The following is a 55,669-nucleotide window of genomic DNA, read 5'->3' as shown; positions in this document are numbered from 1 at the left end:
ACCGACAGGGCCAGGCCGAAGACGATCCCCGCCCCGATGCTCCAGCCCAGAACGACCGCCAGGCCAAGGCCCATCGCCGTCGCCGCGCCGATCTGCACGACCGCGCCGGGGATGGCGATGTTCTTCACCGCCATCAGGTCCTTCAGCGAGAAGTGCAGGCCGACGCCGAACATCAGCAGGATCACGCCGATCTCGGCCAACTGCGGAGCCAGCTCCTGGTCGGCGACATAGCCGGGCGTGAACGGGCCGACCAGCACGCCGGCCAGCAGGTAGCCGACCAGCACCGGCAGTTTCAGCCGGTTGGCGATGGCGCCGAAGATGAAAGCGAGACCGAGACCCGCGACGATGGTGGCGATCAGCGAGGTGTGGTGCAAAGGCTCTCCTTGACGATCAGCTTTTTCGGGCGTACTCAACCAATATGGGTGATAAAACCCAGGTACGCCAGATGCCGCACGCAAAAATTCTCCTTCCGGCGCAATGCCGGGCCGCTCGCGGGCTGATTAATTGGTCCCAGGGCGAGCTTGCCGACAAGGCGGGCGTGTCACGGAGCACGGTCAAGGACTTCGAGACCGAGCGCCATGCGTTGCACCATAGCACCGAGCGCCTCCTGATCGACGCGATCGAGGCCGGCGGGGTGTCGCTGATCGCGGCGGATGAAGCTGGGGCGGGCGTGCGTCTGAAGAGAGCTGACTAGGATCAACGAGGAGGGCGCGTGCAGCACGAGGTTTCACCAGAGAGCTACAAGGACCTGGTCCTGTTCCTGGCGACCGCCGGTATCGTCGCGCCGCTCTTCAAGCGCCTGAAAATCAATCCGATCCTGGGCTATCTGCTGGCCGGAGTCATTCTGGGGCCGTTCGGCCTGGGGCGGTTCATCCCTTACGCCCCGTGGCTGGACTACGTCACAGTCGACAATCCCGACGAAATCGCCCAGCTGGCCGAGTTCGGGGTCGTGTTCCTGCTGTTCATGATCGGGTTGGAGCTCTCGTGGGAGCGCCTGAGGCTGATGCGCAAGTGGGTGTTCGGCCTCGGCGCGGTGCAGGTGATCGGCTGCTCCCTGGCCTTGGGCGGCGGGGCCATGCTGCTCGGACAGGAGCCGGTGGCGGCCCTGACCATCGGCGCGGCCCTGACCCTGTCCTCGACCGCCATCGCCGTGCCCGTCCTGGCTGAGCGCCGCCGCCTGCATTCCGAAGCCGGCCGCGCCACCTTCTCGGTGCTGCTGTTCCAGGACCTGGCCGTGGCCCCGATCCTGATCACCCTGGCCATTCTCGGCCGCGGCCATGGATCGTTCCAGGTCAAGGACCTGCTGGCCCTGGCCCCCGCGGCCCTGGGCCTGGGCGCGATCGTGCTGGTCGGGCGTCTGGCGCTGCGGCCGATGCTGAAGTCCGTCGCCAAGGCCAAGAGCGAAGAGATGTTCATGGCCGCCTGCCTGCTGGTGATCATCGGCGCGGGTCTGGTCAGCGCGCTCTCGGGCCTCTCGATGGCGCTGGGCGCCTTCGTCGCCGGCATCCTGCTGGCCGAGACCGAGTATCGCCACGAGGTCGAGGTCAAGATCGAGCCGTTCAAGGGCCTGTTGCTGAGCCTGTTCTTCGTCTCGCTGGGCATCCGCCTGGATCTGTCCCTGCTGGCCGCCCAGCCCGTGGCGATCCTGGCCACGGCGGTCGGCCTGATGCTGCTGAAGACGGCCGTGGTGTTCGTCGGCGGCCTGGCCATGGGCCTGAACCGGCGCGCCGCGATCGAGGCCGGCCTGATCCTGGCGGCCGGGGGCGAGTTCGCCTTCGTGCTGCTGGACAAGGCCATCGACGCCGAGGTGGTGTCGCGGCCGCTGGGCCAGGCGGTGCTGGTGTCGGCCACCCTCACCATGTTCCTGATTCCGGCCCTGGCGGCGCTGGGCGGGTATCTGGGCCGTAAGAGCGCGCCGCTGCCGATCAGCGAGGCCCCGCCGTCCACGCCGCGCGAGCCGGACCGCGTGGGTCCCGAGCCGGCCGGCCAGGTGCTGGTCATCGGCTATGGCCGGGTCGGCAAGCTGGTCGGCGACATGCTGGGCCGCCACGCCCTGACGTGGATCGCCGTCGAGCGCGACGCGCGTCTGGTCGAGCAGGGACGGCGCAACGGCGACCGCATCTACTATGGCGACGCCTCGCGGATCGAGCTTCTGGAGCGCTGCGGCCTGGCCACGGCCAAGGCGGTGGTGGTGACCATGGACGCTTTCGAGGTGGCCGAGGCCGTGGTCGCCGCCGCGCGCGGGGCCCGGCCGGACGTGCCGATCGTGGTCCGCGCCCGCGACGCCCACCATGCCGCGCGGCTCTATGAGCTGGGCGCCACCGACGCGGTGCCCGAGACCATCGAGGCCAGCCTGCAGCTGTCCGAAGCCGTGCTGGTCGATATCGGCGTGCCGATGGGCCTGGTCATCGCCTCGATCCACGAGCGCCGCGACGAGTACCGCAAGAAGCTGAACCGCCCCGACGCCCTGGGCGGACGCCGCCGCCGACTGCGCGACGCCGCGCTGTGACGGGGCGCTAGACCGCTTCGGCCCGATACCGTCGGCGGTGATGGCCCGCCGCCTTTACGAGGCGCAGGAAGCGCGGGCAGTCCATCAGTCGCGGGACCTCGCAGTCGGCGGCGTGGGCCAGACCCTCGCGCAGGCGGGTCAGTTGTTCGATGCGGCGGTCCAGGTCGGCGACCTTGGCGCGCAGGGCTCCGCGGTCGATGTCCCGGCCGGTTCGCTTCGAGTCGTCCAGCATCGCGCCGATCTCGTCCAGCGAGAAACCGCAGGCGCGACCCAGGGCGATCAGCGACAGCCGCTCGATCTCGGACGGGGCGAACAGCCGCTTGAGGCCGCGCCGGCCGGTCGAGGCGATCAGGCCCTTTTCCTCGTAGAATCGCAGGGCCGAGGCGCGCACGCCGGTCCGTTTGGCCAATTCAGAAATATCAATGTCGAACACGGCTTGACCTCAAGTGCGCTTCAACTCGCAGGATGCGCGGGGACGATGACCATCGCAACGAAGGAGACGCGCGTGAGCGACCAGGACATGGCGGCCTATTGGGACCGGGCGGGGAGGGTCTGGGTCGAGCAGCAGGGGCTGCTGGACCGGATGTACCAGCCGATCGCCCGGGCGGTGGTCGATGCCGCCGACCCGCGCGCCGGCGAGGCGGTGCTGGACGTCGGTTGCGGCGCGGGCGCGACCACCTTCGAGGCGGCTTGGCGGGTTGGGCCGGAAGGTCGGGCGGTCGGCGTCGACATCTCGCCGGCGCTGCTGGAACTGGCGCGTCGCCGGGTGGGCGAGGCGGGTCTGGAAGGCGTCGAGTTTCTGCAGGCCGACGCCCAGACTCACGTCTTCAGGGCTGAATTCGACGCCATCGTCTCGCGGTTCGGGGTGATGTTCTTCCCCGATCCCGTCGCGGCCTTCGCCAACCTGCGCACGGCCGAGAAGCCTGGCGGCCGCCTGGCCTTCGCCTGCTGGCGCGGGCCCGAGGACAACGCCATCGCGACGGTTCCGCTGGCCGCCGCCGCCCCGTTCCTGCCCAGCCTGCCGAAGTTCGAGAAGGACGCGCCGGGCCGCTTCGGCTTCGCCGACCCCGACCGCGTGCGCGCCATTCTGGCGGCGAGCGGCTGGCGCGACGTGGTCATTGATCCCCTGGACGATCCGACGCCGGTCAGCGCCGAGGAGCTGTTGACCATGAGCCTGCGCGTCGGCCCGCTGAACCCCATCCTCACGGGCCAGGACGAAACCGTGCGCGAGAAGGTTCGCGAAGCGGTGACGAAGGCGCTGGAGCCTTACGTGACGAATGGCGTCGCCGAGATGAACTCGGCCTGCTGGCGGGTGACCGCGAAGGCTTGAGTTTCGGCCTGTTCGCCTTTAATGACTTCCGGGTCATTAAAGGCGAACAGTCATGCAGGCCGGACATCCCAAATGGCGTCGACGCGCCGAGGCGCGGCCGGGCGAGATCGTCCAGGCGGCGTTCGAGGTGTTCGCCGAGAAGGGCTTCGCCGCCGCCAAGCTGGACGAGATCGCCGCCCGGGCGGGCGTCTCGAAGGGCGCGCTCTATCTCTATTTCGAGACCAAGCAGGACCTCTTCGGCGCGGTGGTCCGCGAGGCGGTGGCGCCAAACCTGGACATGGTCGAGGCGGCGCTGGCCCAGGCCACGCTTCCGTTCCCCGACCTGCTGCGCCTGCTGTTCGCTCGGATTGGCCAGGTGATCACGACCTCCCGTCTGGGATCGGTGGCCAAGCTGGTCATCGGCGAGTCGCGAAACTTTCCGGAGCTGGCTCGCGTCTGGCATGATGAGGTGGTCAGCCGCGCCCTGACGGCGGTCAGCGCCGCGATCCGGCGGGGCCAGGAGCGCGGGGAGGTCAGGCCGGGCGACCCGCGCCTGCACGCCTTCAGCATTGTCGGTCCTCTCCTGACGGGCGTGATCTGGCGCGAGACCTTCACCCCCGTCGGCGCGCCGGCCGTCGATCTCGAGGCGCTGATCGCGCAGCACGCCGACACGGTGCTGCTGGGCCTCGCGCCGTGGCCGGAGGACAGGTCTTGAAGCCCGCCGTCCGCATCGCCGCCGTCGTGGCCGGGGTCGGCCTGGCCGGCTTCCTGGGTTGGCGGCTGCTGGGGCCTGACGCCCATCGGCCGCACCGGCTGTCGGGCTATGTCGAGGGCGAGACGCTCTATGTCGGGGCCGCGAACGCGGGGCTGGTCAGCACGGTGGCCGTCCAGCGCGGCGATCGGGTCGAGGCCGGCCAGCCGTTGTTCGCCCTGGACGCGGCCCAGCTGACCGCCGCCCGCGACCAGGCCGCCGCCCAGACGGCCATCGCGGAGGCCCAGCTGCGCGACGCCGAAAAGGGCCAGCGCCCGCAGGAGCTGGCCGTCTATGACGCCGAACGCGCGGCCGCCGAGGCCCAGGTCCGGCAGGCCCGGTCGGACTATGACCGCGTCGCGCCGCTGGTGGCCAAGGGGATCTACGCCCCGGCCAAGCTGGACCAGGTGAAGGCCGCCCTGGACTCCGCCCGCGCCAACGCCGCCGCCGTGGCCCGGCGCAAGGACGTCGGAACCCTGGGCGCGCGCCCCGACGCGGTGAGCGCGGCGCGGTCCGCCGTCGCCTCGGCCCGCGAGGCCCTGGCCGCCGCCCAGTCGCGGCTGGATCAGATCAGCCCCAAGGCCCCGGCGGCGGCGCGGGTGCAGGACGTCTTCTACCAGCCCGGCGAGTGGGCGGCCGCCAACCAGCCGGTCGTGGCCCTGCTGTCCGACGACCGCGTGCGGCTGCGCTTCTTCGTCCCCGAGGCCGAGGTGGCGCGCTATCGGCCGGGAACGACCATCCGCTTCTCGTGCGACGGCTGCGGGGCCGAGCGCTCGGCGCGGATCAACTATGTCAGCCCCCGGTCGGAGTTCACCCCGCCGGTGATCTACAGCCGCGAGGCCCGGCAGCGGCTGGTGTTCCTGGTCGAGGCCAGGCCCGACCCCGGTCCGGCCCTGGCGCCGGGTCAGCCGGTCGACATCGTTCCCCTGGACGCGAAGCCGTGAGCGGCCTGGCCGTCGATGTCCGGGGACTGAACAAGAGCTTCGGCCCGCGCCACGTGGTGCGGGACCTGGCGATCCAGGTCGGAACGGGCAAGATCACCGGCTTCCTCGGCCCCAACGGCTCGGGAAAGACCACGACCCTGCGGATGCTGTGCGGCCTGCTGACTCCCGACAGCGGCGAGGGGGAGGTGCTGGGTCTCGACTTCCGCAAGGACGCCGAGGCGGTCAAGCGCCAGACCGGCTACATGACCCAGAAGTTCTCGCTCTACGAAGACCTGTCGATCGAGGAGAATCTCGACTTCGTGGCGCGCGTCCACGAGCTGGACCGCCGCCGCGAGCGGGTGAAGGACAGCCTCGAACGCCTGGGCCTGGCGGCGCGCAGGAAGCAGCTGGCCGGCAGTCTTTCCGGCGGCTGGAAGCAGCGCCTGGCCCTGGCGGCCAGCGTCATGCACGAGCCCAAGCTGCTGCTGCTCGACGAGCCGACCGCCGGCGTCGATCCCAAGGCGCGGCGGGAGTTCTGGGACGAGATCCACGCCCTGTCGGCCGGTGGGCTGACCGTCATGGTCTCGACCCACTACATGGACGAGGCCGAGCGCTGCCACGACATCGCCTATATCGCCTATGGCAAGTTGATGGCGCGCGGCGCGGCCGATGAGGTGATCGCCGAGAGCGGTCTGGTGACCTTCCTGGCCGAGGGTCAAACCGCCGAAGGCATGGAGGCCGACCGCCTGGCGCCCGTCCTGGCCGGCCAGCCGGGCGTCCTGATGGCCGCCCCGTTCGGCGCGGCCCTGCATGTCAGCGGCACGGATCGCGCGGCGCTGGAGGCCGCCATCGCGCCCTACCGCGCGCCGCCGCTGGTGTGGACCGAGGTGAAGCCTACCCTGGAGGATGTCTTCATCCGACTGATGGACCAGTCGTCGGACAATTTTCAATGAGCGCGACAGGCCTGTCCGGCGCCCGCATCCTGGCGGTGCTGATCAAGGAGTTCATCCAGCTCACGCGGGACCGGCTCACCTACGCCATGATCCTGGTCATGCCGATCGTGCAGTTGCTGCTGTTCGGCTACGCCATCAACAACGACCCGCGGAACCTGCCGACCGCGGTGCTGGCGCAGGACCAGGGGCCGATGGCGCGCTCGACCCTCTCGGCCCTGGTCAACAGCGGCTATTTCGAGATCGTCCGCACGGCGACGTCTCCCCAGGAGCTGGACGAAGCCGTGGCGCGCGGCGAGGTGCAGTTCGCCCTGACCATCCCGGCCGACTTCACCCGTCGCGTGGTGCGCGGCGACGGCGCCCAGATCCTGGTCGAGGCCGACGCCTCGGATCCGGCCGCCACCGGCGGGGCGATCGCGGCCCTGTCCAGCCTGCCCCGGACGGCCCTGACGCGCGATCTCGTGGGGGCGACCGCGAAACCCGGCGGCGACCCGTTCGAGGTGGTGATCCACCGCCGCTACAATCCGGAAGCCATCACCGCCTACAACATCGTGCCGGGCCTGCTGGGCGTGATCCTGTCGATGACGCTGGTGATGATGACGGCGCTGGGCGTCACGCGGGAATATGAGCGCGGCACCATGGAGAGCCTGCTGGCCACGCCGGCCCGGCCGATCGAGGTGATGATCGGCAAGCTGACGCCCTATGTCGCCGTCGGCGTGATCCAGACGGTGGTGATCCTGGTTCTGGCCAGGGCCTTGTTCGCCGTGCCGATGGCGGGGGGCTGGCTGGCGCTGAGCCTCGGCGTCCTGCTGTTCATCATCGGATCGCTGGCCCTGGGGTTCCTGATCTCGACCGTGGCCCGGACCCAGCTGCAGGCGATGCAGATGTCGTTCTTCTACATCATGCCCTCGATCCTGCTGTCGGGCTTCATGTTCCCCTTTCGGGGAATGCCGCAATGGGCCCAGGCCCTGGGCGGCGTGATCCCGGTGACGCACTTTCTCAGAGTCGTGCGCGGCGCCTTGCTCAAGGGGCTGGACGCCGCCGAGCTGTGGCCAAGTCTCTTCGCACTCGGATTGTTTGTCGTCGCGATCTCCGGTCTGGCCATGGCGCGTTACCGGACCACTCTGGACTAGGCGCAGGTTCGTCGAGGACCTGACTGAAGCGGTTAGAATGTGCGGTTTTTAGGCGACGATCCGCGAATGCTTGACTGTTTCCTGCCTTCAAGCTCTTGCGCGCGGACGGTTCACGTGCGAACCCAACGAAGCTGACGCTTATCTGCAGTGGATGTCGGCGGGCACGCTCGGAAGTTGATTTCTGAGGGGCGGTCTTGTTTGGCTTTCCTGAGCAAAGGGCAGGGGGGCGAAACCTGACGAGTGTGTCTTTGCTGACACTTTCCCGTGGCGTTCGCCTTGGTATAACAGTGCTCGGTCGGTCTCCGGCCTGGGCAGGGCAATAGAGGGCTCTTCAACGATGAAACTCAACCTCCTGGCAGGAGCTGCTCTGGTCGCGGTGTTCGCCGCGTCGGGCGTTTCGGCCCAAGAGACCGGCTGGTACGGCGCGGTCGACCTCGGCTATCACTGGCCGCAAGCCATCAAGACGCAATCGAACCAGACCCTGCCGGACGGCGAATTCGCTCACTGGTCGTGGAAGTCCGAGAAGGACTGGACCGGCTTCGTGCGCCTTGGCTACCAATTCAACCCGCACGTCCGCGCTGAAGTCGAAGGCGGCTATCGCCCCGGCGACCTGCTGAGCGCCCGCGGCCCGGCCGTGCGTCACCCGATCGGTCTCTGCACCCCCGGCGTGACCCGCACCCCGGCCGCCCCGACCTGCGGCAGCCCGAGCGGCTCGATCGACTCGTGGACCCTGATGGCGAACGTCATTTATGACTTCGCTCCGGACGCCTGGCTGAACCCCTTCGTCGGTCTCGGCGTCGGCATCAACCGTCTGGACGTCAAGGCCCTGGGCCAATTCTCGGACGTTCCGGTCGTTCCGGGTCTGACGCCCATCAACGGCGTGACCAACCCGTCGATCCAGAACCTGACGGTCGATGACGACGATGTCGCCTTCGCCTATCAAGCTCTGGCTGGCGCCTCGATCAAGGCGACCGACAAGCTGAAGATCGACTTCACCTACCGCTACATCACCGGCGCGGATCACACCTGGTCGTCGACCGGCTCGAACTTCATCCAGCCGGGCGCCTTCAAGGGTCAGTACAAGGACCAGTCGGTGACCGTGGGTCTCCGCTACTCGTTCGCGTCGCCGCCCCCGCCGCCGCCGCCCCCGCCGCCGCCCCCGCCCCCTCCGCCCCCGCCTCCGCCGCCTCCCCCGCCGCCGCCGCCTCCGCCGCCGCCGCAGTATGAGGCCCGCGAGTTCATCGTGTACTTCCCGTTCGACCAATCGGTCCTGACGCCGGAAGCGCAATCGGTGGTCACGGAAGCCGCGAAGTACTCGAACGACGGTCACGCGACGAAGATCGTCGTCGTCGGCCACACCGACACGTCGGGTTCGCCGAAGTACAACGTGAAGCTCTCGGAACGCCGCGCCAAGGCCGTCGCTGACGCCCTGGTCTCGCAAGGCGTCCCGGCCGCCGTGCTCGGCGTCGACTGGAAGGGCGAAAGCGCTCCGGCCGTCGCCACCGGCGACGGTGTGAAGGAACCGCTGAACCGCCGTTCCACGATCTCGATCAACTTCTAAGATCGAATCGAACTGACTATCGGGAGGGCCCGGCGGAAACGCCGGGCCCTTTCTCTTTGTCCAGAGCCCTTCCGACGCGCCTGGAAGCCCGGAACCCCCGGTTTCCGGGCCTTTCGCCTGGCCCCCTCCGCCCCCTCGTCCGAGGGCGCCGTCCACCGCCGACCACCATCCCTTGTGGCCCTCCTGTTAACGAACGACGTTGTCCGGGGGCGGATGTCCTGGGGCGCCTTGCGGCGTCCTGTCGCGGGTGAAAAAAGTTCGGCCAGGCAACCCCTTGTCCCGCCTACGCAAGTTCGCGCCGTTCACAGGTTGTTAACGAAAAACTGGGGCCCGAGCCGTTGACGAGTCATTCACCACTGTGGCCCCATATGTGGGTTGAGGGGGCTCCTCAGCCACAAGATATAGCGGCTGACCGGGGCATGTCCCTTCTCCGGAACACGCTGATTGAGCAATGGATTTGGTCATGAACGGCAGTGAAGCGGCGAAGACGAACATCCGGAACGAGGCCCGTCTGGCCGCGATCAAGCCCGCCAAGCGCCCGCAACTGGCGCTGGTGCAGAAGGTGCAGGTCGATCGCTCGCGCGACGCCCTGCTGACCGACTTCGGCAAGACCACGCTGGAAGACCGCTACCTGCTGCCGGGCGAGTCCTACCAGGACATGTTCGCGCGCGTGTCGACGGCCTTCGCCGACGACGCCGACCACGCCCAGCGCGTCTACGACTATATGAGCCGCCTGTGGTTCATGCCGGCCACCCCGGTGCTGTCGAACGGCGGCGCCGATCGCGGCCTGCCGATCAGCTGCTTCCTCAACGCCGTCAACGACAGCCTGGACGGCATCCTGGGCGTCTGGAACGAGAACGTCTGGCTGGCGGCCAACGGCGGGGGCATCGGCACCTACTGGGGCGGCGTCCGCTCGATCGGCGAGAAGGTCAAGGGCCAGGGCCAGACCTCGGGCATCATCCCCTTCATCCGCGTCATGGACTCGCTGACCCTCGCGATCAGCCAAGGCTCGCTGCGTCGCGGCTCGGCCGCCGTCTATCTCGACATCCACCACCCGGAGATCGAGGAGTTCCTTGAGATCCGTAAGCCCTCGGGCGACTTCAACCGCAAGTCGCTGAACCTGCACCACGGCCTGTCGATCACCGACGAGTTCATGCACGCCGTGCGCGACGGGACCAAGTTCGGCCTGCGCTCGCCCAAGACCAACGAAGTCCTGCGTGAGGTCGACGCCCGCGCCCTGTGGCAGAAGGTTCTGGAGCTGCGCCTGCAGACCGGCGAGCCCTACCTGATCTTCTCCGACACGGTGAACCGCGCCATGCCCTCGTTCCAGCGCGAGCTGGGCCTGAAGGTGCGCCAGTCGAACCTGTGCAGCGAGATCATGCTGCACACCGGCACCGACCACCTGGGCCAGGAACGCACCGCCGTCTGCTGCCTGTCGTCGGTCAACGCCGAGACCTATCTGGAGTGGCGCGATCACCCGACGTTCATCGAGGACGTCATGCGCTTCCTCGACAACGTCCTGCAGGACTTCATCGACCGCGCCCCGGACGCGGCCTCGACCGCCGCCTACGCCGCCATGCGCGAGCGTTCGGTGGGCCTGGGCCTGATGGGCTTCCACAGCTTCCTGCAGAGCCAGAACGTGCCGTTCGAAAGCGCCCTGGCCAAGAGCTGGAACATGCGGATGTTCAAGCACCTGCGCCGCGAGGCCGACAAGGCCTCGATCGCGCTGGGCGAAGAGAAGGGCCCGTGCCCCGACGCCGCCGACCGCGGCTCCAAGGAGCGCTTCTCGCACAAGCTGGCCATCGCCCCGACCGCCTCGATCTCGATCATCTGCGGCGGCACCTCGGCGGGCATCGAGCCGATCCCGGCCAATATCTACACCCACAAGACCCTGTCGGGTTCGTTCGCGGTGAAGAACCCCTATCTGGAGAAGCTGCTCGAGGAAAAGGGCCAGAACACCGACGCGGTGTGGGGTTCGATCCTGGAAGAGGAAGGCTCGGTCCAGCACCTGGACTTCCTGAGCCAGGACGAGAAGGACGTCTACAAGACCGCCTTCGAGCTGGACCAGCGCTGGGTGATCGAACTGGCCGCCGACCGGACGCCGGAAATCTGCCAGAGCCAGTCGGTCAACGTCTTCCTGCCGGGCGACGTCGACAAGTGGGACCTGCACATGCTGCACTGGATGGCCTGGGAGCGCGGCGTGAAGTCGCTGTACTACCTGCGCTCCAAGTCGGTGCAGCGCGCGGCCTATGCCGGCGCCGAGGACAAGGTCGCGGCGGCTCCAGGCTTCGACGTGCCGGACAAGACCGACTACGACGAGTGCCTGGCCTGCCAGTAAGGCTTGCCGCGCCTCTGACGGCGACGATCCGAAAAAGTGACGGCGGCGCGGGAAATCGCGCCGCCGTTTCACGTTCCCGGAACCCTAATCTGTCACAACGGGTTCAGACCCTGTGCGTTTTCGCCGCGATGGACACGCTGTGAAACGAGCGTAGGCTGGGTGTCCGACTGGATTGGGGAATCCGTGATGCGGGTCGCTGGGGAGCGTACCGTTTTCTGCCTGATGGCGATGATCGCCGCCGTGGCGACTGGCCATGCCGGCGTCGCCTGCGCGGCCGCGAAGGCCGGAAAGGCCCCTCAGGCTGGCGAGGCCAAGCCCGAGCCCACGACGCCGATTTCCTTCCAGGTAAAGCCCGAGAGCCTGCGTCCGCTCGATCCCGAAAGCGCCACGGGCTTTGCGGCCCGTGACCTCGACGCCCCCCAGGGCAAGGTCGAGGGCGGGTTCGCCCTGTCGCCCGCCGCCGCCCTGGCCGGCGACGCTCGCATTCTCGACGTCGACCGTTTCTACGGCGGCGCGGGTCCCGTGACCTGGCGCTCCAACGCCTTCAGCCACCAGGCCCAGGCCGGCGGTCCGATCGACTCGGTCCGCGTCTCGATGGCCGGCATGGCCCCGACCGCCGCCTATGCGCCGCTGACCTTGGCCCGTCCCGAAAACGCGGACAGCTACGCCCTGCGCGAGGTCGACGTGACCGTGACGCGCGGCTGGCCCTCGGCCCTGGCGCTGAACGGCCGCAGGTTCGCCCTCGACGTCACCCCGCACGCCGGGCTGGGCTATGGCGCGGCCGGCGGTTCGGCCGAGGCCGGGGCCACCCTGCGCATGGGCAAGAAGAAGAACATGGGCTCGCGGGTGAACGACGCTCTGGGCGTCCAGGACGGCAACGCGACCTTCGGGACACGCGGGCGCTGGTACATCTTCGCCGCCGCCAGCGGCCGGGCCGTGGGCCTGAACATGCTGCGCGGCCAGAACGGCGACTGGAGCCGCGCGGGCCTGACCCAGGACGCCACCAGCAAGCTGATCGGCGACAGCCAGGCCGGCGTCGCCTGGCGCCGCGGCCCGATGCAGGCCTCGCTGGGCTATATCCACCGCGAGATCAGGGCCAAGGAAGGCATCATGGGCCTGGCCACCCAGAAGGACGACGTGGTGGCCCTGTCGTTCAGCCTCAAGCCCCAGTGGTAGGCCGGCGCCAGGCGCTGGCGGGCAGGCCAAAGGCCTATTAAGCTTGTGTTCCGGGCCGCTTTCATGCAGCTAGCGCCGTTCCGTCCACCAGCCGTCCAGCGAGATCATGAGCGATAGCGAGCCCCCGCGCCGCAAGACCCTGAGCCTCAAGAGCCCGGTCGCCGCCCCCGGAGGGCCGCCGCCGCTCGAGCGCATGGTCAAGCCGTCGGCCCGCGCCACCGTGTTCACGCCCCACGCCGCCCCGCCGCCGCCGCCGGCCCCCGCGCCGACGGGGGACTGGAAGTGCAAGCCGTGCGGCACGCGCTTCGACCCGCCGACCGACATTCCCGACGAAGACTCGGTCCGCTGCCCGTCGTGCAACGCCCGTCTGGGCCTTGCCGCGGACTTCCGCGCCGACCCGCCGAACGTGGCCAAGCTGCGCGCACGCTGGCTCAAGAAGGCCTAGGACCCGCTCGCCGGAAAATCCTTGACGCCGTTTGGCGGCGTGATGGTGTCTCGACAAGGAACGGTTGAGTCGGGAATGAGCGAACCTTCCATCTTCTTCTTCGAGGTCAACGAACGCCAGGGGATGTTCCACCGGCGCGCGTTCCTGCTGGGCGGCCTGACGGGCATGGGTTTGCTGGCGCTGGGCGGCCGGCTGGCCCAGCTGCAGCTGGTCGAGGCCAAGCGCTATCAGAAGCTCTCCGCGGGCAACCAGTTCAACTACCGCTTGGCGCCGCCGCCGCGCGGCCTGATCCTCGACCGCAACGGCGTGTCGCTGGCGTCCAACCGGCCGAACTTCCGGCTGATCGTCAACAAGGACAAGGACCTGGACGCCGAGGCGGTGATGACCGACCTCCAGAAGCTGGTGCCGATCGACGAGGCCCGCCGCGCGCGGGTTCTGAAGGAGCTGGCCCGCGCCCCGCGCAAGGCGCCCGTCGTGGTGATGGAAGACCTCTCGTGGGAGGAGTTCTCGCGGATCAATATCCGCGAGCCGGAGCTGCCCAACGTCACCGCCGACATGGGCGAGGTGCGGGTCTATCCCTTCGGCGGCGCCTTCGCCCACGTGATCGGCTACGTCGCCAAGGCGTCGGACCGGGATCTCAAGGCCGCCGAAGGCGACAGCACCCAGGATCAGGTGCTGCTGCACAATCCCGGCTTCCGGATCGGCAAGCAGGGTGTGGAGAAGGCCTTCGACAAGGACCTGCGCGGCCGCGCCGGCGCCACCAAGACCGAGGTGGACGCCCAAGGTCGCGTCGTGCGCCTGGATCCGACCGGCGACATCGCCGCGACGGCCGGCAAGGAGATCCGCCTCACCCTGGACGCCGACATCCAGAACCGCGCCCTGGAGGTGATGGGCGAGGAAAGCGGCGCGATCGTGATGGTCGATTGCCGCAACGGCGACCTGCTGTGCATGGCCTCCACGCCCAGTTTCGACGCCAACCAGCTGGTCAAGGGTCTGTCAGGCTCCGAGTATCGGGCCCTGGCCGAATACGAGCGCAAGCCGCTGCTCGACAAGACCATGACCGGCGTCTACCCGCCGGGCTCGACCTTCAAGCCGACCGTGGCGCTGGCGGCGTTGAGCGCGGGGATCGATCCGACCGAGCGGGTCGTGTGCACCGGCGGCTGGTACTTCGGCGGCCGCACCTGGCACTGCCACAAGAAGGGCGGGCATGGTTCGCAGAACATGCATGACGCCATCAAGAACTCCTGCGACGTCTATTTCTATCAGATGGCGCTGCGCATCGGGCCGGATCCGATCCACACGACGGCGACCGCCATGGGCTTCGGCCAGACCTTCGACCTCGGCATACCCGGTCAGCGCAAGGGCCTGGTCGGCTCGCGCGAGTGGAAGAAGAAAGCCTTCAAGAAGGACCCGGTCTGGCACCCCGGCGACTCCGTGCCGTACGGGATCGGCCAGGGCTATATCAACGTCAACGCCCTGCAACTGGCGGTGATGTGCGCGCGTCTCGCCAACGGCAAGCGGGCGCTGAACCCGCGCCTCGTCAAGTCGATCGGCGGGGTCGACCAGCCGCATGGCGACGCCGTGGCGGACCTGCCTATTCCGCCCGAGCACCTGGCCATCGTCCGCGACGGCATGGCGGCGGTCGCCAACGATCCGACCGGCGGCGCCTACAAGCAGAGCCAGCTGGGTCTTGGCGACGTGCTGATGGCGGGCAAGACCGGCACGGCCCAGGTGCGCCAGTATTCCCAGACGGGATCGCGCAGCAACCAGGGCGTCCCCTGGCGGCTGAAGGACCACAATCTGTTCATCGCCTTCGCCCCCTACGACAATCCGCGCTACGCGATGTCGGTGCTGGTCGAGCATGGCGGCCTGTTCGGCTCCAGCGCCGCCGCGCCCCGGGCCCGCGAGGTGATGCGCGTGGCCCTGCTGAAGGATCCCGAGATCCGGGCCCGCATCGAGAATCCGACACCGTTGCCCAGCCTGGGGCCGGAGGACGAGACGGCGGGGGAGGCCCCGATCCCCACCGAGGGCGAGCCGTCGACGGGCTGAGCGCGCGAGGGCCTAGGCCCGGCTTGAAGCTTTTCGCCCGGCGTTCCGGAAGGGCGAGGGAGCCTCAAGGCTCCAGCGGCACCTCGATGCCGACCGGCCCGGGTTCGTCGCGGATGATGACGCCCGTGCCGGCCGCGTGGGACGGAACCTGCTTCTTGAAGAGACCGCGCCAGAGGCTCTGTTCCTCGACCGCGCTGGTCCAGACCGTGCCCTGCATCGCCTGCTCGACGCCGGCGTCATAGATGCGGCGCATCAGGTCGGTCTCGAACTTCAGCAGGTTGAAGCCCTCGAAGCTGCTCGGGATCGAGGCGACGCTGAGCGGCAGGTTATGGCGCGAGCAGAAGCCGGCGGCCAGGCTCAGCGCCTGCCGGTAGGAGAACCGCAGCATGGTGTCGAAGCTGCGGGCCATGATCGAGGCTACGCCCGGCGGGGTCGACTGGGTCGACGGATCCAGCACGGTGTTGACGATCACATGCACCCGGCCGCGTCGGAAGCGGGGCCCCAGGTTGCGCCAGTGCAGCAGGGCGTCGGGCATCAGGAACAGCGGCGCGGCCACCCCGCCGTCGACGTGCATTTCCTGATAATGCTGGCCGTCGACCTCGACGTCGATCAGCTTGGGCGGAAAGATCCCCGGCACCGAGGACGAGGCGACCAGCAGGGTGCGGAACAGCTTCAGCGCCGCGTCGCCGCCATGGTTGGCGATCTCGCCCATGTCCCAGACGACGGCCCTCTGGCTGTCGAGATTGGTGGTGGCGATCAGCAGGCGACGGCCCTTCAGGTGCTCGACGGCGACCGCGTCGACCATCTCCTGGTCGACGAAGGTCTCGACCAGGGCGTCCAGGCTCTCGCCCTTGAAGATGCTGGGGCCCAGCGCCGTTCCCAGGCGGCGGAAGCTGAGCAGCTCGGCCGCGTGGCCGCCGACATAGGCGTCGGTCAGGCGCTCGTCCCAGGCCGGGCCGAGGAAGGCAAGGGGCGCGATCAGGGCCCCGGTGCTGACCCCGGTGACGATGGCGAAGTCCGGACGGCGGCCGGCCTTGGTCAGGCCCGTCAGCACGCCCGCGCCATAGGCGCCGCCGGACGCGCCGCCGGACAGGGCCAGGATGTTGAACTCGTCGCGGCCGATCAGCGAGCGCGCCGGCGCCAGGCGGTCGGCCGCGCTTCTCAGGGCGTCGTCGGCCTGGTCGACCGAGAGGCGCACGCCCGGGAAGCCCAGGGCTTCCACATGCCGCTCCGAGGTGGGCGCGGACAGGCGCTTGCCGCGAAGCGGATCGGTGGCCTTCCTGTCCTTGAAGAAGCCCTGGAGGCTGATCTTGCCGGCGGGATCCTTATCCAAGGAAGTTCTCCAGGGGTGTCTAGCGCGCGCTGGCCAGCACCACGCCCACCAGGACGGCCGCGTAGTGCAGGCCGGCGCCGCCGATCACGTGGCCGTGCCAGATGGCGCGGCGGAACTTCAGGCGACGCATCAGGTAGAAGATGGTTCCGGTGGAATAGACCAGGCCGCCGATGGCGAGCAGCAGCAGGGCCACCCAGGACAGGCCGTCGATCATCGGCTTGATGGCGACCAGCACCAGCCAGCCAAGGGCGAGGTAGAGGCCGACCCAGAAGCGCTTGTCCAGGCCCGGCAGGAACAGCTTGGCCAGCACGCCCGCGCCGGCGACGGTCCACACCGCCGTGGTCATGCCGATGGCCCACCAGCCGTGCAGGTTCTGGGTGGTGAAGGGCGTGTACGAGGCGGCGATCATCACGAAGATGCCGGCGTGGTCGAAGCGGCGCAGCAGCGGGCGCCAGCGGGCCTTGGCGAAGTTGTAGGCGGTCGACAGCGACAGCATCAGGATCAGTCCGACGGTGTAGACGCTGACGGCGGCCACCTGCCGCAGGTCGCCGATCCCGAAGGCCAGGCCCAGCAGGATGCCGCCGCCCAGCAGGGCGCAGGCCAGGCCCGCCAGGTGCACCACAAGGTCGGCGCACTTGGCGCCAGCCGTGGGATAGTGCGTCGCGACCTCGGAAGCGACGATGTCGGTCGTGGTGGTCGTCATGGCCCCGCTCGATGCGAAATGCAGTACGTCCGAACGCTAGGTTCGTTCCGTGACATATAAGCGTCGATCATCGTGGCGGCGAAAGGGCGTGGGCGACACGCTGGAAAGAAAAGGCGGCTTCTGGGCCGCCCGTCCCCCTAAAAGAACAGGCCTCTGGCGCCGTCGAACACCAGCTTGCCGCCGACCGCGACGAGCAGCACGTAGATGACCTTGTAGAAGCCCTCGGCCGGCACGCGGCGCACCACCCAGACCCCGCCCCAGGTCGAGGCGATGGCCAGGGGCAGCAGCACCCCGGCGGTGGCCAGCACCTTGGGCGTGAACTGGCCCAGGGCGATGTAGGCCGGCACCTTCATCCAGTTCACGACCGCGAAGAAGATGGCGCTGGTGCCGATGAAGGCGTCACGGGGCAGGCGGCGGGGCAGGACGTAGATCTGGAATGGCGGGCCGCCGGCGTGGGCGATCTGGCTGGTGAAGCCGGCCGCCGCGCCGCAGATCGCGCCCAGCCACGGCCGGCCTGGGGTCGCCTCGACCTGGGCGGCGGCCTTGACGGCGCGCTCGGCCCACAGGCGCTGCAGGGCGAAGGCCACCGAGATCAGGCCCACGGCCAGCTCGACGGCGGCCTCCTTGACGAAGGCGGCCAGGGCCCAGCCCAGGAAGATCCCCACGGCCGCGGCGGGCAGCATCAGGATCAGCAGGCCCTTGTCCCAGCTCTTCCGGAAGGCCCAGACGCTGACCACGTCCTGGACCAGCAGGATGGGCAGGGTGATCGAGGCGGCCATGACCGGCGACACCGCCAGCGCCATCAGCGGCACCGCCACCACGCCGATCCCGGCGAACCCGCCCTTGGCCAGGCCCAGCAGGATCACGGCGGGAATCGCCACCGCGTAGAAGAACGGATCGGTCAGCATGGGCCGGTGCTTAGCAGCAAGCCCGGCCCGTGCCTATTCAGGCTGCGGCCAGTCCCGTCCGGTGCTCCAGGCGGAGGCTGAAGGCGGCCAGGGCCAGGGCCGACAGCGGCACCACAGCGGCGACCAGGGGGACGGCCGAGAGGCCCGGGCCGTGGTCGATCACCGCTCCGCCCAGCCAGGCCCCGAAGGCGTTGCCCAGGTTGAAGGCGGCGATGTTCAGGCTGGAGGCCAGGCCCTGGCCCGCGCCGCCGGCCTGGCTCAGCACCCGCATCTGCAACGGCGCGACGGTGGCGAAGGCGGCCGCGCCCAGCAGGAAGGCGGCGATCACCGCGCCGACCTGGCTGTGGAAGGCGAAGGCCGAGGCGCCCATCACGAGCGTCAGCAGGATCAGCGTGCCGGCCAGGGCCGCGTTCAGGCTCTTGTCGGCCCAGCGGCCGCCGGCGAGGTTGCCGGCCACCAGGCCCGCGCCGAACACCAGCAGGATCGGCGAGACGGCGGCCTGCGAGAAGCCGGCCAGCTGGGTCAGGATCGGCTGGATGTAGGTGAAGACCGCGAACACCCCGCCAAAGCCCAGCACGGTCATGGCCAGGCCCAGCTGCACCTGCGGTCGGGCCAGCACGGCGAACTCCTCGCGCAGCGGCGCGGGCTCGGCCGTCTCCTGGGCGCTCGGCACCAGGGCGGCGAGGACCACGAACGCCAGGGCGCCGACGCCGGCCACGGCCCAGAAGGCCATCCGCCAGCCAAAGGCCAGGCCCAGCCACGCGCCGAACGGCACGCCCAGCAGGGTGGCGAGGGTCAGACCGGTGAACATGATCGAGATCGCTGAGGCCTTGCGCTCGGGCGCCACCAGGGAGACGGCGACCAGGGCGCCGACGCCGAAGAACGTGCCATGGGCCAGGGCCGTGACCAGCCGCGCGCCCATCAGGATCCCGTAGGTCGGGGCGATGGCGGCCAGGATATTGCCCAGGGTGAAGATCGCCATCAGCACCAGCAGCGTCGTCTTCTTCGGCAGGCGGCGCGTGGCGATGGTCAGGATCGGCGCGCCGACGAAGACGCCCAGGGCGTAGCCGGTCATCAAGAGGCCGGCGGTGGGGATCGACACGCCGAGATCGGCGGAGACCTGCATCAGCAGGCCCATGATGATGAATTCGGTGACGCCGATGCCGAAGGCGCCGACGGTCAGGGCATAGAGGGCGAGGGGCATGACGGCTCTCGTATTGGGTTCGGACCCCCAGATAGCGCCGGCATGTTCGATGAATTAGATTGGATGAAGGAACTTTACTTGTGAAATGAGGGCACAATGGCGCGCTCGGAGATCAATCGTTCGGGGGAGATGGAGGTCTTCGCCCGCGTCGTCGAGGAGGGCGGCTTCACGGCCGCCGCCAAGGCGATGTCGATGACCCCGTCGGCGGTCAGCAAGCTGGTGGCGCGGCTGGAGGCGCGGCTCGGCTCGCGGCTGATCAACCGCTCGACCCGCAAGCTGCAGCTGACCGCCGAGGGCCTGACCTTCCACGAGCGCACCCTGCGGGTGCTGGCCGACCTGGACGAGGCCGAGCGTTCGGTCGCCGCCTGCGCCGTCCCCAAGGGCCGGCTGCGGATCAACGCCAACGTGCCGTTCGGCCTGCACCACCTGCTGCCCCTGGTTCCGAAGTTCATGGCCCTGAACCCCGAGGTGCAGGTCGATGTGACCCTGACCGACCAGATCATCGACCTGCTGGACGAGCGGACCGAGCTGGCGATCCGGGTGGGGCCGATGCGGCCCTCGCAGCTGGTGGCCAGGAAGCTGGGCGACAGCCGCACCGTCCTGGTCGCCTCGCCCGACTATCTGGCGCGACGCGGGACGCCGCGGCATCCCGACGACCTGGCCGATCACGACCTGATCACCTTCAACTTCTCGCGCCAGTGCGACGAGTGGCCGTTTCGGATCGCGGGCGAGCGGGTGTGCTATCCGGCGCACGGCCGGGCCATGGTCGGAGACGGTGAGAGCGCCACCCACCTGGCCCTGGCCGGGCAGGGGATCACCAAGCTGGGCATCTTCCATATCGTCGACCAGATCCGGGCCGGCCGGCTGGTCCCGGTGCTGGACGACTTCAATTCCGGCGAGCTGGAGACGGTCAGCGCCGTCTATGTCGGCCACGCAGGGCCGCTGCCGGCCCGCGTGCGGGCGTTCATCGACTTCCTGGCGGCGGAGGTCGATGTCGACTGGCCGATGGGGCGAGCGATTTAGCGCCCGCCCCTCGGCGCGTTCTACGCCCCCAGCATCACCTCGGCGATCTGCACCGCGTTCAGGGCCGCGCCCTTGCGGAGGTTGTCGCCGACCACGAACAGCACCAGGCCATGCTCGACGGTCGGGTCCGGCCGGATGCGGCCGACGAACACCGGATCCTGGCCGGTCGCCGCCAGCGGGTTCGGCACGTCGTCCAGCACCACGCCCGGCGCGGCGGCCAGCAGGGCCGTGGCCTCGGCCACCGACAGTGGACGCTCGAACTCGGCGTTGATCGACAGCGAGTGGCCGGTGAACACCGGCACGCGCACGCAGGTGCCCGACACCGGCAGGCCGGGGATCTCGAGGATCTTGCGGCTCTCGTCGCGCAGCTTCAGCTCTTCCTCGGTGTAGCCGTCCTCGCTCAGCACGTAGTTCAGCGGCACGACGTTATAGGCCAGCGGAACCGCCCACTTGCGCGGGGCGGGCAGGGGGGCGGCGTCCGGCGACTGGGCCAGGCCGTCCAGGTCCCCGGCCGCGCCGGCGCGCAGCTGCTCGGACAGCACCTCGATGCCCTCCATGCCGCCGCCCGAGGCGGCCTGGTAGGTGCTGACGGTCAGGCGCTTGAGGCCCGCCTTGTCATGCAGGGGCTTCAGCACCGGCATGGCGGCCATGGTGGTGCAGTTGGGGTTGGCGACGATGCCCTTGGGGATATTGGCCAGCGCGTGCGGATTGACTTCGGCCACCACCAGCGGGACGTCCGGGTCAGAGCGCCAGGCCGAGCTGTTGTCGATCACCACGGCGCCCGCCGCGGCGGCCTTCGGCGCCAGGTCGCGCGAGGTCGAGCCGCCGGCCGAGAAGAACACGATGTCCAGGCCGGCGAAGTCGGCGGTCGCGGCGTCCTCGACCACGATCTCCTGGCCCTTGAAGTCGACCTTGGTCCCGGCCGAGCGGGCCGAGGCGAACAGGCGTAAGGACGCCAGCGGGAAGTCGCGCTCGGCCAGCAGCTCGCGCATCATGCCGCCGACCAGGCCGGTGGCGCCCACGACGCCGACGCGGGGCGGGTTGGCTCGGGAAAACTTGAAGCTCACGGGTCTACGTCTCCTGAAAGTGCGGAGGCGCGGGGAGCTCTAGGGTCTCGTTGGATGAGAGCCGCCCCGCGCATCGGCGGGGCTGGTGGGATGCTCGCTAGTTCGCGCGCACGCCCGACCACGCCCCGCCGCAGCGGGTCGTTTTCGGGGTGGTAATTTTGGTCGCGCGGACTTGCATCGGCGGCGCTTCTAGCGAGGAAGCGCCGTCGCGTAAAGCGGCTTTAGAGGAACAATGATGCCGCGTTACCGACATTGTGCATCAGGACCGGCAATAAAATGCTTCCTGTGCGCAGCCTCACCCAGACGCCGATCAGCGACGGCCCGGCGGTCAGGGCGAAGACCATCGGCTCGAACGAGGCCTTGCCGTGCGAGACGCCCAGCGCGTGGGCCAGGCCGAACAGGGCGCAGGACAGCAGCGCGCCCCAGCCCCAGTCGACGCCCAGAAAGCGGACACGGCCGGTGAAAGCCTCGCCCAGGACCAGCAGCAGGACGCCGCGATAGAAGGCCTCTTCCTCCAGGCCCGGCATGGTCAGCTGGAAGGCCAGGGTCTCGACGGTGCTGGGCTCGTTGGGGAAGGCCAGGGCCAGGCCGACGAACAGCAGGCCGTACAGGCTGGCGACGATCAGCGGGGCCTTGAGGTCGGCTTGGCGAAGAGTCAGGCCGCTGCGGGTCCAGCCGAGGGCGGGCAGGGCGGCGACGGCCAGGGTGGCCAGCAGGGCCAGGACCTTGCCTTCCCAGTTCCAATGGCCGGGGATCAGATCGGGCAGGCGGCCATAGAGCCGCGTCAGCAGCGCGTCGTTCAGCAGGACAAGGCCCGCCGCCGCCAGCAGCCAGCGCGGCGAGAACGCCTCGCGGCCGCTCAAGAGCCCGATCACGCCGCCGGCGCCCAGCAGCAGCGCCAGCACCAGGCCGATCCCCAACAGTCCGTCCATGAAACCCCTCCGAAGATGATGAGGGGGCTCTAGCGGCGGCGGCTCAGGCCGGCTCCTCGGAAGGCGGCGGATCGTTTCTCAGAAGACGGAAAGCACTGGGCGGCCGGCCCTCGACGGCCTGGAAGGCGCGGTTGAACGAGGCCAGGGATGCAAAGCCGCTGTCGAGCGCGATGGTGATCAGCTTGTCGCCGGCGTGGGCGGGATCGGCCAGGCGCCGGCGGGCCTCGGCGACGCGGCAGGCGTTGAGGAAGGCGCGGAAGTGGTCGTGGCCCAGGCGGTGGTTGATGAAGGCCCGCACCGTCTTCTCCGGCGCGCCCATGCGGCGGGCGAAGGCGGCGAAGGTCAGGTCGGGTTCCAGATGGACCCGCTCGACCTCGACCATAACCCGCAGCCGCTCAGCCAGCCGCGCCTCTTCCCCGGCAGCGGGCGGGGCGGCGGGGACGAGGACGGGGTTGGGCGCGGCGAGGGGCGGCGAGACCGGCAGCAGGCGCAGGCCCAGCCAGGCGCTGAAGGCCAGCAAGGCCGTGTTCTGGGCGATGGTGAAGGCCGGCGGTCCCCAGTCCAGACCCATGACCAGATCCACCAGAAAGTCGGCCAGCAGCTGTCCGGCCAGCAGCGCGACGACCAGCACCCGGGCGCGGCGGCTCTCCTCGACCAGATCGCCCTCGCGGTCACGGACCAGCCGCCAGGCCAGATAGGCGATCATCGACAGGCCCAGCGCGATCAGCAGCCAGGACAGGCCCTTGCCCTCGACCGCCGGACCCAGCAGGCCGCGATCGGCGCTGGCGATCGCGATCCAGGCCAGGCCCGCCGCCAGCACCGCGCCGCGCGGCCGGAAGGTCTCGTCGAAACTGGCCAGGCAGAACCACCACATGCAGACGGCGGCATAGCCGGCGACCAGCGCCCCGGCGTGGCTTAGAGGCCCGGAGAGGCGCAACGCCGGGTCGGGCGTATTGCCGGCCAGGAAGCCCGCCAGGCACAGGGCCATCGGCGCGAAATAGACGGCCAGCCGCCGCGTGCGCGGCTCCCGCGCCAGCAGCGCGCCCAGCGCCAGCAGCAGGGTGGCCCCCGCCACTCGCGTGATCACGTCCAGCTGGCTGAGGTCCATGGGGCTCCGAAGCGTGAAGTCCCTCTCTCCGTGAGAGAGGGAGGGGCCCGCCGCGAAGCGGCGGGAGGGTGAGAGGTTTTTAGAGCTTTCCGGTGGCGCTCCGCCAGGGACGCGCCGCAGATACTCCGGCCTTTTGGGGAGTTCGCGCGTGAGCGTCCTTCTCCCCCGGAGAAGGAGCCCTCCTTACATCTCACGGCGAGACGATCGCAGGGCAGGGCGGGTTGCTCAAGGACGGCGCGCAGCGCCGCCGCGCGGCGGCCGGCCGGAGGCCGGTCCTTGACCAACCCGCCCTGCCCTGCACGCTGCAGCCTCCAAGAGATTTAAGGATCGCACCCGACCGGTGGTCGGGTGGTGAAAGGTGAAATTCTATCTGTTGCCGTACCGCTGAACTATTTATTGGAGTTGATCGAGGTTGCTGACTTTCTGACGGCTCCACGTTTTCTGTCTTCGATAAACTGTATTTTATCGTGCGGCAGGTCGCCGTATACTTCGTCGGCTAACATATCGAGGCCGATAGTTTGATCGACAATCACGTTGACAAGATGGAATAACTTTGTCGCACTTGCCAGATCATCGTTAGAGTTAATGGTGCCTAGGTGCACGCTATCGTTCGTGATTATGCGTACCGCGTCGCACATCTTTTGGACGCGTTCTGGCATTCCTCGATCGACAAGCTTTTGAATGCCATCGTTCGGCTTCACCGCTTCGCCGACCAGATGATTGATCAACTTCTCTAGGGCGACTCTGACGAGAGCTGCTGCGCCGCGCGGCGAGAGTTGCAAAATAGAGCATGCCTCAACAAAGTCGGCCTTTATCGCCGCAGGCATATGAACGTGCGGCTTAATATCAGGCGTAAATCTCGGCCAAATTAAGCGCGTTCCGATCCAAACTGCGGCTTCGCTGCAGCTATAGCATCTCGATATGCTTATGTTGTGAACGGGTATATTTCCCTGGCTATGAATGTTTTGGCTAGGGGGGCCGAGTGTGACGCTGGGCGTTACTGCGAAGGCGGCGTCGCTTGCGGGTGAAGGCTGCTGTTTATGAATATCTGATCGCGATGAGGTCCGGTTCGCAGCGTAGCAGTTGAACCAGCTCTGGTGCGCCTCGACGCCACAGTTCGGACAGCTAAAGCCAGATTTCCAGAGCGTGGGGGGCGAAGTCATGGTTCAACTATGCCTAAACGCTCGGAGATTTCTACTACGCTTGCCAGCCCTCACCCCTGCTGCCCCAGCCGCTCCCACCCGTCGAAGAACGGGAACCGCCGCTCCCAGAACGCCGCCAGCCTCGGATCCGCGTCCACCCGCCTGACCACCTCGCTCATCCGCGGCGCGGCCTCGTAGAAGCGCACGCGCCTCGGCCCCCAGCGGCTGACCACCGTGACGTAGAGGTCGAGCACGCTCAGCGCGTCGCCCAGCAGGTAGCGCCCCCCAATCTTCTCGCTGAAGGGCGTGATCTGGCTCTCCATCATCCGCCAGCAGTCCAGGATCCGCTCGGCCGTCGCGGCCTTGATCCGCGCCTGGATTTCCGGGTCCGGTCCGCCCAGGCGTGACGGATCATCCCGCACCCAGAACAGCGAATAGATCGACGCCGGAATGAACGTCATCCAGCGCAGGAACTGGGCGCGCGCGGGATCGTCGACCTTGGGCGCGAGCCGCGCCTCCGGATAGCGATCGGCCAGCCAGATCAGGATGGCGGCGCTCTCGGTGATCGTTTCACCCGCCGGGGTGACGAGGGCCGGAATCTGCTTAAGGGGATTGATCGCGGCGACCTTGGCGGCTTGCGCCTCGCCCTCCCAGGTCGGGGCCTCGATCACCTCAAAAGGCAAGCCGATCAAGGTCATGGCCGCCTCGACGGGCACGCCGCCCGAGCCGAGGGCGCTGAAAATCGTGAACGGTTTCTCCACAAATCATCCCCTATGTTGTGGGCGTGACCCATTGTCACACTAGATGTAGTGGGTCACTATCAGGGTGCGTCGGGCGTCGGCCTGCCGTAGCCTGAGCCTACCCCGTCCGCTCGATTCTCGCTTCCGAGGCCCGCCATGTCCGTTCCGTCATCGCTTATCCTGCCCGGCCTGATGACCCCTTCGGGCGGCTACAAGCCGTTCCGCTATCCGTGGGCCTACGATTTCTGGAAGAAGCAACAGCAGGTCCACTGGATGCCCGAAGAGGTGCCGCTGGGCGAGGACCTCAAGGATTGGGCCGTCAAGCTGAACGACAAGGAACGGAATCTGCTGACCCAGATCTTCCGCTTCTTCACCCAGTCCGACGTCGAGGTGCAGGACAACTACATGGAGCGCTACGGTCGGGTCTTTAAGCCGACCGAAGTGAAGATGATGCTGGCCTCGTTCGCGAACATGGAGACGATCCATATCGCGGCCTACGCCCTGCTGCTCGAGACCATCGGCATGCCTGAGACCGAGTTCTCGGCGTTCATGGAATACGAGGCCATGAAGGCCAAGCACGACTACATGCAGACCTTCGGCGTCGACTCCAACGCCGACATCTGCCGCACGCTGGCCATGTTCGGCGGCTTCACCGAAGGCCTGCAGCTGTTCGCCTCGTTCGCGATGCTGATGAACTTCCCGCGCTTCAACAAGATGAAGGGCATGGGCCAGATCGTCTCGTGGTCGATCCGCGACGAGAGCCTGCACTGCGACGGCATCATCAAGCTGTACCATGCGTTCAACAAGGAAACGAACGCGGTGACCAAGGCCGTGGCCGACGACATCGTCGACTGCTGCAAGCACGTGGTCGGCTTGGAAGACAAGTTCATCGACCTGGCCTTCGAGGCTGGCGACGTCCAGGGCATGACCCCCGACGACATCAAGTCGTACATCCGCTTCATCGCCGACTGGCGCCTGCGCCAGCTGCAGCTGCCGGAAGTTTACGGCGTGAAGGAAAACCCGCTGCCCTGGCTGCAGTCGCTGCTGTCGGGCGTCGAGCACGCCAACTTCTTCGAGGCCCGCGCCACGGAATATTCCAAGGCCGCGACCAAGGGCCAGTGGCATGGCGCCGAGGGGGTCTGGACAAGCTTCGACGAGATGATGAAGAAGCGCACGGACCTGTCGCCGACGCAGTGATCGCTTCACGAGGGGCGTGGGCAGAGGGCGGGGCCGCGAGGCTCCGCCCTTTGTCGTTTGTCCCCAGGGATCTTTTTGTCACCCCGGGTCACCGCCGGCGAAAGGCGCGCCCGGCGGCCTTACGGCTGGTACTTCTTCGGGATCGCCTTGATCTCTTCCGGGGTCAGCTTGGTGATGGTCTTGGCCCGGATCGGGATGGCCATGCCCAGGCCGTCGCCGACGCGCAGGTCCAGATCCAGCGGGCCGCAGACGCTGTCGGGGCCGCGTACGACCGAGACGAGGTGCGTGCCCGGCCAGGTCAGCTGGTTGGAGCCCCACGCCAGGTCGACGCGATAGACGTCGCGACCGCGGACCTTCATGTACAGGGTGTTCTTGTCCGGGGCGGTCCAGCCGCGCCAGTCCGAGAGATAGAAGCACTGGCGGGCGGGCTTGGCCGCCTTGACCGGAGCGTCGCCCTGCGCCGCCGAAGCGGCCGAGGCGCCCATGCCGGCCAGAGCGAGCCCGATCAGCGCCGAGCGCGCGATGTGGCTGATGCTGCTCATGACGTCGTCCTCAAAAGCCCCTCGTCTCAAGAGATTGGACCTCGTCCGGGGCTTGTCAAGTTTTTACTGTACATTTGAAACTGTACACGAAAACGCCCCCCTCCCCAGCGCGCCGGGGAGGGGGCTTGGCCCAAAAAGAAAGAGCCAGTCAGGCTGGAAACCTGACTGGCTCGGGGCTCTGATCGAAGCCTTGCTGGCCGAGGGGTTAAGCCTTGGCGGGTTCGGTGTCGGGCTGGATCTCGTCCAGCTCGCCTTCCCACTTGGCGACCACGGCGGCGGCGACGCTGTTGCCGACGACATTGGTGGCCGAGCGGCCCATGTCCAGCAGGTGGTCGACGCCCAGCACGAGAGCGATCCAGGCCTCGGGCAGGCCGAAATAGGTCAGGGTGGCCATGATCACCACCAGCGAGGCGCGCGGCACGCCGGCGATGCCCTTCGACGTCACCATCAGCAGCAGCAGCATGAAGATCTGCTGCTGGACCGACAGGTGCACGCCGTGCGCCTGCATGATGAACATGGTGGCGAAGGTGCAGTACAGCATCGAGCCGTCGAGGTTGAACGAGTAGCCCAGCGGCAGCACGAACGAGACGATGCGGCGGCGCACGCCGATCTTGGGCAGGCTGTCGAGGATGCGCGGATAGGCGGCTTCCGACGAGGCGGTCGAGAAGGCCAGCAGGGCCGGCTCGCGGATCACGCCGAACAGCGGGATCACCCGCTTGCCCAGCACCAGGAAGCCAGCGACGAACAGCAGCAGCCACAGCGTGCCCATGGTGGCGTAGAAGCCCAGCACGAACTTGCCATAGACGGCCAGCATCGACAGGCCCTGGGTGGCGATGGTCGAGGCCAGGGCGCAGAAGATCGCCAGCGGGGCCAGCTTCATGACGAAGCCGGTGACCTTCAGCATCACCTGGGCGCCTTGCTCGGCCATTTCCAGGATGTGCGGGGCCTTGTTGTCCAGCGAGGCGACGGCGGTGCCGACGAACAGGCTGAAGACCACGATCTGCAGGATCTCGTTCTTGGCCATGGCGTCGAAGATCGAGGCCGGCACCAGATGGGTCAGGAAGCCCTGCAGGGTGAAGGTCTCGGTCGAGGCCGCCGGGGCGTTGGCCGCGCTGGCGACCTCGGTCAGGTTCAGGCCCGAGCCCGGGTGCAGCAGGTGCACCATCAGCAGGCCCAGCAGCAGCGATACGGCCGAGGCGCTGACGAACCAGGCCATGGTCTTGGCGCCGATCCGGCCGACGGCGGCGGCGTCCTCCATGTGGGCGATGCCCGCGACGAGCGTCGTCAGCACCAGAGGGGCGATGATCATCTTGATCAGCCGCAGGAAGAGGTCGGTTCCCATCTTGAACCACTTGACCGCTTCCTCGGTCTGCGCCGGATCGAGGAACTGATTACAGGCCCAGCCGACCATGACCCCCAGGATCATGGACGCGATGATCAGATAGGCGAAGCGTTTGTTCATGAATCCCCCTGGCGTCCGTATCGACGTCGACGGCCTTGTTCTGGTGTTCGGAAGAAACGACGCGCGAGAAGGCCCGCGCCGCCATTCGCCCCTTCCTTGAGCATTTCAGCCCTTGTGGCCGACCGGCGCCGGTTCGTCCATGCCCTTGCGACGGCGGGGCCCGGCTTCCGGCGAGCCAAGCTGAAGAAACAGGCTCATCCTAAAGACGGACGTCCGCCCGACTTCCTCATCCCGGATAAGTAATAAATCATTCCCATTTGGTCGGGGCGGCGTCTCGCCAACGTCGCAAAACGTCGCTATAAGGACCCATGTCAAACCAAGAAAAAGCAATCGCCGTCGTCGAACGGCTGAATGACGAATACGAACGCGCCGTCGACGCCCTGCGGACCGCCCTGCGCGCCTATCTCGAAAACGGAACCCGTCCGGACCCGCAGACGCGGTTCGACGGCACTTTCGCCTATCCCGAGCTGCGCCTGACCTACGACCCTGAGGCCCTGCCGCCCAAGCTGGCCCGCTCGTACGCCCGCGTCAGCCGCCCCGGCGTCTATTCGACGACCATCACCAAGCCGGCCCAGTTCAAGGACTATCTGGTCGAGCAGCTCAGCCTGCTGATGGACGACTTCGACGTCGAGATCGAGGTCGACCGCTCCAGCCAGGAAATCCCCTATCCCTATGTGCTGGACGCCACCATCGACCTGAACCAGGCCGACGTGCGCAGCGAGGACATCGCCCGTTTCTTCCCGACCACGGATCTGGCCTTCATCGGCGACGAGATCGCCGACGGCGTGTGGAACCCGGCGCTGGAGGAGACCCATCCGCTGTCGCTGTTCGACGGCCTGCGCACGGACTTCTCGCTGGCCCGCCTGAAGCACTACACCGGCGCCCCGGCCGAGGACGTGCAGCAGTTCATCCTGTTCACGAACTATCATCGCTATGTCGACGAGTTCGTCCGCTGGGGCATCGACCAGCTGCAGCAGCCTGACAGCCCCTATACGGGTCTGTCGTGCTCGGGCGGCCTGACCATCACCGCCAACACGGTGAATCCGGAGCTGGCGGTGGCGGAGTCGACCTGGCGCAAGCACCAGATGCCGGCCTACCACCTGATGGCCCCGGGCGGTTCGGGCGTGACCCTGGTCAATATCGGCGTCGGTCCGTCCAACGCCAAGACGATCTGCGACCACCTGGCGGTGCTGCGCCCGCAGGCCTGGCTGATGATCGGCCACTGCGGCGGCCTGCGCGACACCCAGACCATCGGCGACTACGTCCTGGCCCACGCCTATCTGCGCGACGACCACGTGCTGGACGCGGTGCTGCCCCCCGAGATCCCGGTGCCGTCGATCGCCGAGGTGCAGCGCGCCCTCTACGACGCGGCCAAGGCGATCAGCGGCGACAGCGGCGACCAGCTGAAGAAGCGCCTGCGCACCGGCACCGTCGTCACCACCGACGACCGCAACTGGGAGCTGCGCCACAGCCTCTCGGCCCTGCGCTTCAACCAGAGCCGCGCCGTGGCCATCGACATGGAAAGCGCCACCATCTCGGCCCAGGGCTATCGCTTCCGGGTGCCGTACGGGACGCTGCTGTGCGTGTCGGACAAGCCGCTGCACGGCGAGATCAAGCTGCCCGGCCAGGCCAACGCCTTCTACGAGCGGGCGATCAGCCAGCACCTGCAGATCGGGATCCTGGCCTGCAAGCTGCTGCACGCCGAAGGCCCCAACCTGCATTCGCGCAAGCTGCGGGCCTTCGACGAGCCGCCGTTCCGATAGGGGCGATCTTGGACGATGCTCCCCCGTCGTCCGGGGGAGCATCTGGAGCGTCACGCCTCGCTCCACGCCTTGATCAGTTGATGGGCGATCGCCAGCGATGGCGGGCAGAACACGCCCTCGATCTCGCCCTTGATCAGCCGAACGGCCTCGTCCTTGCTGAACCAGCGGACTTCCTCCAGCTCGGTCTGGTCGGGCGCGGCTTCGGCGCTGTCGACCTCGGCGATCAGGCCGATCATCAGCGAGCCCGGCCACGGCCAGGGCTGGCTGGAATGGTAGCGGACGGCGGTGGCGGTCAGGCCGGCCTCTTCCTTCAGCTCGCGGGCGCAGGCCTCCTCGATGGTCTCGCCCGGCTCCAGGAAGCCGGCCAGAGCCGAGAACATGCCCTTGGGCCAGGCCGCCTGGCGGCCCAAAAGGCACTTGCCGTCATGGACCGCCAGCATGATCGCCACCGGGTCGGTGCGGGGGAAGTGCTCGGCGTCGCAGGCGGGGCAGACGCGCTTCCAGCCGCCATCGGCGACCTCGCTCTTCTGGCCGCAGTTGCTGCACCAGCGGTGGCGGCGACGCCATTCGAACATCGACTTGGCGGTGGCCAGGATGCCGGCGTCGGCCGGCGGCAGGGTCGCGGCCGCGCCGCGCAGCTCCTCGAACCGGCCCAGGCCCTGCAGCGGGCCCTCGGCGGGGTCGGCGGTGGTGTCGATATCGACCGCGAAGACGGCGATGTCCTTCCACAGGCCCAGATACAGCAGTCTCTCGTTTCCGCCGGCCAGGTCCTGGGCCATGTCGGCGCGCAGATAGGCGATCTGAACCCCGGTCGGCTTGCCGTCCTCGCCGAGCACGTCCTCGACCAGCGGCTTGCCGTTCCACAGGGCCACGGCGAGCGACTCGGGGTCGGCCAGCCTTTCGGCCAGCCACGCTTCGTCTCCCCGCCGCTCGCTGTCGCGGTTCAGGGGGTTGCCGGCGAAGGTGTTGGTGATGATCGACAGGGCCATGCGTCGTCTCTAGCGCGAGTATGAACGCTCGTCACGACGTCGCGAATGCGTCATGTGGCTTGCATCCGTCGCGATGAGTCGCGATATAGGCCTCGGAGATCGGCGCGGACGGAAGCCTCGCCAACCTGGTCAGGGCCGAGAGGCAGCAGCCACAACGAGATCACCTCTGGGTCGCTGTCCGGTCTCCACCTTCCCCCAAATCGGCGAAATCTGTCAGCAGATGTCTGGTCCGCCCGGGCCGGGCCTTTTGCCGCGCCCTTCGCCCCACTACACTCAGCCCATGGCCGACCTCGACGATCTCTCGCCTGATTCCGCGCCGTGGGACGAAGCGCCCGCCGAGCGCGACGAGAACACCGCCGACATCTTCGGCGAAGCGCCGACGCCCGCGCCCCTCGCGGAGGCGCGCCCCGTCGTCGAGTCCCCGCCGGAAAACGAGAAGGGCGACGCCTATACCGTGCTGGCGCGGAAGTACCGCCCGCGCACCTTCGAGGACCTGATCGGCCAGGAGGCCATGGTCCGCACCCTGGCCAACGCCTTCTCCACGGGCCGCATCGCCCACGCCTTCATGCTCACCGGCGTGCGGGGCGTCGGCAAGACCACGACCGCGCGCCTGCTGGCCCGCGCGCTCAACTACGAGACCGAAACCGTCAAGGGACCCTCGGTCGACCTGACCACCGAAGGCTATCACTGCCGCGCCATCATCGAGGGCCGGCACATGGACGTGCTGGAGCTGGACGCCGCCAGCCGCACCAAGGTCGACGAGATGCGCGAGCTGCTGGACGGGGTGCGCTACGCCCCGGTCGAGGCGCGCTACAAGGTCTACATCATCGACGAAGTGCACATGCTGTCGACGGCGGCGTTCAACGCCCTGCTGAAGACGCTGGAAGAGCCGCCGCCGCACGCCAAGTTCATCTTCGCCACCACCGAGATCCGCAAGGTGCCGGTGACGATCCTGTCGCGGACCCAGCGCTTCGACCTGCGCCGGGTCGAGCCGGACGTGCTGGTCAAGCACTTCGACAAGATCTCGGCCAAGGAAGGCGCGCGGATCGAGATGGACGCCCTGGCCCTGATCGCCCGCGCGGCCGAGGGCTCGGTGCGCGACGGCCTGTCGCTGCTGGACCAGGCCATCGTGCAGAGCGATCGCGGGGCCACGGTCACCGCCACGGTGGTCCGCGACATGCTGGGTCTGGCCGATCGCGGCCAGACCATCGCCCTGTTCGAAAACGTCATGGCCGGCAAGACCAAGGACGCGCTGGAGGGCTTCCGCGCCCTCTGGGGCTTCGGGGCCGATCCGACGGTGGTGATGCTGGATGTGCTGGACCACTGCCACGGCGCGGCGGTGGCCAAGGCGCTCGGGCCGGACGCCCTGTCGATGCCCAAGGAGCAGGCCGCGCGCCTGGCCGCCATCGGGGCCCATACCTCGGCCGGCACGCTGTCGCGCCTGTGGCAGATGCTGCTGAAGGCCCACGAGGAGGTGCGCCGCGCGCCCGACGCCATGGCCGCGGCCGAGATGGCGCTGATCCGCCTGTGCTACGCCGCCGACCTCCCTGGTCCGGAGGAAGCGCTGAAGGCCCTGCGCGACGGCGCGCCGCCCGGTGGAATTGGCGGCGGTCCGGGCGGGGGGGGCTCGATGGGCGGCGGCTCGGCCGGCGGCGCGACCTCGGCCGCCCATGCGCCCATGACCATGGCCGCGCCCGGGGCCCTGGCCATGCCTGTGGTGGCCTCGTTCGACGACGTCATGGCCCTGATCGCCGCGCGGCGCGACATCGGCCTGCGGCTGGACGTCGAGCAATATGTTCGTCCGATCAATTTCCGGCCCGGCGCCATCACCTTCGAGGCCGCGCCCGGCGCGCCCGCCAATCTGGCCGGCCGCCTGGTCCGTTTCCTGAAGGAAGCGACCGGCCAGCCCTGGCTGGTGGCCGCCGAGGGCGGCGGCGGGGCGGAGAGCCTGATGGAGCGCCAGAAGCGCGAGGAGCGCGAGGCGCTGGCGGAGATCAAGAAGGATCCGTTCGTCGCCTCGGTGCTGTCGGCCTTCCCCGGCGCCGAGATCGTCGAGATCCGCAAGCTCCTCACCCCCGAGGCCCCGCCTCTGGAGCCGGACGAGGAAGAGGGCTGAGCGGCCCGTTGTTTTGAATTTGGAGTTCTGAGATGAAAGACCTCGGCGGCCTGATGAAGCAGGCTCAGGCCATGCAGCAGAAACTGGCGGACGCCCAGGCGCGTCTGGCCGAGAGCACCGTCGAGGGGACCTCGGGCGGCGGCATGGTCACCGTCACCCTCAAGGGCACCGGCGAACTGGCCAAGGTGGTGCTGGACGAGAGCCTGATCGAGCCGGGCGAGGGCGAGGTCATCGCCGACCTGATCGTCGCCGCCCACGCCGACGCCAAGAAGAAGCTCGACGCCAAGCAGGCCCAGATGATGCAGGAGGCCGCCGGCCCGATGGCGGGCCTGATGGGCGGCATGCCCGGGATGAAGTTCTAGGAACTTGGCCGCTTCCGCCGGACCTGAGATCGAGCGCCTGATCGCCCTGCTGTCCAAGCTGCCGGGGCTGGGTCCGCGCTCGGGCCGGCGCGCGGCGTTGGCCTTGCTGAAGAAGCGCGACACGCTGCTGGCGCCCCTGGCGCAGGCCATGGCCGAGGCCCAGGCCAAGGTCCGCGCCTGCTCGGTTTGCGGCTCGCTGGACGTCACCGATCCGTGCGCGATCTGCGCCGACGCCACCCGCGACGGGCGCCTGCTGTGCGTCGTCGAGGAGGTCGGTTCGGTCTGGGCCATGGAGCGCGGCGGCTCGTTCAAGGGGCGCTATCACGTGCTGGGCGGCCTGCTGTCGGCTCTGGATGGGATCGGTCCGGAAGCCCTGCGGATCGGCGAACTGGCGGCCCGGGTCGCGGATGGCGAGGTGGCCGAGGTGATCCTGGCCCTGCCGGCCACGGTCGACGGCCAGACGACCGCCCACTACATCGCCGACCGCCTGGCTCGGACCAACGTGCCGGTGACCATGCTGGCGCGCGGCGTGCCGGTCGGCGGCGACCTCGACTGGCTGGATGACGGCACCATCGCCCAAGCCCTGCGCGCTCGGCGCCCGGCTTGAGCGAAATCCTGGGGATCGCCCTGGAATCCGGCTGACAGCTTGACCTTCCCGCGCCAATCTCCGCCAAGCCGCGTTCGGCCGGTCGCCGGCGCGCGCCAGTGGAGGGACTGATTACATGAGCACGCCCGAGGACAAGGCTCCGGAAACCGAAGCCGAAGCGCCGCACCCGGCCAAGGTCGGCGTGGTGGACCGCGGCCACAACGTCACCGGCTTCGCCGGCGAACCGATCAGCGGCATGATCGCCGATCTCGCCGACGGCGACGACTGATCCAGGCGGCGGCCGGGCGAAGAGCCCGGCCGCCTTCCGTTCCGGGTCGACTCCGGCTAAGAACGGAGCATGAACTTTTCAGACCCGTTCCTGATCCTGGCCATCGTCTTGTTGGTCGTGGCCGTTGTCGCCAGCGTAGTGGCCGTCTGGGCCATGACCCGCGCGGCGAAGGCCGAGGCGAAGGCCTGGCAGTTGAACGAACAGCTCGTCCAGGCCGGCGAGCGTGCGCGCCTCCTCGAGGACCAGGCCGCCACCCAGGCCGAGCTGATCCGCGCCCAGGCCGACAAGCAGGCGACCATGACCGCCAACTCGGTGGCCGAGGCGCTGATCAAGCGCACCGAGGAGAATTTCAAGAGTCGCGAGCTGCTGAGCCAGCAGCGCCTGGAGGCCCAGCTGAAGCCGGTGGCCGAGACCCTGGCCAAGTTCGAGGCCCAGGTCACCGCCGTCGAGAAGGCGCGGGCGGAAGAGACCGGCGGCCTGAAGGCCCAGATCGCCGCGCTGCTGGAGGCCTCGACCGCCACTCAGTTCGAGGCGCGCAAGCTGTCGGCCGCCCTGCGCCGCGGCGCCGGGGTCCAGGGCCGCTGGGGCGAGCAGACTCTCCGCAACGTTCTCGAGGCCGCGGGTCTCACCAACCGCTTCGACTTCGAGGAGCAGTTCAGCGTCGACAGCGACGAAGGCCGACGCCGGCCCGACGTCAAGGTCAAGATGCCAGGCGGCGGGGTGTTCGTCATCGACGCCAAATGCTCGCTGAACGCCTTCCTCGAGGCCCAGGAGGCGACCGAGGAGCATCTGCGGGAAAGCGCCCTGGCCCGCCACGCCGCCAGCGTCCGCGCCCACATGCAGGGGCTGTCGGCGAAGGCCTATTGGGACCAGTTCGCCGGCGAAGGCTCGCCCGACTTCGTGGCCATGTTCGTACCCGGCGACGGCTTCCTGGCCGCCGCGCTCGACCGTCTGCCCGAGTTGATGACCGAGGCCATGGACCGCCGGGTGGTGCTGGTCACCCCGACGACCCTGTTCGCTCTCTGCAAGGCCGTGGCCTATGGCTGGCGCGCCGAGGACCAGGCGAAGAACGCCGCCCGCATCGTCGAGGTCGGCCGCGAGCTGTACAAGCGCGTCTCGGTCATGGGCGCCCACGCCGGCGCCGTGGGCAAGGCGCTGGAAAGCGCGGTCGGCAAGTACAACCAGTTCGTGGGCTCGCTGGAGAGCCAGGTTCTGACCCAGGCCCGCCGCTTCGAGGAGCTTTCCGTCGACCACGAGGGCAAGGATATCGCCGAACCGGCCCTGGTGGAGCAGAGCGTCCGGCCCCTGACCAAGCTGGCCGCTCAGGCCGGGGTGGGGCAATCTCCCACCTTGACGCTCGGAAATGACCCTACTACCTGAGTGGCATCATGGCTATCCGTCGTATCCTCACAGTCGATAACGCCGCCGATCTGGCGACGCTGAAGAAGATCTCCGCCCCGGTGGAGGCCGTCACCGACGAGCTGCGCGCGCTGATGGATGACATGCTGGAGACCATGTACGACGCCCCCGGCATCGGCCTGGCCGCCGTGCAGGTGGGCGAGCCCGTGCGCGTCATCACCATGGACCTGGCCCGCGAGGGCGAGGAGCCGGCCCCGCGCTACTTCGTCAATCCCGAGATCCTGTCGAGCTCGGAGGAGACCCTCGGCTACGAGGAAGGCTGCCTGTCGGTGCCGGAATATTTCGACGAGGTCGAGCGTCCGGCCAAGGTCACCATCCGCTATATGAACTACCAGGGCGAGACCGTCGTCGAGGAAGCCGAGGGCCTGTTCGCCGTCTGCATCCAGCACGAGATGGACCACCTGGAAGGCGTGTTGTTCATCGACCACCTGTCGCGCCTGCGCCGCGACCGCGCCATCACCAAGGTGAAGAAGGCCCGCCGAGCGGCTTAGGCCCTTTGGCGTTAGATGGTCCCATCTAACGAGACCGGCTCTATTTCAAATGCTCTAGGGGCGGTTGAACGCATCCGCCAAATGGCAGGACTTGCCGGCCTGGAGGTTTTCCAGGCCGATCACGTCGAGGGCGTTGTCCTCGCCCTGCTCGACATACTGTCCCAGCACCTCGACATAGACGGGGGCCGTCAGCGTCTTCAGGCGCTCGCGCAGATCGGCGACCGGCTTCTCACGCTCTCCCGGCCGGTCGCGCAGGATGTAGCGGTTACCCGCCAGATCGCAGCGGGTCAGAACGACCTGCGCCTTCTCGACGCCGACCGTGCCGATAAAGATGTCCTGGGCCAGGACGGGACCGCTCGCCATCGCCAGCGCCAAGGCCATGCCCAGGCAGGCGGCCCAGTGTGATCGTGTCATGAACATCCCCGGCGACGACAACTTGCCGGTGAATACACCATCGGCGCGGTGAAGGTTCCAAGAGGCTACCGTTTCCGCCCCTGATCCGTCTCATACGGCGTTCCGTCGCGATGGCGGTAGGCATCCTCCCCCTCCCGCAAAATCAGGTCGATGTCAGGGTAGTCGCAGCCATCCGTATCCGGCCTGCGCGAACCGATCTCCAGCAGCAGCACGTCCCTGTCCGAGCGGTTCTGGAAGTGGTGGCCGTTCGCGACTCCGGCCTTGAAGCCCGCGCAGTCGCCGGCCCGCAGCACCGTCTCGCCGTCATTGTCGACCAGCACGACCTCGCCCTCGACCACCCAGGTGAACTCGTCCTCGGCCGTGTGCCAATGGCGCTGGCTGGACCACGCGCCCGGCGGCAGGCGCAGCAGGTTGACGCCGAACTGGTCGAGCCCGACCGCATCGCCCAGCTTGGTGCGATGGCGCTCAAGGCAGGGCGCGTTGAACGGCGCGGGATAGGCCGTGCCGACGCGGGTCGGGGCCGAGGCGATATCGATCTTGGGCATCGAGGACCTTGGAAGAAGCTTGTCGGGTTTGCGTCCCGTCGGAGGGAAGCCTAAAGCCAGGATCATGACCAGCCCCGCGCCCGTTTCCGTCAGCATCGACCCCGTCGAACTCGCCCAGGCCCTGATCCGTCGCCCGTCGGTGACCCCGGCCGACGCGGGCGCGATGGACACGCTACAGCGTCAGCTGGAGGCGCTGGGCTTTACCTGCCGGCGGATGACGTTCGGCGAGATCGAGAACCTCTACGCCCGGCGCGGAACGGCGCGGCCGAACCTCTGCTTCGCCGGCCACACCGACGTGGTGCCGGTCGGCGACGACGCGGCCTGGACAGCGGGACCGTTCGAGGCCGAGATCAAGGACGGGGTGCTGTACGGTCGCGGCGCGGTCGACATGAAGTCCGCCATCGCCGCCTTCGTCGCCGCCGTGGGGAAGGTCCCCGAGCACGCCGGCTCGATCAGCTTCCTGATCACCGGCGACGAGGAGGGCGTGGCAGAGGACGGCACCGTCAGGGTCGTCGAGGCCCTGGCCGCCGAGGGCGAGGTCATCGACCATTGCATCGTCGGGGAGCCGACCTCGGCGAACCTGCTGGGCGACATGGTCAAGATCGGCCGGCGCGGCAGCATCAACGCCTGGATCGCCGTGGACGGCGTGCAGGGCCACGTGGCCTATCCGCACCGGGCCGCCAACCCGATCCCGGTGATGGTCGACATCCTCTCGCGCCTGCAGAGCCGGGTGCTGGACGAGGGCTATACGGGCTTCCAGCCGTCGAACCTGGAGGTGACCACGGTCGACGTCGGCAACACCGCCACCAACGTCATCCCGGCCTCGGCCAAGGCCCGGATCAACATCCGCTTCAACCCGGCCCACCAGGGCAAGGACCTGGCAGCGTGGATCGAGGCAGAGTGCCGCGAGGCGGCCGAGGGATTCTCGGGACGGGTCGAGGCGCTGTGCAAGATCAGCGGCGAGGCCTTCCTGACCGAGCCGGGCGCCTTCACCGACGTGATCGTGGCCGCCGTCGGCGACGCCACCGGCCGCGTACCGGAGCTGTCGACCACCGGCGGCACCAGCGACGCCCGCTTCATCCGCGCCCTGTGCCCGGTGGTCGAGTTCGGCTTGGTCGGCTCGACCATGCACCAGGTCGACGAGCGGGTTCCGGTCGAGGAGATCCGCCAGCTGGCGGGCGCCTACGAGGCGCTGATCAACCGCTACTTCGCGGCCTTCGCTTAAGAGACGGAGCGTCGACCATGAAGGCGCTCTCGATCCCCGACGTGCTGGCCGAGGTGGCGGTGCTGGTGAAGCCGCACTTCGGCAGGGGCCGGACGGCCGACTACATCCCGGAGCTGGCCACCGTGCCGGGCGGCAAGTTCGGCATGGCCGTGCGCACGGTCGACGGCGGCGAGCATGTGATCGGCGACGCCGACGAGGGCTTTTCGGTCCAGAGCATCACCAAGGTCTTCGCCCTGGGCCTGGCCTTGAACCGCCTGGGCGACGAGATCTGGACGCGCGTCGGCAAGGAGCCCTCGGGCACGCCGTTCAACCACCTGTCGCTGCTGGAGGCCGAGCAGGGCGTGCCGCGCAACCCGTTCATCAACGCCGGCGCCCTGGCGGTCACCGACGTCCTGATGAAGGTCACCCGCGATCCCGCGGCCCTGGTCCGCGACTTCGCCGGCTTTCTGGCCGACGAAAGGATCGAGATCGATCCGACCGTGGCCGCGTCGGAGCTCGCCAACGCCTGGCAGAACCGGGCCATCGCCAGCTTGATGCGGGCCAAGGGCACGATCATCCACGATCCCGAGGCGGTGGTCGCCGCCTATTGCCGCCAGTGCGCCCTGACCATGAGCTGCCGCCAGCTGGCCCGGGCCTTCCTGCCCCTGGCGGCCGACGGGTTTTCGCCGATCGCCCAGGAGACGGTGTTTCCCGAGCGCCTGACCCGGCGGCTGAACGCTCTGCTGCTGACCTGCGGGATCTATGACAGCGTCGGCAGCTTCGCCTACCGCGTCGGCCTGCCGGCCAAGAGCGGGGTGGGCGGCGGCATCGTCGCGGTGATCCCGGGCAAGGCGACGGTGGCGGTGTGGTCGCCGGAGCTGGATCGGTTCGGCACCTCGGTCGTCGGCACGGCGGCGTTGGAAGCGTTCAGCCAGATCACCAACTGCTCGGTGCTGTAGCGACTTTGACGCGGCTCAAGGGCGCCGGGCCGCGCCTGGGCCACCCTGATCGTCATGAGCCGGCGTATTCTCATCCTGGTCGGGCACCCCGACCCCAGCCCCGATCGTTTCGGCGGCGCCTTGGCGAGCGCCTATGCCGACGCCGCGGTGAAGGCCGGCCACACCGTGAAGCGCGTCGACCTGGGGGCGATGGATGTCCCCTACCTGCTGCGCCAGTCGGAATTCGAACAGGGACAGCCGCCGGCCGAAATTCGCGCCCTGCAACAGAATATCGAGTGGGCCGAGCACATCGTGCTGTTGTTTCCCCTATGGCTGGGCGGCGTTCCGGCCAAGCTGAAGGCGCTCCTGGAGCAGGTGTTTCGCGGCGGCTTCGGCTTTTCCATCGGCGAGCGAGGCTGGATCTCCAAGCTCAAGGGCCGTTCGGCGCGCCTGGTCGTCACCATGGGCATGCCTGGCCCGGTGTTCCGCCTGGTCTTCGGCGCCCATGGCCTGAAGGCGATCGAGAAAGGCGTCCTGATGCTGGCCGGCGTGCGCCCCATCCGCAGCTCGATCATCGGCGGGGTCGAGTCGATCGGACCGGCCGGTCGGGCGCGATGGCTGGCCAGGATGCGGGCGCTGGGCGCGAAGGCTGCCTAGGCGCCGTACCCCACGCCCACCAGATACAGGCCATCCGCCGGGGCCACGGGCCCGCATTCGCGCCGATCCCTGGCCTCCAGCGCGGCCTTGACGTCGTCCGGCGTCCAGCGCCCGGCGCCGACCTCGACCAGCGTCCCGGTCATCGAGCGCACCTGCCGATGCAGGAAGCTGCGGGCCTCGAAGTCCAGATGGATCTCCTCGCCGACCTGGCGCACGCGAGTGACGTCGAGCGTCTTCACCGGGCTCTTGGCCTGGCAGTGCATGTCGCGGAAGGTCGTGAAGTCGTGCAGGCCGACCAGATGCTGGGCGGCCGCGTGCATGGCGTCGGCGTCCAGGTCCTTCTTCACGTGCCAGACCTTGCCCTTGTCGAGCGCCGGCGGGGCGCGGCGGTTGAGGATCCGGTAGAGGTAGCGCCGTTCGTTGGCCGAGAAGCGGGCGTGCCAGCCTTCCTCGGCGAGCTCGGCGGAGAGGATGGACACCGCTTCCCGGGTCAGGTGGGCGTTGAGCGCGTTGAACACGGTCTGGGCCGGCCAGTCCTTCTCGAGGTCGACATGCACGACCTGGCCAGTGGCGTGGACGCCCGTGTCGGTGCGGCCGGCGGCGGCGATGCGTACCGTCTCGCCGCTGAAGGCCGTCACCGCCGCCTCGATCGCGCCCTGCACCGACGGCAACACGGCCTGGGCCTGGAAGCCGTTATAGGGTCGGCCGTCATACTCGACGAGGAGGCGATAGCGGGGCATCAGGCCAGCGTCGTCCCGGCCGGAATCGGGAAACCGCGCGTGAAGGTCTCGGCGTCCTGGACGCCCTTGCCCTCGCGCTGGGCCTTGAGCAGGCGGACGGCCCCCTCTCCGCAGGCGATGAGCAGGCTGTCGTCCAGGGCCACGCCCGGGGCGCCATCCTGGTCTTCCTGGCGCGACAGCAGGGCCTTGACGCGGACGGGGCCTTTGTCCGACGGCGCTTCGAACCAGGCGCCGGGGAACGGCGACAGGCCGCGGATGTGGGCGTCGACCTCGGCGGCGGGGCGGGTCCAGTCGATGCGGGCCTCGGCCGACTTGATCTTCTTGGCGTAGGTGACGCCCTCTTCGGCCTGCGGGGTCTCGATCGCCCCGCCGCGCTCGACGGCGGCCAGGGCCACCGGCAGCAGGCGGGCGCCGACGGCGGCCAGCTTGTCGTGCAGCGAGCCGGCGGTCTCCAGCTTGTCGATCCGCACCTGCTCGGACATCAGGATCGGACCCTCGTCCAGGCCCTCGCTCATCCGCATGACCTGGACGCCGGTGACCTGATCGCCGGCCATGATCGCCCGCTGGATCGGGGCGGCGCCGCGCCAGCGGGGCAACAGGCTGGCGTGCAGGTTGAAGCAGCCATGCGTCGGCGCGTCGAGCACGGCCTTGACCAGGATCTGGCCGAAGGCGACCACGACGGCGGCGTCCAGGCCCAGGGCCTGGAAGGCCTCGATCTCCTCGGCGGTCTTCATCGAGACCGGCGTGCGGACCGGCAGGCCCAGGCCCTCGGCGAAGGCGTGGACCGGCGAGGGCTTCAGCTCATGGCCGCGCCCGCGCGGGGCCGGCGGCTGGGAATAGACACAGGCGATCTCGTGGCCCGCGGCGACGAGTTCGGCGAGGCACGTGACGGCGAAGTCTGGGGTGCCGAGGAAGGCGATGCGCATGGCGGGGGGTTTAGCGGTCTAAGCGGCTTCGCGCAAAGCCGAGTCGGAACCTTGGCCTTGGGCCTTCGTTATGCAGCCGACTCAAGAGGAGCAAGACCATGCGTTCGAAACTGCTGCTGATCGCGGCCGCCGGCGCCGCCCTGGCCCTTTCCGCCTGCTCGGACCAGCACGCCCAAGAGGTGAAGGAAGGCGCGAAAGCCGCCGCCTCCGACATCAAGGACGCGGCTCACAACATCGCCAACGACCCGGACGTCAAGGAAGCCGGCACGGCGATCAAGGAAAGCGCCAAGGAGACCGGCGCGGAGCTCAAGGAAGCCGCCGGCGAGGCCACCGACAAGGCTCAGGAACTGGGCGAAAAGGCCGGTGATAAGGCCAAGGAAGCCGGCTCGGACCTGAAGAAGGACGTCAAGGACGGCGCCGCGGACACCAAGCGTGAGGTCCACGAGGCGACGAAGTAGGGTTGTATGGATCCTCCCCCGCGATCCGGGGGAGGATCCAAGGACGCTTAATCCCGCAGGAGATCGTTGATCGATGTCTTCGAGCGTGTTTGGGCGTCCACCGTCTTGACGATCACCGCGCAGTAGAGACCCGGGCCGCCGTTCGGGTCGGGCAGGTTGCCCGGGACCACGACGCTGTAGGGCGGGACCTTGCCGATGTGGATCTGGCCGGTCTTGCGATCGACGATCTTGGTCGAGGCGCTGATAAACACGCCCATCGACAGGACCGAGCCTTCGCCGACGACCACGCCCTCGACGACTTCCGAGCGGGCGCCGATGAAACAGTTGTCCTCGATGATGGTGGGGTTGGCCTGCAGGGGCTCCAGCACGCCGCCGATGCCGACGCCGCCCGACAGGTGGACGTTCTTGCCGATCTGGGCGCAGGAGCCGACCGTGACCCAGGTGTCGACCATCGTGCCCTCGTCGACATAGCCGCCGATGTTCACGAACGACGGCATCAGGATGACGTTCTTGCCGATGTGGGCGCCGCGACGGACGATGGCGCCGGGTACGGCGCGGAAGCCGCCGGCCTCGAACTGCGGGGCGTCCCAGCCGTCGAACTTGTTGGCCACCTTGTCCCACCACGGACCGACGGCGCCGCCCAGCGTGCCGGCGCGCATGACGGTGTTGGGGTTCAGGCGGAACGACAGCAGCACGGCCTTCTTCAGCCACTGGTGGGTCACCCACTCGCCGTCGACCTTTTCCGAGACGCGGGCCTTGCCGCTGTCGAGCAGCAGCAGGGCTTCGTCGACGGCGGTGCGGACCGGGCCGGTGGTGGCGGGCGAGACGTCGGCGCGGGCTTCCCAGGCGGCTTCGATCTCGGTCTGGAGGTCGGCCAAAGAAATGGAAGGGGGGCTCACGGCGGTCATTGCGGGATTCCTTGCAGGCGCGCCGAGCTCAGGAACCCGGCGAGGTCGTTGGTGCGGAAATGGACGTGTTCGGAGGTGGAGTCCTTGGCGTGCGGCCCGACCAGGATGGTCGACATGCCCAGCCGGGCGGCCGGGACCAGATTCTTCTCGCTGTCCTCGAAGAAGGCCGCCTGGGGCGGGCGCACGGCGTGCAGCTTGGTGATCTTGTCGAACGTCGCCAGGGCTGGCTTGGGCAGGTAGTCGGCGGTCTCGATCGCGAACAGGTCGTCGAACAGGTCGTGCAGGTTCAAATGACGCAGCACGCGCTCCGCGTGGCCCAGCGAGCCGTTGGTGAAGATCAGTCGCCGCCCCGGCAACCGGGCGATCGCCTGGCGCAGGGCGGCGTCCGGGACCAGGCGATCCATCGAGACGTCGTGCACCTCGTCCAGGAACGCCTTGGGCTCCATGCCGTGATTGATCATCAGTCCGGACAGGGTGGTGCCGTGTTCGGTGAAGTACCGCTTCTGCAGCGCCCGGGCCTCCTCGCGCGGAAGGCCGGTCATACGCGCGACGAAGTCGGTCATCCTGGCCTCGATCAGGCCCATGAACTCGCTTTCCAGCGGGTACAGGGTGTTGTCGAGGTCGAACAGCCAGGTGTCGACGTGGGAGAGGTCAGCCGACATCAGCGCGAGATCAGCGTTCCCGCGCCGTGTTCGCTGAACAGTTCGACCAGCATGGCGTGCGGGCGGCGACCGTCCAGGATGACGACGGCTTCGACGCCCGATTCCACGGCGTGGATGGCGTTTTCCAGCTTGGGGATCATGCCGCCGCTGGCCACGCCGCTCTCGATCAGGCCGCGCGCCTCGTCGATGGTCATCTGACGGATCAACTGGCCTTCACCATCCAGCACGCCGGCGATGTCGGTCAGCATCAGCATCCGCTTGGCCTTCAGCGCCCCGGCCAGGGCGCCGGCGACGGTGTCGGCGTTGATGTTGTAGGTCTGGCCGTCGGTCGAGACGCCGATCGGGGCGATGACCGGGATGTAGTCGGTTTCCGAGGTCAGCAGCGCCTGGATGATGTGCGGATCGATCTTGGTCGGCTCGCCCACGAAGCCCAGGTCGACGACCTGCTCGATGTTGCTGTCGGGATCGCGCTTGGTGCGGGTCACCTTCTCGGCGGTGATCATCCGGGCGTCCTTGCCCGACAGGCCCACGCCGCGCACGTCGGCCTCGGCGCCGGCCAGGGTGATCCAGTTGGCGATTTCCTTGTTGATCGCGCCCGACAGGACCATCTCGGCCACTTCCATGGTGGCTTCGTCCGTGACGCGCAGGCCGTCCACGAAGGTCGACTTGACGCCGGCCTTGTCCAGCATGCGGCTGATCTGCGGACCGCCGCCGTGCACCACCACCGGATGGACGCCCAGCAGCTTCAGCAGCACCGCGTCGGCGGCGAAGACCTTGGCCACCTCTTCCTGGCCCATGGCGTGACCGCCGTATTTGATCACCACCGTCTCGCGGTCGTAGATCTGGATGTAGGGCAGGGCCTCGGCCAGGGTCTTGGCGGTGGCCCAGCCGGCTTCCTCGGCGGCTTCGGTCAAGGCGACTGTCCCTCAAGCAAGTTGGGATGCGGAAATAGGCGCGCCTCGATAGCGGACCCCGCCCCCCCTGTCACCAAAAAGGGGGGCCTCAGGTCTTGTGGTCGAACCGCCACTTCATGGCCAGCACCGCGCCGGACATCAGCAGGCAGGCGGTGTTGGAGGCGATCACCGGCCAGGCCTTGAGCAGGAGTCCGTACGCGATCCAGCAGGCGAAGCCGGTCACGGTGACGACGTAGGTGCGCAGCGAAACGGACGAGGCGTCCTTCTCCCTCCAGATCTTGATGATCTGCGGGGCGAAGCTGGTGATCGACAACAGGGCGGCCGCCGTGCCGACGACGGCGGCGACGGGCGGCGCGGCCATCAGGCGCTTTTCGGCGTCAGGTCGGTCAGGCCCCAGAGTTCGGCATAGGCCGGGGCCAGGGTCAGGCCCACGGGCACGGGGCCGGGCGCGTGGCCCTCGGTCAGGCAGTAGGTGAGGTAAGACAGCGCCGTCCTCACGCCATGCTCGGAATAGGGCTTGCCGATCACGCCGCAGGCGCCGGCGTAGTCTTCGGGCAGGCGCTTGACGTTGGCGGTCATGAACAAAGCCACGCCGCCGCAGTCGCTCGAGATCTTGCGGGCCACCTCGACCCCGGTCGGGCCGTCGCTGAGGTGGACGTCGACGAGGGCGAGGTCGGGGTTCAGTTTCTTGGCGAGATCGACGGCTTCCTCGGAGCTCATGGCGCAGCCGAGCGAGTGGCAACCCACCTCCTCGACAAGATGTTCGAGCTCGATCGCGAGGAGCATCTCGTCCTCCACGATCAACACGTCGAGCGCACGCCCGGTCATACTGAAACTGTCCTTCTAGTGCGCGCCGTTAACCGGCAGCGAAACGATTATGCGGGCGCCGGGTTCGGCGTCGGTGGTCTCACTCTTGGCCTTGAGCTGCTGGCAAAGCAGCTGGACGATGGTGAGGCCGAAGCCGGATGGCGTGGTGTCCTTATCGAGCCCAACGCCGTCGTCGGCGATTTCGATCCGGAATTCGCCCTCCTGGCGGCGAACGCCGACGAAGATTCGGCCGCCGCGGCCCTCGGGGAAGCCGTGCCGCAGCGCGTTTGTCAGCAACTCGTTGACCACCAGGGCGAACGGCGCGGCCTTGGCGGCGGGGATCTCGACGCGCTCCAGATCCAGTTCGATGCGGATGTCGTCGCGGCCGGCCGAACCCATCAGGTCGGCGACCATGTCGCGGATGAAGGCCGAGACGTCGAAGCGCTCGACATCCTCGCTCTGGAACAGGCGTCGATGGACGGTGGCTATGGCGTTGACCCGACCCAGCATGCCGCGCAGCGAAGCCTTCAGCGCGGGGTCGGTCACCCGGCGGTTCTGCAAAAGCAGCAGACTGGAGATGAGCTGGAGGTTGTTCTTGACCCGATGGTCCACCTCGTGGAGCAGGGCGGTCTTCTGTTCCAGCGCCTCGGTCAGCGCGCGGGTGCGGGCCTCGATGATCGCTTCGAGGTCCTCGGGACTGCGGGCCGCGCCCTGGCCTGTGTCGCGCGCCGGTTCCGAAATGTCGTTCATGCCTAAGGCCAAGCTCCCACCGCCCCGTGGACGCTCAACGTACCCGATCGTGTCGAGTTCCCAACATAGGTCGCGCCGGAAACGTGAACGGCGGAGATCCGATGGCTGGATCTCCGCCGTCGAGCGCGGCGAACTGGGGAGGATAGTCGCCGCGCGATCCGACGCCCCCTTCGCGCTTCCCGGAGCGGCGGGGCCGTCGAAGGGCGTTACTTCGGCTGATAGATGCGGTCGAACACGCCGCCGTCGGCGAAATGCGTGGCCTGGGCCTTCTTCCAGCCGCCGAAGGTGTCGTCGATCGTGACCAGCGGGATCTTCCTGAAGCGGGCTGCGTACTTGGCCGCCACGTCGGCGTTGCGCGGACGGTAGTAGTTTTTGGCGATCAGCTCCTGCGCCAGCGGGCTGTACAGGAAGTTCAGATAGCCTTCTGCGACAGTGCGGGTCTTGTGGCGATCGACGTTCTTGTCGACCAGGGCGACCGGGGGTTCGGCCAGGATCGACAGGCTGGGATAGACGATGTCGAACTTGCCGGGCAGTTCGTCCTGGGCGAGGTAGGCCTCGTTTTCCCAGGCCAGCAGCACGTCGCCCAGGCCGCGCTGGGTGAAGCTGGTGGTGGCGCCGCGGGCGCCGGTGTCCAGGACGGGCACGTGCTCGAACAGGGTCTTTACGAAGGCCTCGGCCTTGGCGGGATTGCCGCCCGGCTGCTTCAGGGCCCAGGCCCAGGCGGCGAGGTAGTTCCAGCGCGCGCCGCCCGAGGTCTTCGGGTTGGGGGTGATCACGTCGATGCCCGGCTTCACCAGGTCGCCCCAGTCCTTGATCTTCCAGGGATTGCCCTTGCGTACCAGGAACACGATGGTCGAGGTGTAGGGCGTGGAGTTCTGCGGCAGGCGCGACTGCCAGTTGGCGGGCAGCAGCCTGGCCCTCGCGGCGATCTCGTCGATGTCGTAGGCCAGCGCCAGCGTGACGACGTCGGCCTGCAGGCCGTCGATCACCGAGCGGGCCTGCTTGCCCGAACCGCCGTGGCTCTGGTTGATCACCAGGGTCTGGCCGACTCTCTCTTTCCAGTATTTGGCGTAGGCCGCGTTGACGTCCTTGTAGAGCTCGCGCGTCGGATCGTAGCTGACGTTCAGCAGGGTGACGGGCTTGGCCTGGGCGAAGGCCGAACCACCACCCATCGCCAGCGCGGCGGCGCTCGCGCCGGCGCCGGCCAGAAGACCTCTGCGAGTCGGAGCCTGGGTGAAGTCGCTCATCGAGACGATCCTTTCTGGAGGTCTTCCAAGTATAGGAGGAGCCGGCGCGGCCCCGAAGAGGCCGCGCCGACCGGGTTAGAACGCGTACTGGCTTCGGAGGTTGACGACCTGGTAGTCCTGGCTCAGCGGAACGGCGCCGCCGGCCGGGTCGAGGCGATCGATCGAGACGTCGTAGTAGCCCAGCGAGAACTTGGTCACCGGGTTGGGGAACCAGTTGATCCCGATGGTGGTGATCTTCTGCTCGCCGCCGCGGACGCGGTCGGCGGCCAGGGTGGCCCGCTCGTGATAGTTCAGGTCGGCGACCGAGTAGCGCGCCGCCAGTTCCCAGGCGCCCCACTGGCGCTTCTTCGGGTCGAACGGGTGGGCGATGGCCGGGGCGTCGAACGCGAAGTTGTTGGCGTTGTACCGGCGGGCCTCGCCGGTCAGCACCCACGAGCCTTCGACGTACCAGGCCTTGAACTTCGGATCGGTGGCTCCGCTCGCCGGGTTGCGGCGGTCGATGGCGATATCGAAATATTCGCCCTGGATCAGAAGGTTCTTCTTCTGGGCGGCGGCCTCGAATCCGTAGTGGCGGGCGCCGGTTGAGTCGATCGCGCCGGTCGTGATCAGCTGCGTCCCATCGACGCGCAGTTCAGGACGGTCGCTGACGGCGACGTTATAGGCGCCGCCGACGGCGGTCTGGGCCGGGGTCACGACCTTGCTGGCGTTGGCGCCGACATGGACCAGCCAGTCGGGACCCTTGAACGGCACGAAGGCGACGCGGCCCAGATAGCCCAACTGCTCGTCGAAAGTCTGGCCGTCGCCGGCCTTGGCGCCGGTGATCGCGCCCGACAGCAGCCAGCGCTCGCCCAGGGCTTGACCCTGCAGGGCGATGCGCCTGTCGGCGCCGGCCAGGCCGCGGGCCAGTTCCGAGCCCGACGGGCGTTCGGGGAACAGCGAGCCGTTGGTCGAGGCCGCGTCCTCGAGGCCAAGGTTCGGGGCGAAGGCGCCGGCGCGGACCTTGAACGGGGCGTAGTTGTACTGGACCCACAGCTCCTGCAGCGCGCCCTGGCCATCCGTGCCGGCGCCGCCGAAGTCGAGCAGGGCGTTGTATTCGAAGTTCTTGTAGAACTTGCCGTCGACGCCGATGCGGGCGCGGCGGAAGTTGGTCCCGCTGTTGAGGTCGCGGGCGTTGCCCAGCACGGCGGGCAGGCCCTTGTCCTGATAGTACTGGGCGGCGTCGAGCTGCATCACCGCGTGGATCGTGGCGCTGAAGGCGCCGTCGCCGGAGGCGATGGTCGGCTTGCCGGCGGCGATGCTGACGGTGGTGGCGCTCTGGGCGGCGCGAACGTCCTTGAGGCTGGCGGCGGTCGCGGCCTTCAGGTCGGCGACTTGCTGGGCCAGGGTCGCCAGCTGGGCTTCCAGCGCGGCGATGCGCGCCTCGGCCTCGGCGGGCGAGCGCGGCGCGGCGTCCTGAGCGGATGCGGCGCCGGCCGTGGCCAGCAGAGACGCGCCGGCGATCAGCGCCACGCGAAATGCGATACAGGTCTTGGTCATCGTGTCTGTCCCCTCTCGGCGCCGCGGGGCGGGCCGACCTGCCGAGCCAGGGAAGATTATTATCCCTAGCTCTGGAATAGAGATTTAGGAAAACCGGCCATGAGTTTTTCTGCAGGCGCGGCAAAGTGTCGCGAAATAAGCTGCGAATCTTCAGCCTTATCAGACGTTTAAACCGTAAAAGTTCCGTTCACGGAAAAAGCCGCCACGGTTTCCCGTGACGGCTTTTCGGCATTTCTCGGAGAATGGCGAGGGGCCGCTGGACCCTAGAACATCGCCCGGCCGGCCAGACGCAGATTGTAGCGCTTCTGCTTCTTGGTGGCCTCGACGCCGCCTTCGATGCCCAGGTACGACATCGGCGTGCCGGCCCGCAGGGCGAAGCCGGCGGTCACCGCGCCGTCCTTGTCGTTCAGCGCGGCCAGGGTGAACGGGTTGCCGCCCTTGAAGGCCGCGACCGTGTCGCCGACCGAACCGGCCAGGGTCTGGCGGTAGCCGACCCGCAATTCCGGACGCCACCAGACATTCTTGCCGAAGTCGGCGCCGACCACCACGCCCAGCTCGCCGCTGAGGTTGCTGGAGGTGCGCTTGTTGACGGTCAGGTCGAATCCGTCGCCGCCGCCGGCCTCGGCGCGTTTGCCCTCGCGCAGCCAGACATAGTCCAGGCGGCCTTCGGGGCGGGCGAAGAAGCGGCCGAACTTCTGCTCGTAGGCGACGCCAGCGAACGCGTTGGCCGTCAGGCCCTTCCAGTCGGCGGTGTTTTTCAGGATCAGGTCGGCGACCCCGTCGGCGTTGCCGTCCGGCGCGATGAAACGGCGGTCGCCCTTGAAGAAGCCGTAGCCCAGGCCGCCGCCGGCGTTCATGCGCCAGCCGCCGACCGAACGACGCCAGTAGGCCCCCGTCTGGACGAACGAGGCGGTGGTCTGCTCGCCGACCTTGGCGACCGTGTCGTGTTCCTCGACGCTGGTATAGGCCAGGGTCAGGCCCAGCGCGCCGCCGGCGTCGCCCATGGCCTCATAGCCGGCCACGAAGCCGAACGCCTGGGTGTCCGAACCCAAGGTCTGGCTGGTGTCGCGCCGGGTCAGCGAGGTGATTTCCTGCACCCAGACACTGTCGGGGCCATAGCGGTCGCCCGGATCGGGGCGGAACATGGTGGCCTGCGAGATCTGCTGGTTGACCGACTGCAGGGCCGAGAACAGGCCCTCGCCCTGGTCGGGCAGCATCTGGTCGTAGAGGTCGCGGTAGGCGTCTCGCGTCGTCTGGTTCAGGAACGTGCCGGCCAGGGCCGAATCCTTGCCCAGCGCCTGGTAGACGGCGTCATAGGCCGCGGTCTCGGCCCGATTCAGGCCGATCTCGGCGGCCGTCTTCTGGCGGACGTCGATATAGACGTTGTTGGTGTCGGCGCGGCTGGTGGCCACGTACATGAACGGCGACTGGGCCAGCAGGCCGTTGCCGATCGTGCCGACATTGACGTTGCTGCCCTCGATCACCGTGAAGGTGGTGGGCTGCTTGACCAGATTGGCCAGGCGGATGCCCAGCTCGGCGCCGGTGGCGATGTTGGTCGCGCCCGAAACCACCAGCTTGGTGTTCAGGCCGGCGGCCGGATCGGCCGAGAACAGGATCTTGCCCTTGTCGCCGACCGTCAGGCTGCTGACGTTGATCGTGTCGGTGTTGACGATGCCCAGGCTGCCGTTGGCCACGGCGATGTCGAGCTTGCCGTCGCTGTCCGTCAGCTTGCCCAGGGCCACGCCGCCGCCGTCGATCGAAAGGCGGTCCTGGCCAGCCCCGAACGACATGGCGCCCACCAGGGTGCCGCTCCACAGGTTCAGGGTGTCATCGCCGCCGCCGAACAGCACGTCGCCGATGGTCACCGGCGCCTGGGTGGTGTTGGTGGCGTCGGTGCTGGTGACGGTGTCGGTGCTGGGGAAGGTCGAGGTCGAAGTGTAATCGGTGGGACCCTTCTGGGTGAAGGTCACGCCCGAATTGTTGGCGCGCAGGTCCAGGGCGATCGCCTGGCCGCCGGCGGTGACGGTCACGGCCGTGCCGTCGGCCTTGTAGGCCGGGGCCGACAGGGTCGCGCGCAGCGAGCCGGTGTTGGTGACGGTCTTCAGCGTGCCGGCCTGGTCGAGGATGACGACCGCGTCCCCGGTCTCGCCGGTGCGCGTGGCGATCAGCGCGCCGCTGTTGTTGATGGCGGTGGTGTTCGATCCCGCGCCCAGCACCACGGCCCGCGCCGTGGCGGTGACGCCCGAGCCGGCGTACGAGCCCGCCGTGGCCGTGATCGAGCCGCGGTTCCGGATTTCCCCGACGCTGGCGCCCGAGTTCAGGATCAGGCCGGTGGCGTCGGCTTCGTAGGTCGTGGCCGTGACGGTGCCGTCGTTGCGCAGGCCGTTGGTCAGGGTGGTGGTCTTGCCGCCGCCCGCGCCGATCGAAACGCCGGTAGCGGTGACCTTGTCATAGACGCCCCCCGCGGCGATCGCCCCCTTGGCCACCAGGCCGTAGGCCAGGTCGCCGGCGCCGACCGCGCCCAGGGTGACGTCCTGCGTGGCCGAGCCGATCTGCAGGGCCGGAGCCGCGCCGAAGACGCTGATGCTGGAAGAGCCGGTGTTGCTGGAGGTGATCGTTGTCGTGACGGTGTTGCCGTCCGCGCCGACCTTGGACGAGTAGTTGGCGCCTTGCAGCAGCACGCCGCCGGTCACGTCGCCGGCGATCCGGACGGCCGGGCCGCCCTGCAGCAGGTCGTCGGCGTCCAGCTTGCCCAGCGCGTCCGTCGTCGTCGGGCGCGAGGTGTAGCGATAGCCGGTGGCCGAGACGCTGCCCTGCAGACTCACCGCGCCGGTGATGTTCGAGTCCAGCGCCACGCCGACGGAATTGGTGCCCTGGACGTTGGACGTGCCGCCGATGGTCACCTTGCCGGTGACCGGCGCGGCGATCCTCACGCCATAGCTGTTGTCGCCGACCACGCCCAAGGCGCCCAGGTGGGTGACGTTGCCGACCACCGGGCCTTCCAGCAGGATGCCGGCCGAGTTGTTGCCCTCGATCGTGATCGTGCCGGTGGCGTCGTTGATGATGTCGCCGGTGAAGGTCCCGGCGTTGGTCAGCCGGATGCCGAAGCGATTGTTCCCCTGGGCGAAGGCCCCGTCCAGGTCGCCGTCCGAATCGCTGTCGGTCGGCGTGTAGTCCTCGTCCAGGGTGATCGCCAGCGAGTTGGTCAGCGAACCGGTCTTGCCGCCGATGACCAGCACGCCGACGCTGTCGTTGACGCCCGTGGTCTGCAGGGTGCCGGCGTTGGTCACCTTGTTATTGCTGTCCAGGGTGACGATCGCGCCCGCGGTGGTCGGCTTGATCGAGCCGTCGGCGGTGATCCGGACGTCGTCGGCGGTCGTAGCGCCCGCAGCCGTGCTGGTGGCGATCGGCGTCGTCCGCGCGGTGGTGACCGTGGTCTCGGCCGACGCGGCGAAACCCATGGCCAAGAGAGGAGCGGCCGCGACCGTCGCGACCAGGACCTTGCGCTGCATTACGAACGACACCCCATGGAAACCGGCGCCACTAATTCATGTCATGATGCGGCGAAATTGCGGTGAGTCCCGCTCGCGACACGTACTAAGGCGCCAACCGTCTATCGCATGGCATGGCGGGGCGCCATATCTGGATCGACGAATCGCCTCTCGCTTGAATCGAAGAGTCTTCCTCATGCCGCTGGCGCAGACGCCCCCGGACGGACACCCTAGCGGCTCGTTACGCGTCTTCTGGCCCGTAATTGTCGGTCCGCTAGCCATACTGAGCCTGGCCTTCACGGGCGTCGCCGAGCCAGGGCCGGCGGTGCTGGCGTCGGCGGTCACGGCCGTGGCGGGCTTCATGATGTTGCGAAGGCTGGGCAGGGCCCTGGAATCGCCGGCCTCCGGCGCGGCGCAGTCGCTCGCCGCCGCCGAGGATGCGCCGCCGTTCGCCGCCATCCTCGACCGCCTGCCGGACCCCTTGATGGTCATCGCCGCCGAAGAGGCCGACGACCTGACGGGCCGCCGCTTCCTGTTCGCCAACGCCGCCGCGCGCGAGCTTTTCAAGATTCAGCCCCAGGGCGGGCTGCTGGTCACGGCCGTGCGCAATCCGCGCGTGCTGGAGGCCGTGGACGAGGCGCTGTTCGGCGGCGTCGAGGGCGTGGCCGAGTTCGAGACCGGCGGGACCCAGGGGCGGTCCTGGCTGGCCCACGCCCGGCCCTTGCGCGAGACCGGCGGCCGCTCGCGCCTGGCCGTGCTGGCCCTGCGCGACGAGACGGACGCCCGCCGCAGCGAACGCACGCGCGCCGACTTCCTGGCCAACGCCAGCCACGAGCTGCGCACGCCGCTGGCCTCGCTGTCGGGCTTTATCGAGACCCTGCGTGGCCACGCCAAGGACGACCCCGGCGCCCGCGATAAGTTCCTGGGGATCATGCTGGCCCAGGCCGAGCGCATGTCGCGCCTGATCGACGACCTGATGAGCCTGTCGCGGATCGAGCTGAACGAGCACATCGCGCCGCTGGGCCGGGTGGACCTGGCCATGGCGGCGGTCGACGTGATCGACGCCCTGGCCCCGCAGGCCCGCGACAAGCAGGTCGCGTTCGATCCAGTCCTTCCGCCGCGCGGCGGCGCGGTGGTCGACGGCGATCGCGACCAGATCATCCAGGTGATCCAGAACCTGGTCGACAACGCCATCAAGTACACGCCCAAGGGCGGGACGGTGCGGGTCGAGATCTTCCCCGGCCTGTCCGCCGAGGCCGCCGCCGCCCCCCGCGACCCGGCCGCGGCGCGGATGTCGCTGCTGACACCGGACCACGACACGACCGAGCGTTACGCCGCGCTGCGCGTCACCGACCGGGGCCCGGGCCTGGCGCGCGAGCATCTGCCGCGCCTGACCGAGCGCTTCTACAGGGTCGAGGGCCAGAAGAGCGGCGATCGTTCGGGCACGGGCCTGGGCCTGGCGATCGTCAAGCACATCATGAACCGCCACCGGGGCGGGCTGACCGTCGAGAGCGTCCAGGGCGAGGGGGCCACGTTCGGAGTCTACCTGCCGATGGCCAAGGCCGGGGCCGAGATCGCGCCGCCCCCGTCCATGATCGCCGAGGCCTAACCCGCTCGCCGAACCGCTTCCGAGCGCGCCTCAGAGCGGGCGTCGCCGGCGCTCGTCGAGAACCGCGAGATCAGCCGGGCCAATTCGGCCGCTTCGGTCCGCAGATTGGCCGACGCGGCGTTGGCCTCTTCGACCATGGCCGCGTTCTGCTGGGTGACCTGGTCCATCTGATTGACGGCCGTGTTTACCTCGGACAGTCCAACGGCCTGCTCGCGGGCCGACTGGGCGATCTCCGAGATCAGGTTGTCGATCTGGCCGACCTTGCCAACGATGGTCGACAGGGCCTCGCCGGTGTCGCCCACCAGGCGCACGCCACGCGCCACCTGGGCGGTGCTGCTGGCGATCAGGGCCTTGATCTCCTTGGCCGCCCCGGCCGAGCGCTGGGCCAGGGCCCGCACTTCCGACGCCACCACGGCGAAACCCCTGCCGGCGTCGCCCGCGCGCGCGGCCTCGACCCCGGCGTTGAGCGCCAGCAGGTTGGTCTGGAAGGCGATCTCGTCGATCACCCCGATGATGCTGGTGATCCTGCTTGAGCTGGCCTCGATCTCGCCCATGGCGGCCACGGCGTCGCCGACGATCTCGCCCGAGCGGGCGGCGTCGGCGCGGGCCGCGGTCGCCGCGCCGGAGGCCTGCCTGGCCCCTTCGGCGGCGCGCTTCACCGTGGCGGTGATCTGATCGAGCGCCGCGGCGGTCTCTTCCAGGCTGGCGGCCTGCTGCTCGGTGCGGCGCGCCAGGTCATCGGAGGCCAAGGAGATCTCGCGGGCCCCGGCCCCGACGCCCTGGGTGACCTGGGCGACCACGCCCATGGCCTCGTCCAGCGAGGCTATGGCGCTGTTGAAGTCGCCGCGCACCTTGTCGAACTGCGGCGCGACCGGGGCGTCGATGCGATAGGTCAGGTCGTTGTTGGCCAGATGCTCCAGGCCGGCGGCGATCTCGCGCACGGCGTGGACGCGGCCGGTGACCACCGTGGCGAATTTCACGACCTTGGCGATGCCGCCCTTGTGGTCGAAGATCGGGTTGTACGAAGCCTGGATCCACACCTCGCGGCCGCCCTTGCCGATGCGTTTGAACTCGTCGGCCAGGAATTCGCCGCTGTTCAGGCGCTTCCAGAACGCGACGTAGTCGGACGAGGCGGCATAGGTCGGTTCGACGAATATCCGGTGGTGACGGCCCTGGATCTCGTTCAGCGTATAGCCGACGGCGGTCAGGAAGTTCTCGTTGGCGGTCAGGATCTCGCCGTCTGGCGTGAACTCGATGACCGCCTGGGCGCGGCTGATGGCTTCCATCTTGCCGTGCTCCTCGGCGGCCTTGCGCTTCTGATCGGTGATCACCGAGGCGACCTT

General features: G+C 68.5%; 54 protein-coding genes, 1 other RNA gene and 1 pseudogene (2 of these 56 cut by a window edge). 28 read left to right on the top strand and 28 right to left on the bottom strand.

Annotation, left to right across the window (positions count from 1 at the left end; all coding sequences use genetic code 11):
* Positions 1–374, bottom strand: the beginning of a protein-coding gene (ybaL, locus tag EIK80_RS11040; RefSeq protein ID WP_125157031.1) for a YbaL family putative K(+) efflux transporter. 1,309 nt of this gene lie to the left of the window's left edge; the window shows 374 of its 1,683 coding nt (coding positions 1–374); its start codon is at positions 372–374; its stop codon lies beyond the left edge, outside the window.
* A 71-nt stretch (positions 375–445) separates the two neighbouring features.
* Between ybaL and EIK80_RS11035 the strand changes: the two genes are divergently transcribed.
* Positions 446–694: a helix-turn-helix domain-containing protein gene (locus EIK80_RS11035; RefSeq protein ID WP_125157344.1), complete on the top strand. Its 249-nt coding sequence runs from the start codon at positions 446–448 to the stop codon at positions 692–694.
* A gap of 18 nt (positions 695–712) precedes the next feature.
* Positions 713–2,509: a cation:proton antiporter gene (locus EIK80_RS11030; protein ID WP_125157030.1), complete on the top strand. Its 1,797-nt coding sequence runs from the start codon at positions 713–715 to the stop codon at positions 2,507–2,509.
* 7 nt (positions 2,510–2,516) lie between these two features.
* Here EIK80_RS11030 and EIK80_RS11025 read toward each other — a convergent pair whose 3' ends face one another.
* On the bottom strand, positions 2,517–2,918 hold the full coding sequence (locus EIK80_RS11025) for a MerR family DNA-binding protein (RefSeq protein WP_233586552.1): 402 nt from the start codon (positions 2,916–2,918) through the stop codon (positions 2,517–2,519).
* Positions 2,919–2,987: 69 nt separating this feature from the next.
* On the opposite strand from EIK80_RS11025, the gene EIK80_RS11020 reads away from it, so the two are divergent.
* From EIK80_RS11020 to mrdA, 10 genes are all read left to right on the top strand, one after another.
* Positions 2,988–3,839 carry a class I SAM-dependent methyltransferase gene (locus tag EIK80_RS11020; protein WP_125157028.1) on the top strand — a complete coding sequence of 284 codons (852 nt, stop codon included), beginning with the start codon at positions 2,988–2,990 and terminating at the stop codon, positions 3,837–3,839.
* 52 nt (positions 3,840–3,891) lie between these two features.
* Positions 3,892–4,533: a TetR/AcrR family transcriptional regulator gene (locus EIK80_RS11015; protein WP_125157027.1), complete on the top strand. Its 642-nt coding sequence runs from the start codon at positions 3,892–3,894 to the stop codon at positions 4,531–4,533.
* Positions 4,530–5,513, top strand: a complete 984-nt coding sequence (locus EIK80_RS11010) for an HlyD family secretion protein (protein WP_125157026.1) — start codon at positions 4,530–4,532, stop codon at positions 5,511–5,513. Before EIK80_RS11015 ends, EIK80_RS11010 begins: the two co-directional genes overlap by 4 nt.
* Positions 5,510–6,445: an ABC transporter ATP-binding protein gene (locus EIK80_RS11005; protein WP_125157025.1), complete on the top strand. Its 936-nt coding sequence runs from the start codon at positions 5,510–5,512 to the stop codon at positions 6,443–6,445. The genes EIK80_RS11010 and EIK80_RS11005 overlap by 4 nt, the downstream gene beginning before the upstream one ends.
* Positions 6,442–7,575: an ABC transporter permease gene (locus tag EIK80_RS11000; protein WP_125157024.1), complete on the top strand. Its 1,134-nt coding sequence runs from the start codon at positions 6,442–6,444 to the stop codon at positions 7,573–7,575. The genes EIK80_RS11005 and EIK80_RS11000 overlap by 4 nt, the downstream gene beginning before the upstream one ends.
* 337 nt (positions 7,576–7,912) lie before the next feature.
* Complete coding sequence (locus tag EIK80_RS10995) at positions 7,913–9,136, top strand: OmpA family protein (protein WP_125157023.1); 1,224 nt, start codon at positions 7,913–7,915, stop codon at positions 9,134–9,136.
* A 457-nt stretch (positions 9,137–9,593) separates the two neighbouring features.
* A complete protein-coding gene (locus tag EIK80_RS10985; protein WP_125157343.1) occupies positions 9,594–11,474 on the top strand; it encodes a ribonucleoside-diphosphate reductase subunit alpha in 1,881 nt (626 codons plus the stop codon).
* A gap of 186 nt (positions 11,475–11,660) precedes the next feature.
* The gene (locus tag EIK80_RS10980; protein WP_125157022.1) at positions 11,661–12,650 is read left to right on the top strand and encodes a lipid A-modifier LpxR family protein; all 990 of its coding nucleotides are present in this window, start codon (positions 11,661–11,663) and stop codon (positions 12,648–12,650) included.
* A gap of 106 nt (positions 12,651–12,756) precedes the next feature.
* Positions 12,757–13,095: a hypothetical protein gene (locus EIK80_RS10975; protein WP_125157021.1), complete on the top strand. Its 339-nt coding sequence runs from the start codon at positions 12,757–12,759 to the stop codon at positions 13,093–13,095.
* Positions 13,096–13,170: 75 nt separating this feature from the next.
* On the top strand, positions 13,171–15,144 hold the full coding sequence (mrdA, locus tag EIK80_RS10970) for a penicillin-binding protein 2 (protein WP_125157020.1): 1,974 nt from the start codon (positions 13,171–13,173) through the stop codon (positions 15,142–15,144).
* A 64-nt stretch (positions 15,145–15,208) separates the two neighbouring features.
* On the opposite strand, the gene EIK80_RS10965 is transcribed toward mrdA, so the two are convergent.
* The 4 genes from EIK80_RS10965 to EIK80_RS10950 form a co-directional block, all read right to left on the bottom strand.
* Positions 15,209–16,477, bottom strand: coding sequence for a patatin-like phospholipase family protein (locus tag EIK80_RS10965; RefSeq protein WP_125157019.1), 1,269 nt, complete (start codon positions 16,475–16,477; stop codon positions 15,209–15,211).
* A 19-nt stretch (positions 16,478–16,496) separates the two neighbouring features.
* Complete coding sequence (locus tag EIK80_RS10960; protein WP_125157018.1) at positions 16,497–17,180, bottom strand: hemolysin III family protein; 684 nt, start codon at positions 17,178–17,180, stop codon at positions 16,497–16,499.
* A gap of 137 nt (positions 17,181–17,317) precedes the next feature.
* A complete protein-coding gene (locus EIK80_RS10955) occupies positions 17,318–18,088 on the bottom strand; it encodes a sulfite exporter TauE/SafE family protein (protein WP_125157017.1) in 771 nt (256 codons plus the stop codon).
* Positions 18,089–18,125: 37 nt separating this feature from the next.
* Positions 18,126–19,292 carry an MFS transporter gene (locus tag EIK80_RS10950; protein ID WP_125157016.1) on the bottom strand — a complete coding sequence of 389 codons (1,167 nt, stop codon included), beginning with the start codon at positions 19,290–19,292 and terminating at the stop codon, positions 18,126–18,128.
* 96 nt (positions 19,293–19,388) lie between these two features.
* Between EIK80_RS10950 and EIK80_RS10945 the strand changes: the two genes are divergently transcribed.
* Complete coding sequence (locus tag EIK80_RS10945) at positions 19,389–20,315, top strand: LysR family transcriptional regulator (protein ID WP_125157015.1); 927 nt, start codon at positions 19,389–19,391, stop codon at positions 20,313–20,315.
* A gap of 20 nt (positions 20,316–20,335) precedes the next feature.
* Here EIK80_RS10945 and EIK80_RS10940 read toward each other — a convergent pair whose 3' ends face one another.
* The 3 genes from EIK80_RS10940 to EIK80_RS10930 all read right to left on the bottom strand — a co-directional run bounded on the left by EIK80_RS10940 (position 20,336) and on the right by EIK80_RS10930 (position 23,422).
* On the bottom strand, positions 20,336–21,382 hold the full coding sequence (locus EIK80_RS10940) for an aspartate-semialdehyde dehydrogenase (protein ID WP_125157014.1): 1,047 nt from the start codon (positions 21,380–21,382) through the stop codon (positions 20,336–20,338).
* 221 nt (positions 21,383–21,603) lie between these two features.
* Positions 21,604–22,314, bottom strand: coding sequence for a CPBP family intramembrane glutamic endopeptidase (locus EIK80_RS10935; protein WP_125157013.1), 711 nt, complete (start codon positions 22,312–22,314; stop codon positions 21,604–21,606).
* A gap of 43 nt (positions 22,315–22,357) precedes the next feature.
* Complete coding sequence (locus EIK80_RS10930) at positions 22,358–23,422, bottom strand: helix-turn-helix domain-containing protein (protein ID WP_125157012.1); 1,065 nt, start codon at positions 23,420–23,422, stop codon at positions 22,358–22,360.
* 187 nt (positions 23,423–23,609) lie between these two features.
* Between EIK80_RS10930 and EIK80_RS10925 the strand changes: the two genes are divergently transcribed.
* Positions 23,610–23,702 carry a hypothetical protein gene (locus EIK80_RS10925; protein WP_233586593.1) on the top strand — a complete coding sequence of 31 codons (93 nt, stop codon included), beginning with the start codon at positions 23,610–23,612 and terminating at the stop codon, positions 23,700–23,702.
* A gap of 109 nt (positions 23,703–23,811) precedes the next feature.
* On the opposite strand, the gene EIK80_RS26095 is transcribed toward EIK80_RS10925, so the two are convergent.
* Together EIK80_RS26095 and EIK80_RS10915 are read right to left on the bottom strand one after the other, a co-directional pair.
* Complete coding sequence (locus EIK80_RS26095; RefSeq protein ID WP_158624666.1) at positions 23,812–24,249, bottom strand: DUF4145 domain-containing protein; 438 nt, start codon at positions 24,247–24,249, stop codon at positions 23,812–23,814.
* Between the two features lie 386 nt (positions 24,250–24,635).
* A complete protein-coding gene (locus EIK80_RS10915; protein ID WP_199743446.1) occupies positions 24,636–25,325 on the bottom strand; it encodes a glutathione S-transferase family protein in 690 nt (229 codons plus the stop codon).
* 135 nt (positions 25,326–25,460) lie between these two features.
* Between EIK80_RS10915 and EIK80_RS10910 the strand changes: the two genes are divergently transcribed.
* Positions 25,461–26,501: a ribonucleotide-diphosphate reductase subunit beta gene (locus EIK80_RS10910; RefSeq protein ID WP_125157009.1), complete on the top strand. Its 1,041-nt coding sequence runs from the start codon at positions 25,461–25,463 to the stop codon at positions 26,499–26,501.
* Positions 26,502–26,620: 119 nt separating this feature from the next.
* Here the strand turns inward: EIK80_RS10910 and EIK80_RS10905 are convergent, their stop codons facing one another.
* Positions 26,621–27,043: a DUF6491 family protein gene (locus tag EIK80_RS10905; RefSeq protein WP_125157008.1), complete on the bottom strand. Its 423-nt coding sequence runs from the start codon at positions 27,041–27,043 to the stop codon at positions 26,621–26,623.
* Between the two features lie 205 nt (positions 27,044–27,248).
* Positions 27,249–28,505 carry a dicarboxylate/amino acid:cation symporter gene (locus tag EIK80_RS10900; protein WP_125157007.1) on the bottom strand — a complete coding sequence of 419 codons (1,257 nt, stop codon included), beginning with the start codon at positions 28,503–28,505 and terminating at the stop codon, positions 27,249–27,251.
* A gap of 308 nt (positions 28,506–28,813) precedes the next feature.
* Here EIK80_RS10900 and EIK80_RS10895 point away from each other — a divergent pair, with 308 nt between their 5' ends.
* Positions 28,814–30,268, top strand: a complete 1,455-nt coding sequence (locus EIK80_RS10895) for an AMP nucleosidase (protein ID WP_125157006.1) — start codon at positions 28,814–28,816, stop codon at positions 30,266–30,268.
* Between the two features lie 50 nt (positions 30,269–30,318).
* On the opposite strand, the gene nudC is transcribed toward EIK80_RS10895, so the two are convergent.
* Complete coding sequence (gene nudC / locus EIK80_RS10890; RefSeq protein ID WP_125157005.1) at positions 30,319–31,257, bottom strand: NAD(+) diphosphatase; 939 nt, start codon at positions 31,255–31,257, stop codon at positions 30,319–30,321.
* Between the two features lie 93 nt (positions 31,258–31,350).
* Here nudC and ffs point away from each other — a divergent pair.
* From ffs to def, 7 genes are all read left to right on the top strand, one after another.
* Positions 31,351–31,448, top strand: an RNA gene (gene ffs / locus EIK80_RS10885) — signal recognition particle sRNA small type.
* A gap of 89 nt (positions 31,449–31,537) precedes the next feature.
* Complete coding sequence (locus EIK80_RS10880) at positions 31,538–33,373, top strand: DNA polymerase III subunit gamma/tau (RefSeq protein WP_125157004.1); 1,836 nt, start codon at positions 31,538–31,540, stop codon at positions 33,371–33,373.
* 32 nt (positions 33,374–33,405) lie between these two features.
* A complete protein-coding gene (locus EIK80_RS10875) occupies positions 33,406–33,735 on the top strand; it encodes a YbaB/EbfC family nucleoid-associated protein (protein WP_125157003.1) in 330 nt (109 codons plus the stop codon).
* A 4-nt stretch (positions 33,736–33,739) separates the two neighbouring features.
* On the top strand, positions 33,740–34,342 hold the full coding sequence (recR, locus tag EIK80_RS10870; RefSeq protein ID WP_125157002.1) for a recombination mediator RecR: 603 nt from the start codon (positions 33,740–33,742) through the stop codon (positions 34,340–34,342).
* Positions 34,343–34,457: 115 nt separating this feature from the next.
* Positions 34,458–34,610, top strand: a complete 153-nt coding sequence (locus EIK80_RS26385) for a hypothetical protein (protein ID WP_199743445.1) — start codon at positions 34,458–34,460, stop codon at positions 34,608–34,610.
* 69 nt (positions 34,611–34,679) lie between these two features.
* Positions 34,680–35,990 (top strand): DNA recombination protein RmuC, encoded by a 1,311-nt coding sequence (rmuC, locus tag EIK80_RS10865; protein ID WP_125157001.1) that lies wholly within the window; start codon positions 34,680–34,682, stop codon positions 35,988–35,990.
* An 8-nt stretch (positions 35,991–35,998) separates the two neighbouring features.
* A complete protein-coding gene (def, locus tag EIK80_RS10860; RefSeq protein WP_125157000.1) occupies positions 35,999–36,520 on the top strand; it encodes a peptide deformylase in 522 nt (173 codons plus the stop codon).
* Between the two features lie 54 nt (positions 36,521–36,574).
* Here the strand turns inward: def and EIK80_RS10855 are convergent, their stop codons facing one another.
* Positions 36,575–36,934 (bottom strand): hypothetical protein, encoded by a 360-nt coding sequence (locus EIK80_RS10855; RefSeq protein WP_125156999.1) that lies wholly within the window; start codon positions 36,932–36,934, stop codon positions 36,575–36,577.
* Between the two features lie 65 nt (positions 36,935–36,999).
* The gene (locus EIK80_RS10850; protein WP_125156998.1) at positions 37,000–37,479 is read right to left on the bottom strand and encodes a cupin domain-containing protein; all 480 of its coding nucleotides are present in this window, start codon (positions 37,477–37,479) and stop codon (positions 37,000–37,002) included.
* A 64-nt stretch (positions 37,480–37,543) separates the two neighbouring features.
* On the opposite strand from EIK80_RS10850, the gene dapE reads away from it, so the two are divergent.
* Genes dapE through EIK80_RS10835 form a run of 3 tightly spaced genes read left to right on the top strand, consistent with a single transcriptional unit; the run spans position 37,544 to position 40,278 of the window.
* Complete coding sequence (gene dapE, locus EIK80_RS10845) at positions 37,544–38,704, top strand: succinyl-diaminopimelate desuccinylase (protein WP_125156997.1); 1,161 nt, start codon at positions 37,544–37,546, stop codon at positions 38,702–38,704.
* A gap of 17 nt (positions 38,705–38,721) precedes the next feature.
* The gene (locus EIK80_RS10840; RefSeq protein ID WP_125156996.1) at positions 38,722–39,642 is read left to right on the top strand and encodes a glutaminase; all 921 of its coding nucleotides are present in this window, start codon (positions 38,722–38,724) and stop codon (positions 39,640–39,642) included.
* Between the two features lie 54 nt (positions 39,643–39,696).
* Positions 39,697–40,278 carry an NAD(P)H-dependent oxidoreductase gene (locus tag EIK80_RS10835; RefSeq protein ID WP_125156995.1) on the top strand — a complete coding sequence of 194 codons (582 nt, stop codon included), beginning with the start codon at positions 39,697–39,699 and terminating at the stop codon, positions 40,276–40,278.
* Here EIK80_RS10835 and truA read toward each other — a convergent pair.
* Together truA and fmt are read right to left on the bottom strand one after the other, a co-directional pair.
* A complete protein-coding gene (gene truA / locus EIK80_RS10830) occupies positions 40,275–41,018 on the bottom strand; it encodes a tRNA pseudouridine(38-40) synthase TruA (RefSeq protein WP_125156994.1) in 744 nt (247 codons plus the stop codon). The genes EIK80_RS10835 and truA overlap by 4 nt on opposite strands.
* Positions 41,018–41,944, bottom strand: coding sequence for a methionyl-tRNA formyltransferase (gene fmt / locus EIK80_RS10825; RefSeq protein ID WP_125156993.1), 927 nt, complete (start codon positions 41,942–41,944; stop codon positions 41,018–41,020). The genes truA and fmt overlap by 1 nt, the downstream gene beginning before the upstream one ends.
* A gap of 98 nt (positions 41,945–42,042) precedes the next feature.
* Here fmt and EIK80_RS10820 point away from each other — a divergent pair, with 98 nt between their 5' ends.
* Complete coding sequence (locus EIK80_RS10820; protein ID WP_125156992.1) at positions 42,043–42,402, top strand: cell surface protein; 360 nt, start codon at positions 42,043–42,045, stop codon at positions 42,400–42,402.
* Positions 42,403–42,449: 47 nt separating this feature from the next.
* Here EIK80_RS10820 and dapD read toward each other — a convergent pair whose 3' ends face one another.
* The 9 genes and pseudogenes from dapD to EIK80_RS10775 all read right to left on the bottom strand — a co-directional run bounded on the left by dapD (position 42,450) and on the right by EIK80_RS10775 (position 52,750).
* The gene (dapD, locus tag EIK80_RS10815; RefSeq protein WP_125156991.1) at positions 42,450–43,310 is read right to left on the bottom strand and encodes a 2,3,4,5-tetrahydropyridine-2,6-dicarboxylate N-succinyltransferase; all 861 of its coding nucleotides are present in this window, start codon (positions 43,308–43,310) and stop codon (positions 42,450–42,452) included.
* Positions 43,307–43,972 carry a pyrimidine 5'-nucleotidase gene (locus EIK80_RS10810; protein WP_125156990.1) on the bottom strand — a complete coding sequence of 222 codons (666 nt, stop codon included), beginning with the start codon at positions 43,970–43,972 and terminating at the stop codon, positions 43,307–43,309. The genes dapD and EIK80_RS10810 overlap by 4 nt, the downstream gene beginning before the upstream one ends.
* Positions 43,972–44,886, bottom strand: a complete 915-nt coding sequence (argB, locus tag EIK80_RS10805) for an acetylglutamate kinase (RefSeq protein WP_125156989.1) — start codon at positions 44,884–44,886, stop codon at positions 43,972–43,974. Before argB ends, EIK80_RS10810 begins: the two co-directional genes overlap by 1 nt.
* Before the next feature lie 88 nt (positions 44,887–44,974).
* Positions 44,975–45,247 carry a SemiSWEET family sugar transporter gene (locus EIK80_RS10800; protein WP_125156988.1) on the bottom strand — a complete coding sequence of 91 codons (273 nt, stop codon included), beginning with the start codon at positions 45,245–45,247 and terminating at the stop codon, positions 44,975–44,977.
* Entirely contained in the window at positions 45,247–45,714 is a 468-nt protein-coding gene (locus EIK80_RS10795) for a response regulator (protein ID WP_125156987.1), read from the bottom strand. Before EIK80_RS10795 ends, EIK80_RS10800 begins: the two co-directional genes overlap by 1 nt.
* 15 nt (positions 45,715–45,729) lie before the next feature.
* Positions 45,730–46,365: pseudogene (locus EIK80_RS10790) on the bottom strand (sensor histidine kinase); the annotation flags it as partial.
* A gap of 284 nt (positions 46,366–46,649) precedes the next feature.
* Positions 46,650–47,690: a sulfate ABC transporter substrate-binding protein gene (locus EIK80_RS10785; protein ID WP_125156986.1), complete on the bottom strand. Its 1,041-nt coding sequence runs from the start codon at positions 47,688–47,690 to the stop codon at positions 46,650–46,652.
* A gap of 75 nt (positions 47,691–47,765) precedes the next feature.
* Positions 47,766–49,226: an OprO/OprP family phosphate-selective porin gene (locus tag EIK80_RS10780; RefSeq protein WP_125156985.1), complete on the bottom strand. Its 1,461-nt coding sequence runs from the start codon at positions 49,224–49,226 to the stop codon at positions 47,766–47,768.
* A 263-nt stretch (positions 49,227–49,489) separates the two neighbouring features.
* Positions 49,490–52,750 (bottom strand): autotransporter outer membrane beta-barrel domain-containing protein, encoded by a 3,261-nt coding sequence (locus EIK80_RS10775; RefSeq protein ID WP_125156984.1) that lies wholly within the window; start codon positions 52,748–52,750, stop codon positions 49,490–49,492.
* 163 nt (positions 52,751–52,913) lie between these two features.
* Between EIK80_RS10775 and EIK80_RS10770 the strand changes: the two genes are divergently transcribed.
* Entirely contained in the window at positions 52,914–54,326 is a 1,413-nt protein-coding gene (locus EIK80_RS10770) for a cell wall metabolism sensor histidine kinase WalK (RefSeq protein WP_125156983.1), read from the top strand.
* On the opposite strand, the gene EIK80_RS10765 is transcribed toward EIK80_RS10770, so the two are convergent.
* A protein-coding gene (locus tag EIK80_RS10765; RefSeq protein WP_125156982.1) for a PAS domain-containing methyl-accepting chemotaxis protein crosses the window boundary here: on the bottom strand, positions 54,323–55,669 show its 3' portion. It continues 345 nt past the right edge of the window; the window shows 1,347 of its 1,692 coding nt (coding positions 346–1,692); its start codon lies beyond the right edge, outside the window; its stop codon occupies positions 54,323–54,325. The two genes, EIK80_RS10770 and EIK80_RS10765, sit on opposite strands and share 4 nt — an antisense overlap.

This window comes from Caulobacter sp. 602-1 (assembly GCF_003931565.1).
Lineage (GTDB): Bacteria > Pseudomonadota > Alphaproteobacteria > Caulobacterales > Caulobacteraceae > Caulobacter.
Note: the sequence above shows the minus strand (reverse complement) of the source record. Positions and strands in the feature narration are given on the sequence as shown.

Bases quoted from the DNA above. Each gene is read 5' to 3' on its own strand.
- EIK80_RS10800 (WP_125156988.1), bottom strand. From the start codon at position 45,247: ATGGCCGCGCCGCCCGTCGCCGCCGTCGTCGGCACGGCGGCCGCCCTG.
- EIK80_RS10935 (WP_125157013.1), bottom strand. From the start codon at position 22,314: ATGGACGGACTGTTGGGGATCGGCCTGGTGCTGGCGCTGCTGCTGGGC.
- EIK80_RS10840 (WP_125156996.1), top strand. From the start codon at position 38,722: ATGAAGGCGCTCTCGATCCCCGACGTGCTGGCCGAGGTGGCGGTGCTG.
- EIK80_RS10945 (WP_125157015.1), top strand. From the start codon at position 19,389: ATGGCGCGCTCGGAGATCAATCGTTCGGGGGAGATGGAGGTCTTCGCC.
- EIK80_RS10780 (WP_125156985.1), bottom strand. From the start codon at position 49,226: ATGACCAAGACCTGTATCGCATTTCGCGTGGCGCTGATCGCCGGCGCG.
- EIK80_RS10905 (WP_125157008.1), bottom strand. From the start codon at position 27,043: ATGAGCAGCATCAGCCACATCGCGCGCTCGGCGCTGATCGGGCTCGCT.
- EIK80_RS10855 (WP_125156999.1), bottom strand. From the start codon at position 36,934: ATGACACGATCACACTGGGCCGCCTGCCTGGGCATGGCCTTGGCGCTG.
- dapD (WP_125156991.1), bottom strand. From the start codon at position 43,310: ATGACCGCCGTGAGCCCCCCTTCCATTTCTTTGGCCGACCTCCAGACC.
- dapE (WP_125156997.1), top strand. From the start codon at position 37,544: ATGACCAGCCCCGCGCCCGTTTCCGTCAGCATCGACCCCGTCGAACTC.
- EIK80_RS11020 (WP_125157028.1), top strand. From the start codon at position 2,988: ATGACCATCGCAACGAAGGAGACGCGCGTGAGCGACCAGGACATGGCG.
- EIK80_RS10895 (WP_125157006.1), top strand. From the start codon at position 28,814: ATGTCAAACCAAGAAAAAGCAATCGCCGTCGTCGAACGGCTGAATGAC.
- EIK80_RS10975 (WP_125157021.1), top strand. From the start codon at position 12,757: ATGAGCGATAGCGAGCCCCCGCGCCGCAAGACCCTGAGCCTCAAGAGC.
- EIK80_RS10835 (WP_125156995.1), top strand. From the start codon at position 39,697: ATGAGCCGGCGTATTCTCATCCTGGTCGGGCACCCCGACCCCAGCCCC.
- EIK80_RS10850 (WP_125156998.1), bottom strand. From the start codon at position 37,479: ATGCCCAAGATCGATATCGCCTCGGCCCCGACCCGCGTCGGCACGGCC.
- mrdA (WP_125157020.1), top strand. From the start codon at position 13,171: ATGAGCGAACCTTCCATCTTCTTCTTCGAGGTCAACGAACGCCAGGGG.
- EIK80_RS10820 (WP_125156992.1), top strand. From the start codon at position 42,043: ATGCGTTCGAAACTGCTGCTGATCGCGGCCGCCGGCGCCGCCCTGGCC.
- EIK80_RS10955 (WP_125157017.1), bottom strand. From the start codon at position 18,088: ATGCTGACCGATCCGTTCTTCTACGCGGTGGCGATTCCCGCCGTGATC.
- EIK80_RS10980 (WP_125157022.1), top strand. From the start codon at position 11,661: ATGCGGGTCGCTGGGGAGCGTACCGTTTTCTGCCTGATGGCGATGATC.
- EIK80_RS10900 (WP_125157007.1), bottom strand. From the start codon at position 28,505: ATGAACAAACGCTTCGCCTATCTGATCATCGCGTCCATGATCCTGGGG.
- EIK80_RS10810 (WP_125156990.1), bottom strand. From the start codon at position 43,972: ATGTCGGCTGACCTCTCCCACGTCGACACCTGGCTGTTCGACCTCGAC.
- EIK80_RS10995 (WP_125157023.1), top strand. From the start codon at position 7,913: ATGAAACTCAACCTCCTGGCAGGAGCTGCTCTGGTCGCGGTGTTCGCC.
- EIK80_RS10910 (WP_125157009.1), top strand. From the start codon at position 25,461: ATGTCCGTTCCGTCATCGCTTATCCTGCCCGGCCTGATGACCCCTTCG.
- EIK80_RS10770 (WP_125156983.1), top strand. From the start codon at position 52,914: ATGCCGCTGGCGCAGACGCCCCCGGACGGACACCCTAGCGGCTCGTTA.
- EIK80_RS11035 (WP_125157344.1), top strand. From the start codon at position 446: ATGCCGCACGCAAAAATTCTCCTTCCGGCGCAATGCCGGGCCGCTCGC.
- EIK80_RS10785 (WP_125156986.1), bottom strand. From the start codon at position 47,690: ATGAGCGACTTCACCCAGGCTCCGACTCGCAGAGGTCTTCTGGCCGGC.
- truA (WP_125156994.1), bottom strand. From the start codon at position 41,018: ATGCCCCGCTATCGCCTCCTCGTCGAGTATGACGGCCGACCCTATAAC.
- EIK80_RS10880 (WP_125157004.1), top strand. From the start codon at position 31,538: ATGGCCGACCTCGACGATCTCTCGCCTGATTCCGCGCCGTGGGACGAA.
- rmuC (WP_125157001.1), top strand. From the start codon at position 34,680: ATGAACTTTTCAGACCCGTTCCTGATCCTGGCCATCGTCTTGTTGGTC.
- EIK80_RS10960 (WP_125157018.1), bottom strand. From the start codon at position 17,180: ATGACGACCACCACGACCGACATCGTCGCTTCCGAGGTCGCGACGCAC.
- EIK80_RS10950 (WP_125157016.1), bottom strand. From the start codon at position 19,292: ATGCCCCTCGCCCTCTATGCCCTGACCGTCGGCGCCTTCGGCATCGGC.
- EIK80_RS10930 (WP_125157012.1), bottom strand. From the start codon at position 23,422: ATGGACCTCAGCCAGCTGGACGTGATCACGCGAGTGGCGGGGGCCACC.
- EIK80_RS26095 (WP_158624666.1), bottom strand. From the start codon at position 24,249: ATGCCTGCGGCGATAAAGGCCGACTTTGTTGAGGCATGCTCTATTTTG.
- nudC (WP_125157005.1), bottom strand. From the start codon at position 31,257: ATGGCCCTGTCGATCATCACCAACACCTTCGCCGGCAACCCCCTGAAC.
- fmt (WP_125156993.1), bottom strand. From the start codon at position 41,944: ATGCGCATCGCCTTCCTCGGCACCCCAGACTTCGCCGTCACGTGCCTC.
- EIK80_RS11015 (WP_125157027.1), top strand. From the start codon at position 3,892: ATGCAGGCCGGACATCCCAAATGGCGTCGACGCGCCGAGGCGCGGCCG.
- EIK80_RS10875 (WP_125157003.1), top strand. From the start codon at position 33,406: ATGAAAGACCTCGGCGGCCTGATGAAGCAGGCTCAGGCCATGCAGCAG.
- EIK80_RS10795 (WP_125156987.1), bottom strand. From the start codon at position 45,714: ATGACCGGGCGTGCGCTCGACGTGTTGATCGTGGAGGACGAGATGCTC.
- EIK80_RS26385 (WP_199743445.1), top strand. From the start codon at position 34,458: ATGAGCACGCCCGAGGACAAGGCTCCGGAAACCGAAGCCGAAGCGCCG.
- EIK80_RS11000 (WP_125157024.1), top strand. From the start codon at position 6,442: ATGAGCGCGACAGGCCTGTCCGGCGCCCGCATCCTGGCGGTGCTGATC.
- def (WP_125157000.1), top strand. From the start codon at position 35,999: ATGGCTATCCGTCGTATCCTCACAGTCGATAACGCCGCCGATCTGGCG.